Here is a 57,671-nt window from a genome sequence, read left to right as displayed (position 1 = left end):
ACCGAGGTTAAAGTCATAATTAATAGAATGAAAATTCCCAATAATGGCTTAAATGATTTGATATTCTTGTTGAATACAAGCGGAATAATTAGTAACACCATTAAGATAAATGCTACTTGTGAACTTCTTGAATCTGCATATACGAATTCAATAAAGAATCCTGTGATAAACATAAGTAAGAACCAGAATATATTACTGATTTTCTTTAAGTTTTGTAGACGTCCCGTACTATAGAAGAAAAGTAAAAATGAAATCAGAATGTATAGGCAGTACCCACCAAATGAATTAGGATGGTTAAATCCTAATGAACTTCTGATGGTGTCCCCTCTTGGAACATATACATCATATTGACTGGGAAAAATACCACAGAAAAACATTATTAAAATCGAAGCAATACAGGCAAGTCTGGTGACAAAATCGACCTTAATAAATTCCTTAAAGCTGACCGATTCACTATTCATGATTAAAAATGACAGGCAAATAATCTGAAGATTAATCGATTTAAAACCAATCATATCAAGCAAAAACAAACCAGCTAAAATGATTAGGCAACTCATTTTGAGTCGATCGTTGATGTTTAACAATAAAAGCGTGGCTTGCAAAACAATAAAAATGGCAATTCCAGCCCACCAAATCATTTTTACATATCCAGGTTCTGGAAGTTGATCAACACTATTAAATTCACTGTACATATATAGCATTGATGTAGCCATTAAAACTATATACGAAAAAAGATATAATCGTTGTTTTATTATGTCTATCGTACCCACGTTTATTCTCCTTTATTAGCTAAGTAGTCTTTAAAGGTGTCTGTGATTACCGCTTCATCATCAATCTTTCTACCAAATGCATACTCGGTATTAACGACTTTCTTTAGACGATCAACGTCATCAGTAGTAAAGACATATGGTTTACCATGACCATTAAGCCAATCGATATAACGGCTAGCCATCGCACTTGATCGAGTCATTCTGTAATCATCAGAATAGTAATCATACTTTTCAGTAAGACCTTTTGGCTTCAAATCACGCAAGATGGTTTGAATAAAGAATTCATCACCAGTAAATGTGTTCTTAAACATCTTGAAGTCCTTGAAATCAAGCACTCTTTTGACGTATTTAATGTCCATTGAGAACCAGTTACATCCCTTTTCCAATATCTTGTGCTTCAATCTATCAACACCTAGGATTGTATTGATGTATTCAAGATTCTTAATAATCATGTAGAATCTAACACCGGTCTTTAGTTTCATGTATCTAATTGGGTAATAGTACTTGGCACGGTTATAAATTTGTCTGTCGATATAATCTAGAAAACCAATTGCATATGGTTTCTTTTCAAAGTATGACTTGAAGTAATCTGGGGTCATTAATGGCATGTCGTTTGATGAAATTAGGTGGACATAATCGTAACGATGAGTATTGTAGACTTGTTCTAACATCATACGTTCAACCATTGTTTGGGTATCTGTACCCCAATAAACCTTGCGGCGATTTTTAATAAAGTAGATTTGAGAGTGAACACTCTTAAATTCTGGAATATCAAATTTCTTATCCCAATGGATAAAAAAATCAATTTCTGGATCATCTAATACATCGATGGTGTTTTGAACAATCTTGCCGTCTCCGTATCCCATAATCATAACTGCGTGTTTCATAGTTTCCTCCCAATCTTAATCTTTCAATAATGACGCTAAGTCGTCACCGTCGGTTACATTGTGCGCAAAGGCATAGTCTGAATTAACAACTTTGCCTAGTTCGTCTCTGTCTTCATCAGAGAATTGATAAGCATTTTCATCGAACCAATTAATCTTTTTAGTTTTTACATAGTTAGCGTATCTAGCTGAATCACCGTAAGCTTTCATCAAGTTAAATCGATTAGAATTCATTGTGTATTCAGGATTGTTAGTCTTTAAGTTCTTCAATGCGGTTTGCGCAAAGAAGTTCTTTGGATTAATGGTATGACGATAGTTATCAACCTTTTGTTCATCTAGTTCGGTTACATATTCTCTTGGTAGTGAGAAGTAAGGACATCCCTTTACGACATCTTCACTAGCAATTCTTTCAACACCAAACAAGTGGTTTAATAACATGCATACTTTAACGAACGGGAAAGCAGTCCATACTCTTCGATAGTTAAAGTTGTTAAATGGGTAGTAGAAAGCCAATGAATGTTGATCTTGAGAATCGGAGAATTCTACAAACCCTAATTTAACCGGTTTACTTGCGAAGTAATCCTTGAAGTATTGTTTGGTCATCAATGGAAAATCATTGGATGAAATTAAATGAAAGTATTCATAATCACCCTTCAAAGCTTGTTGAATTAGTAATTTTTCTTCTGCTAATTCAGCAAAAGTTTGAGCATGTACCTTCTTATTGCATCCCACAAAGGTTAACTTGGAGTTCTTGGCGGTTAAACTACCGTTGTTTTTAGCGTAAATATAAAAATCGATATCTTTATCATCAAGTAGATTGATTGTTTGTTGTAAAGTATCAAATCCACCATTATTCATAACAAGAATTGCTTGTCTCATTTCTTAATCAAATCCCTCTTACTATATAAGTCTTATTAATCTCTTCAATTTAGCTGGCACCAATAACTTGGCGGCTGTTAGTACATTAATATATTCATAGTAAATTGGTAAGTTAAAGTCATAAATATATTGATGCACTAATCTAATGGTATTCTTGCGATCTAAAAATCTAGTGTTAGTAAATGACTTGCTATATTTCACTAGCGGTCTCTTGATGTTGGCACCCTTATAGCCATTCTTGTATAGACGCATCCATAGTTCGTAATCTTCCACTCTTAAGTGGTTAACAGCTTCAGAATAGCCACCAACAGCTTTGATTACTGAAGCTCGCATCATAATTGATGGATGTACATAGGGATTTCTCTTAATCAAGTCGAATTCGTCTGGATGACTTGGTAAATCAGTGACTAGGCTATGATCATCAAACACTTCATCAGCGTTTGAGCCAACAAAACTATATTCAAGGTTATCTTGTAAAAATTTCAATTGAGTTTCAAATCGATCTGGCAATGAGAAATCATCATCGTCCATTCTAGCGATATAATCACCATTAGATATGCTAAGACATCTATTTAAAGACTTTTGCAGTCCCATGTTGTGCTCGTTTCTGATTAACTTCACACGATCATCTGACTTGGCAATCTTTTGTAATGTGGCATAGGTATCGTCGGTTGAACAATCATCACAAATGATAAATTCGATATCTCTGACTGTTTGTTGCAAGATTGATTCAACTGATCGACTAATCTTCTGACCACGATTATAGGTAGACATAATTACTGAAATCATTTCGTTCTCCTTAAAACTATCCCTCATAAATTCTGCTGTATCCCTGTACGAAGGAATCCTTTGAATATAGACATTCCACGTCTTTGCGTGCCATTACACCCTTATACGAGTTTTCATCTCTTTTGATGCTTGCGCATTGCTCGTCAAATTCATCAACGGTGTTAAATTTAAAACCATTAGTGTCATTAATCACTTCTGAATTACCACTAACATCGGTGACAAAGCATTTTTTTCGTAAGGCCATGGCTTCCAATAACACGATTGGAAGACCTTCCCACTTAGATGTCAAAATAAAGTTGGCATATTCTTGAATGCTTTTCATCACTTCTTGATTGGAAAGCCACCCTGTTACTTTGATATTGGATGCTGATAGTTCATCTCTCATTGGTCCATCACCGATCCAAATAAATTGCCATTCAGGGTGTCTTAAAGCGATTTGATTAAACAATTTTGGATTCTTTTGTTCGTTGATTCTACCAACTGTGTAAAACACGTTCGTCAACGTGTTAGAATCACTATTCACAAATGAATCAATGTAATCCAAATCCACACAATTATTTACATACTTAGAATTCTTATCAATCTTTTTGGCATACTTATATTCACCACTACCACAAGCGATTGTTGTGGTATTTAGCTTACTCAACAAAGATTCAATGGCGTAGTATATATTTCTTTTTAAAGGCGATTCATTACCCATCAAAAAAGAGTAACCATGTGGTGTATAGAAGAATTGGATGTTTTTCAAACTACGGAAATTGAATAGTTTGATCATTCTACCAATGGCACCAGCTTTTGATGAATTCAAGTGGACGACATCTGGTTTGACGTCCAATATCTGCTGTTTAACTTCACAGTATGCCCTGTAATCGACAATTGGACTAACAGCACGTTGGAAATTCTTTACTTCGATTAAGTTAACTCTGTTATCAAATAGCTCTCTCAAGTTATCAGGAGTTTGTTGTCTAACTCCATAAAGCAATGTAATATCATTGCCCTTTTTCGCTAGTTCATTGCATAAAAGTAGTAGGTATGAGAGGACTCCTCCGCCGAGTGACTCTACAACATACATAATTTTCAGTTTTTCTTTCTCTCTTGGCATAAAATCTCCCTGTTACTAATACGCTTCGTTTGGATAAATCATAATCCAAACCGTCTTAAAACAAATCTTCATATCTAACAAAAGACTTGCGTGTTCAATGTAATCAATATCTAGCTCTACCATTTCATCAAAGTCTAATGAATTTCTTCCGCTCACTTGCCATAGACCGGTACAACCAGGCTTGACCTTTAGGCGCTCCTTATCATGTTCACTGTATTGAGCGACTTCTTCTGGCAAAGGTGGTCTTGGACCAACAACTGTCATATTACCCAATAACACGTTGATTAATTGTGGTAATTCATCGATACTATGGCGTCTAATGAAGCACCCTACCCTAGTGACTCGAGGGTCATTGCTCATCTTAAACATGGCACCGTTAACTTCATTTTGTTCGGTTAATTCTCTTTTCTTAGCATCAGCATTCTGACACATTGATCTGAATTTGTAGATTCTAAATGGTTTTCCATCCTTACCAATTCTTTCTTGTGTGTAAAAAATGGGACCTCTATCATCTAAATAAATACAGAGTGATACCACCAATGTTAGTGGCAACGTAATTAGTAACGCAAATAAACTAGCAGCAATATCAAATAATCTTTTAACAGTAAGGTAAAAATTACTATAAATATTTGAATGCTTTTCCATTTCTATTTAACCTACCTTCTCTATTTCCCAAAAAGCTTCTTAAAGAATTTAGAAGCTGTGCTTTCTTCCTTGACTCTATCTATATTCCCTATTTCAATTGTTTCGCTGTTCCAAACCTTTTCGGCATTTTGTTCATATTGCAAGGCAAAGTCTTTGCCCTTCTTTTCTGCCAAACGGTCAAAGGCTTCCTTCATTCTAAAACGACGACCTTCCATGTTATGGGCATCGGATGAAAACATGAACCCAAGTCCAGCATCGACAATCTTGTCTGTAAAACGTTGAATTGTTGAACCAAAGCCACCAACATAACTGGTAGCGGTGATTTGAGTTAGGCATCCCTGACTAACCAAATCAAATAAGATGTCTGGCTCTTGTTGAATTCCGTGATTACGTTCCGGATGAACGATGATTGGAATAATCCCCTTCACCTTTAATTCAAAAATCATGTCTTCTGCATATTCAGGCACCCCACTATGTGGGAATTCAAGCATCATGTACTTCTTATTGATACCGTCAGCATATAACACGTCGTCTTCATCAATGTCTTTCAAAAGGTCACCATTGATGTGAACCTCTTGACCCGGACGTAACTCAATACCGATATTGTTGTCGTTAAAAGTCATTTGTAAGTTAGCGACTTCTTTTTCGATTTCTTTTCTGTGATTTATATATTCGCCATCCATGTGATGGGGAGTTAGTAGGATTTTATTGATTCCCTCTGATTTGGCTTCCCTTGCCATATCCAAGGCCATACTAATAGTCTTTGCCCCATCATCTACAGATGGCAACATGTGACAATGTAAATCAATCATTTAATAACTCCTACTTTGAATAATAGTAATAGTAATCGTTGGTGATGTTGTCCTTAGACATGTTCATCACACCACCTAGGATGTTGGCGTTAACCTTCTTTAGTTGTTCTACGGCCATCTTGGCACGTTTCTTTTCTGCCACGCCTTGTGGTAATACGAAAATAGTACCGTCAACAGTAGTAGAAACGATTGATGCATCAGTCATTGTGTTAACAGGTGGTACATCAACAATTACCAAGTCATTTGGCTTGTTAAACTTGTTGATAATATCAATAATCTTGCGGTTTCCTAGTAATGCAGATGCATTAGGTGGAATCGGACCACTGGTAATTACGTTTAAGTTATCAATTGAAGTGTATTTGATAGTGTCTTCAATTGTTGAGTTACCAGATAAGATTGTTGATAATCCCTTTTGGTTGCTGACGTTAAAGCTTTTGTGAACCGTTGGTCTTCTCATATCAGCATCGACTAAAACAACGTTTCTACCTTGCTTGGCGTAAGTAACGGCTAAGTTAGCACTGAAAGTAGACTTACCTTCTGAAGGATCACTTGAGGTCACCATAATGCTCTTTAGTTCACCATTGATGTTGGCGAATGAAATATTAGTCATTACAGTTCTGAATTGTTCAGATACTGATGAAGTTGGGTACAATTCAGCAACCAAATTAACCCCGAATTTGGAACTGTCATCATTTAATTTTTTCTTTGGACTCTTATTAAATAATCCCATTACACTCTTCCTTTATTTCTTAATTTGTTTACTGATGGTTTGCATGTCAATATCACTGATTGTTCCTAGGTTAATAAGACCCAAGTCCTTTTCGATAAAGTCAGTCGTAGATATTGTTTTATCGTTGAATTCACTCAATAGTGCTAAGAACATTCCTAAGATAATACCAACCAGTGCACCGGCTAGTAGGCTAATCCCCTTCTTAGGGAAGATTGGCTTCTTAATTTCTCTAGCCTTTGAAATAATTGAGACGTTATTGACATTCATAATGTTCTTGATTTTTGATTTGAATGTAGAAGCAGTAACGTTAGCGATTCTAGCTGCTTGCTTTGCATCGTGAGAAGTAACGTTAATATTAATAACTTGTGAATTTGTGTCAGTTGAAACGTTTAATTCACTGTCCTTATAAATCTTGTTACCAACCTTATGCTTTACTGAATTACCAACTGTTTGACTGCTCAAAATACTCTTATATGTATTAACTAGTTGCAAGTCGGTAGATTGAATTTGTTGTTGTTCAGCTGCTTGAGCGTCACGATCCAATCTTTGGCTAACGATAATTTCTGATGTCGCTTGGTATTTTGGTTTAACGACAAAAAATACTCCGATTGCAAAAACCAATACTGTAATTACAACCGTAGTAATTATCAATTTGATATGTTTAGACAAAATGCGAAAGATTTTGTTTAATTCTTCTAAAGAATTAGTTTCTTGTTTCTCCACTATAAAGCACCCTTCTATTAGTTATTTTAAATGTCTTCATTAAGTAAACTATAAACAATTGTTCATTATATCACCTTAAAATCGCTAGAAAAGGGAACTTGACAAATATAACTGTAGTCTAATTAAGATTTAAACGTTTTATAACTCAATTTAAATTTTCCCTTTTGAACAAATGTATAAAAAAAGATACGACAAAAATGTCGTATCTTTTTTATTTTTTATTTAATCTTTTAAACTTTCGTTGATTAGGCTAGAAATTCTGTTTTGTTCAGTACCAGAAACATCTTGGAATGATACGCCGTCTAGCATTTCACCAGTTCCATGTGCGTAATCACTCTTAATGTTTTTATTAGTCCCTCTGTAATGCAATGCTAATTGAAGCATGTCGCTCATGGTCAAATTAGTTTTCAAGTTATGAGAAATTGAGTTCAAAAAGTCAGAATTAATCACTGTTTTGTATGAGATAGCCTTCTTCATTAGGGCCTCCAATACTAATCGTTGTCTACCTTGGCGACCATAATCACCTTGTGGATCTTGATATCTCATGTTGGAGAACCATATTGCTTTGTTTCCATCCATGTGTTCTAACTTACCCTTAGTGTAGTGTTGACCTTCATAGCTAAAGGTTAACGGAGAAACAACATCAACTCCACCAACTTGATCGATGGCCTTCTTAAGTCCACCTAGACTCAAAGTAACGTAATAGTCGACTGGAATGCTGAAGTGACTTTCGACAGCATTAATTGCTTCTTTGGCACCACCATAAGTGTAGGCAGCATTAATTTTTGATGGTGAGTATTGTGGGAAATCAGGTAAATTAACCTTCATATCACGTGGGATACTTACCATTGTGGTTGTATTGGTCTTTGGATTTAAGGTCACAATCATCATACTATCTGTACGACCCTTGTCACTTCTGCCATCAAAATCGGTATCGGTACCCATAAATAGTAATGATACTGGTTTTTCAGACTTCAAAAGTGAATCGGCATCCCTAACCGTCTTTGCTCCAGAAGGTTGATATACTGCATCGGCAGTCTTCTTAACTGTATGGTAAGCAGCAAATGCACCTACTCCCAATAATACAATCAATAATCCAATAATCCATAAAACAACTTTTTTCCAAGTCTTCATGTGTTTCTTGGATGTGTTTTTGTTGTTTCTTCGACTCATGTTTTCGTCGTTATTCAAAACACTCACTCTTTTCTTTCATAATTAATATTCATAATTTCCGTGAACAATTATACATCAATAATTTTTGCATAATCCACTTAACTCTTAATTCTATATGCCTATAATTACAAATTCAAGACTGGAAAAATCATGTAGATACCAAAAGCCATGACAATTAATGAAAGAATAATTACGATTTTTTTGTAAATTCCCTTCATTTTGTATCGATCTGGCAACGCTTTGGTTTCAAGCATTAATAAGAAACCAAGCACAATTGGTACCATCAAGGCGTTAATTACTTCGACCGTAATCGCAATTGAAACTAAGTCCTCGTTAAATAATACCAACAAGGCACTGATGATTAATACCAGTGAATACATTGAATAAAAACCTAAGTTGGAACGATTAATTCGTTCGTTTAAACTGTGTTTCCAATCCAATACCTCTGTCATCCCCCATGTTCCGGCTAAAACAACAACGATGGCAGCAACCAGTGCCCCACCTAGGATACTAGATCCCATAATCGCTTTGGCGGGTGCCATTCCGATATATCTACCAATTGAGGTTACCAAGTCACCAACCGTTTCTTCGGTGGCATGAAGTTTACTATGAAAAACGGTCGCGGCAAATAATACGATGAACCCAATCATAATCCCCTGGGTAATGAATGTTCCCACCATTGTATCTGTCTGTTCCTTTTTAATCATGTGACGTTTTAGGCCCTTATCGACTACCGCACTTTGTTGGTAAAAAATCATCCATGGCATAATTACCGCACCAACGTTTGCGGCTACCAAATATACATAACCATCATCATGGATTGGAATTGATTGAATCCCAGTCATGATGGAGTCCATGTTTGGATGAACCATGAAAATTCCGATGATAAATGTTAATTCAAACAAACCAAAGATAATCCCAATCTTTTCAACACGACGGTAACTACCTAAGAAGGCAATTAAGATGAGAACAAACGTACTTAGTGGAACGGTAATCCATTTGGAAATACCAAACAATTCACCAACTCCGGCAATCCCGATAAACTCGGTCAAAAGCGCTCCAATGGTTGAAATCATTAAGGTAATCGCCGAGACATATGCCCAGAATTTACCAAAGTATTCGCGGATCAATTCACCATGACCCTTCTTTGTGACAATTCCCAATCGAACCGTCATTTCTTGCACCATAAATAGAATTGGAATTAACAACAACTGAGGTAAAATCATGGAATAACCATAACTAGCACCGGATTGTGCCGCCGTAATTAAGCACCCTGCATCGGTATCGGCGAGCATAACAATCAACCCCGGGCCAATCACAATTAACCACTTTTTCAGCTCCAACCAGAACCGTTTCAAACGGTTGCTCGAAGTGTCGTTAATTTCTGAATCTATTCTTTCTTTCATCAATAAGTATCCTTTCAATTTATTTATCTCTCTCAACAGTCAGGATATTCAATTGTACAAAAAAATTTTCCAATAAAAAAGGGTTGTTATTTTTCATAACAACCCCTTTATCTATTTACTTGAACTTTGATCAACGTTATCAAACAATCCATAGAACAGCTTTTGATTATCTTTTCCTAGGATTCTTGCAACATTGAAATTTTTTATATAAACACGTTTATTAATTGATTTAATATAGACAGTTTTTTCAACAATCGAATTTGGACTTTGGTTTGGATTTAGATGAATCACATTATTTGGATTTTCCTTATATTGTTCAACCGAATCCGCTAAATTGTAGCTAGGCATGATGTAATTATTAAACTGATTACTGCCTAGGAAACCAACATTCATTCCGATAATGATGGTTAGTCCCACTGCTAGTATCGATGTCGTGAAGTAGTTGGACAAACGACTAAGTGGCTTCTTCATCATTTGGGACACAATCGTCATCATGAAGAAGATTGCCACTGCGTATGCTGGATAAGCGTATCTAGCAATGTAAATTGGTCTTACCGCCACTGAAATTGCAATTCCAGTCAAAGTGGTTAGAACAAATGTCAACAGTACAATGGTTAGTGTTGATTTAAACTTCTTTGACATATTTAGATATGCCCAAATCGTTGGATAGATTAGCAATACCATAAAGGCAATCGCATAGTATTGGCCACCATTATCGGTAAAAACATCCGCAAATAAGTTCACAAAATTATTGATAATGTTTTCGACGTTTACTGGTGGAATCCAGTAGGAAGATGACACCTGTTGGGCTTGTGCAAATGCGACAACTCCCCATGGAATAAACATCACTAAAAACACGATAATCCCACGTAAGATGGCGTTTCCGTCGTATCTATTAAATTGAAATTTAACGAAGTATAAGAACAGCATCCATCCTGCTGCCACAGCCGCAAAGTAATGGGTATACGATGCAAACGATGCAAAGATAACCGCTAAGAAAATGTGACCAATCTTCTGCGAATTATCGTAGTGCTGCAATTGATTCAATACTAACGCTAAGAACAACGCTGCTAAAGCGTACATTCTAATCTGCGTAGAATATCTCATAATACTTGGTGCTAGGAAGAATCCCGCCCATTGAATGGCGTTGGCACCTGGAACGCCCAAGTTTTTCACCGTCTTGGATAGTGTTAAAAACGTTAAGACTGCTAATATGTATGAAAATAATCGCGCAATAATGACCTTCGTGAAGAACGAATTCGTCCAAAAAGCAGTAATACTCAAGAAGAATCTTAATGCTATATAGTAAAACGGTGGATGCACATCCATCGAATCCAGTCTGATTATATCCCCGTAATTATGTCCTACCAATGCCATCGTGAAACTTTCATCACGCCAAATTGTTGGGTGCATAAAAAATAACATGTATGCAATTGATATTAAAAATAGACCCAATGTAAGTTTGGCCTTCTTGTTCATCAGACAATCACACCTCTTTATTTATTACTACTAATTATATCAGAGCTGAGAAGGTGTGTCTTTTTTGCCACATAATTATTGCACAATCAAAATCTGTTGGATGGATAATACCATTTCACCATCTTCAGTCATAATTGTAACCTGGCTAGGTTGTAGGTTCATTACAAGTCCGTTTATTACGCTCTTGTTTCCATCATAATTAACATAGGTGATCTCTGTTTTAGCATGGTTTTCGCCCTTATGTTCCAATTCCTCGTGAACACTTTGAAAATCCATATACATAAAGCTATCATCAAAGGCTTCCTTGTGCTCTTTTCTAAGAGCACTGACGTGATCAGAAAGCATAAATCCTTGCCACTTTAGCATCCCTCTGTCGTGATAGTAATAGTCAAAGAAGTTTTGCACTGTATTGTCGTCAATGTGGTGATTTAACAACTTTATCCGACCTTTCTTTTGGGACGTTGAATGTAGGAATTACGACTGTCCCATTTAATGCCTTCGAATCCAGTGAACACGATGGTTAACTTTAGGTCCTTTTCGATTAGGTTTAAGATTTCCTCCAAGTCAGCAATCCAAGTACTTTCCACGTGGTGCAATGGTGTTACTCGCGTGATGTGACCTGGTTTGTATCTAATCATGTAGAAATTAAATTGATGGTCGTAATGATCAAATACGACTTTAATTCTGTATTGAACGTTATATTCACGCTTAAATAATGGTTCTGCTCTATCTAGTATTAATTTTGCTGTTTGTTGATTAGTCATATGCATTTCCTCCATTGTGACCACCTACTAATCCGGAACGTTTTAACATTGTGCCACCCTTTTCTAGACTGTGACCTTTAAAGATGGCAGTGGCGCCAAACTTGTCCCTGATTTCATCTGCTACTTTATCGACTTTTGATTTCTTAATTTGCACCTCTGGATCGGCAAAAATGTCTAATTGTTGAGCATTACTGCTGCTTAATCTGGTATATGAGACACCGACATTTCTGACCCTTTCGCCGTGCCAATACTTATGGAATAAATCCATGACTGCTCCAACCAATTCACGGTTATCCGAAGTCGTGGTAATTTTTTGTTCGTGTGAAATGCTGGTTCGATCGCTGCCTTCACTTTCCGCGTACGAAAAGCCGAGGTAAAGATGAACACAGCTGGTTTGTTTCTTTCTGTGGCGTAAACGAGATGCCACTTGTTCGGCGATTTCAGTAATAACGACTTCTAGTTCGTGTTGGTCCTTGTAGTCCCTTGGTAGTACCTGGGAATTGGACAAGCCCTTATCCTTGATTGGCACCTTTTGATCTAATTGAGCACGGTCAATTCCCCACGCAATCGCAAAAAGTTGGTAGCCCATCACACCTAAGTGCGCCTTTAATTGATATGGATCTGTTCTCGCCAATTCACCTAGGTTATGAATCCCTAGTTTGGCTAGGTTTTCAGCGGTATGTTTACCAATACTCCAAATCTTATCGATGGGTTCAATTGGCCAAACATTCTTGGCAAAAGTGTCATAGCTTAATTGGCCGACTAGGTCCTTATTGTGTTTAGCAAACAAGTCCAACGCTAGCTTGGCTTGCACTGGATTGTCACCAATTCCCACGGTCGTATATAGACCAAGGCGTTGTCTGACCGTCTTTTGAATTTTTCTGGCTACTTGGGCAGGACTATCGCCGAACAATTGCCATGTGTGGGTCAAATCCAAGATGGTCTCGTCGATTGAGTATGGAAAACAGTGTTCTTCATCGGCGAACTCATGGAAAATTTTATTGATTGCCAAGTTCTTTTGAATGTACAAATTCATCCTTGGAGGAACCACAATTAATGAATCATCCCAAGGCAAATCACGCTTTCTAGTCACGTTCGTAATGTGGAATCGTCTCTTAGCTGTCGGAGACGATGCTAAGATTAATCCACCGTTGGTATTGTCTTGATCAGACATCACCACTAAGCTAGCCGTCAGTGGATTTAAACCTAATTGAACGCACTCAACACTGGCATAAAACGACTTATTATCAATGACCATAAAGACCCCTTTGGGTTCATTTGAATAATCCATTTTGGGTTCCTCCTTTCAGTAAAATATATTATACGAACAAATGTTCTTTTTTGCAAACAAAAAAACAGACCGTTTTACGATCTGTCGTCATAAGCCTTTTTAATGAATAAACACTGTAACAAGTGTTATTAAACCAAAAATAACTCCCGGAACATTTGAAATAATTAAAGGCCAATCTTTGTAGGTCTTAAACCAACCATATAGGGTCCACAAGGTAGCGTTAATAGTGGCCACGAATGGTTGGATTGGGCTAACTGGGTTACCAGAAAAGTTTTGCATAATTTCTGGAATGTAAGCAATGTACATTAGTGATGAAGTAAAGATAGCCACTTTACTCATAATTTTTAGATTACGAATTCGTTTGTCAGAAACTTCTCTTCGTTGATTTTTTGGAACATAATTATCAATCTTCATTGTATATATCTCCTCTATGCATACTGAAAAATTGACAGCTATTATTTGGTTTATAGTATATTAATATTATATCACTGTCGTTTCAAGAGGTTTATTAAGAAAAGTATAAAATTGATTAATGTATAAATATTAGGAGAGAGTACATGAATTTAATGAATTTAATTAAATTACTAAATAGTTACGGAACTTTATTAACGATATTTTCTAGCACAATATTATTCTTCGTTGGTAAAAAAATAAGTTTCACACAAAAAATGAATCATCGTAAAGAAATAATAGATTTCTTTACTGGTGTCATTATTAAAAAGGGTAAACATCTCTACCCTGAGGTAACATTAAAAAATGTAAGGATGCAAAACGAAAAGAACTATTTATCATCCGCTACTGATAATCGTTTTATATTTGGAAAGGGATTCTTCGAAGTAAAGATGGAACTTTATGAACCTGGCATGGAAAGTTTATATTTTATCCATGAATCAATAGACCTTAATGATAAAAGTAATATAGCCTATATTCTAACTGTCCCATACAAGAACATAAAATTCTGCAGCTGCGATCCAGATGATGGACTATCTTTGTATGTAAAACGTCCCCTATTTAGATTTCCATATAAAAATGCTTATACATGCATCATAGAACACGGCCAACTTATACTAACAAAAAACAGTAAACATAATAAGAAAGTAACAAAAAGATTGAGACGCTTTTTCGCATTCAAAAAATATTAAGTTGACTTTTTTCTAATCCAGTTTTAATATAATGACAAATAAACGATTGCGATGAGAAAGTTGAGTAATAACTGACATCAACCAAAGCGAGCTTCGTCTGGTGAAAGGAAGCGTTGATCAGGTTACGAAAATCCCTTTCGAGCGATGTACTGAACAAAAAGTAAAGTGCATGGGGAGCGCCCCTTACAGCGTCAGCGTATGTTAGTACGTCAAGGTAGCTTTTTTAAGCTACGAATGTAAGGTGGTACCGTGTCGAATGACGCCCTTAGTCTAATTGTAAAGTTAGATTAAGGGCGTTTTTTTGTGCCCCGCAATCAGTTAATTAATACATAAAAAAGGAGATGATGGCATGGATAGTCCGATTGACATTTTACACATAGCGATTCAATTCAAACACATACAATTTTTAAAGGAGATTTTTTATGGAAGACTTAAACAAAAAGCCATTATCAGTAAAACAATATTTAGTCGTCAGTTCACTGTTATTCGCACTATTCTTTGGTGCTGGTAACTTAATTTTCCCACTTCACTTAGGCCAACTAGCTGGTGCTCATTGGTTCACCGCCATGCTTGGTTTCTTATGTACAGGAGTGGTATTACCCTTACTATCAGTTCTAGCCATCAGTGTGACTCGTTCAAAGGGTGTCTATGACATTGGAACCCCACTGGGATCAACATTTGCATTGGTATTCATGGTATTAATCCACGCTACCATCGGACCTTTATTTGGTACCCCTCGTACCGCTACCGTTCCTTTTGCAGTCGGTGTTCAACCATTACTACCAAGTAACTTTATGCACTATGGTTTGCTAGTATTCTCATTTCTATTCTTTCTAGCCGCATTCCTTCTTTCATACAAGGAATCATCAATCATGGCTAGTGTTGGTAAACTATTGAACCCTATCTTTTTAGTATTACTATTCGTAGTATTCTTCTTGGCATTTCTACATCCAATGAGCTCAGCAGGTATCCAACCGGTCACCGCAGCTTATCAAAGTGGATCATTCTTCAATGGTTTCTTGGAAGGTTACAACACCATGGATGCCCTAGCCGGACTTGCCTTCGGTGTCACTGTCGTAACCGCCGTTAACCAACTTGGTAAGACTAACCCACTTAGCAACGCCAAAGTAACTGCCAAAGCCGGTTTCCTAGCCGAAGCACTAGTCGGATTAATCTACGTTGTCCTAATCTGGTTGGGTGCCACTACCCTAGGTCATTTCAAGGCATCAGCAGATGGTGGTGTTGCCTTTAACCAATTAATGACTTACTACCTAGGTGCAACTGGACACGCACTACTAGCCACACTACTAACCCTTACATGTCTAACTACTGCGATGGGATTAGTTGCCGCATTCGCCCAAGATTTCCACAAACATTTCCCAGCATTAAGCTACGTTCAATGGTTAGGACTAATGTGTGCCGCATCATTTCTAACTGCTAACTTTGGACTAGATACCATCATCCAATGGTCAACTCCAATGCTAATGTTCCTATACCCATTCGCAATGGTATTAATCCTACTATCAGTATTCTCACCACTATTCAAACGTGATTCAGTCGTCTACTTCTGGGTCGTATTATTAACCACTGTGCCAGCATTGATGGACATGTTAGCATCATTTCCACCAGTCGTATCACAAAGTGCATTTGCCAAAATGGTCGGCAACTTCCAACAAAGTTATCTTCCATTGGCATCAATCGGAATGGATTGGGTACCATTTGCGGTCGTAGGTTTACTACTTGGCCTAATGTGTCACTGGTACAAAAATAAAAAATATTTACAAACCGTTACAGACTAACGTTTAAACAAACAATCAGAGTTGAGCGAAATGTTCAACTCTTTTTTTATTGTTCAAGAGTGATAACATACTTAAGTAAGAAAGGAAGTGCTATTTTGAACAGTAAAAAAGTAATCATTTCTGTTATATCAATTGTTGCTGTTTTAATCCTAGGAACAGTGGCGTTTGCATCAGTTAAAAATAACGATCAAACCCATAATACTGCTGAATCAAGCAGCTCAAAGGCAACAAGTTCTACTGTATCAACTAGCAGTAGTTCATCTTCTATGTCATCTAGTTCAAGCAGCAAAAAAGAAACTGCTAAGAAAAAAGAACAACCAAAGCAATACACTATTCCAATTCCTGCTAGTCCAATCTACAAACCAATCACCCGTGATTTCTACGGTGACTGGTACTACGGTAATCAAGCCAAGATTCAAGTCGGCGACTACATCTTTAGGGGTGATCATCCAACCGACCCAGTATCTGGTCCAGGTCCATTGGTAATGGAAAGATACCGTACAACTAACGCCGTGTACATCAGATCATTATATGAAATCAACACATACTGGCCTGCTACACTTAAGGTTAATGGTGACGAAAGTTATAATGTCATGGTCACAAGTAACGCCGACAAGTTCACTGATTTCAAGATCTACACATCGGTTCCTACCAAGCAACCAATTAAGGAATACGTCTTTAAACAAAGTCATCCTGAATTAGTAGACAAGAAATTCATTTCTACTGATGAATTAGATTCTCTAAAATAAAATTTGACTTTCATAAATTTTGCTGATATATTTTTTATATTCAATAAATCAGTTTAAAAAAGCGATGAAAAAGCAGAGTAACAATTCGGCTAGTTCAAGAGAGTCCCTACTTTCTGGAAACGGGATAACTACTAAATTGCGAAAGTATCTTTGGAGCTATATACCGAAATCCGTTGGAGAGTAACGTATATTGGGTACACCCATTACAGTGTTAGCGTATGTTAGTACGTGAAGTGGCTAGACTATTTGTCTAGCAATTAAAGGTGGTACCGTGCACAAAGCACCCTTGGTTCAATACGAGCTAAGGGTGCTTTTTTATTGCTTTAAAAAAAGGAGATGATGGTTATGAAAAACGTTGTGAGTAGTTAGCACATATAACAAATCAAGAACACAATTATTAAAGGAGCGCTTATTATGCAAGACGAAATCAAAGACATTAATACAAAACCATTGTCAATCAAACAATATCTAATCATCGGTTCAATGCTATTCGCACTATTCTTCGGTGCGGGTAACCTAATCTTCCCAATTCACTTGGGTCAATTATCAGGTGCCAACTGGGTACCTGCCATGCTAGGTTTTCTAGCTTCCGGGGTATTATTACCACTACTTTCAGTTCTATCAATCAGTATCTCTCGTGCCAAGGGAGTATACGACATTGCCAAACCACTGGGACCAGTATTTGCAATCATTTTCTTGGTATTAGTTCATTCAACATTGGGACCATTGTTTGCCACACCTAGAACTGCCAGCGTTAACTTCACAGTTGGGATTCAACCATTCATCCCTGATCACTACATCAAACTAGCAATGTTTATCTTCACCGCACTATTCTTCATTGCTACATTCTATCTATCATATCGAACATCAAGTATCATCGATAACCTAGGTAAGATTTTAAACCCATTATTCTTGGCACTATTGTTCCTAGCCTTCTTATTGGCATTCTTACATCCAATGGGTGCTGCTTCAGCACAACCAGTTACCCAAGCTTACCAACACCAATCATTCTTCAATGGTTTCTTGCAGGGTTACAACACCATGGATGCATTGGCTGGTTTAGCCTTTGGGGTTACCGTTGTTTCCGCTGTTAACCAACTAGGAAAGACATCTCCTAAGTCAAATGCAAAGGTAACTGCCAGAGCCGGTCTAATCTCCGAAGCATTGGTTGGAATCATCTACATCATCCTAATCTGGATTGGTGCCACTTCATTGAACCTATTCAAGATTAGTACTGATGACGGTGGAACTACTTTCAACCAATTCATGGGTCACTACTTAGGAATTACCGGCCACGCCTTACTAGCAACATTGATGACTCTAACCTGTGTTACCACAGCCGTAGGACTTGTTGCTGCGTTCGCCCAAGATTTCCACGAACACTTCCCTCGTTTCTCATACCACCAATGGTTAGCATTTAACTGCTTCGTATCATTTATCATTGCAAACGAAGGTCTATCACTTATCATCACTTGGTCAACTCCAGTATTGATGTTCCTATATCCATTTGCAATTGTATTAATCATCCTAGCACTATGCTCACCACTATTTAAAAAGGATAGAAACGTTTACCTATTCACCATTATCTTTACTCTAATCCCAGCATTCTTCGATATGTTGGCAGCCTTTCCACCAGTTATCTCAAACATCTCTTTCATCCGTGCATTAATCAATGCGGAACAAAAGATTTTACCGTTTGCCTCAATTGGTATGGACTGGGTAATTCCAGCTATCGTTGGTGCCATCATCGGATTAATCATCTGCAAGACTTCCGGTCATAAGGAAGCCAAAATTTAATAAAAACTTAACGGCTATCCACTGGGGGTAGCCGTTTTATTTGCGATAAAAAGTGCTAAAATAAAGTTGTATAAATTACGTGGAGGCGCAATATGAAAAAATTATCAATTATTGGATTTGCTTTATTAGCAGTTGTAACACTTAGCGCATGTTCAAATTCCAAGACTAAGCAAGAAGCGGATCAATCAACTAAACCCACTAAGTACGTTAAATTAATAAACGAAAACAACCAAACTAAACTGGTCACTAAAAAAGGTAGCATTACTTTCTACAAGACCTATCGTGGTACTAGCTACGATAACAATGGTAAGAAACGTTTCGACATGGCTCTATACAGTTTCAAAGCCACTAACAATTCAGATAAGATGTTAACCGCTGGCCAAATCGTAAACAACACTAAACTACTAGCTTCAGCTAAGGTTGATGGTAAGGACAAGAAGCTAGATCAACCACTTGCCTACTCATCTGCTTACACCAACAAGAATGCCAATGAACAAGCCAAATTGAATCGCTATGAACAAAGTTGGGAAAACGAACCCATTCGCCCACATCAAACAATTATCGTAACTAGTCCAGATGCCTTTCAATTGGTCGATAAAGGTAACAACGAAGATATACTGGTAGTTACTCAAGACAACTACACTAAGAAATCCGTTATCAGTCAAAAGCACAACAAACTATCACTATCACAAATTCACACTAAGAAAGTTAATAAAGCTATCGACATCGTGAAGTAATAAAAAAACGTTGAGAAATTAATCTCAACGTTTTTTATTTTTGCGTATATATAATTAGAAGTTAACTGATGGTGCGTTTTGAGCGTTTGAATCAGCTGTGAAGTAGTTAACCTTCTTGTGACCAGTCATTCCAGCAACAATTGAACCTGGGAACTTAACAATCTTGTCATTGTAAGCCCTAGCTGCTTGGTTGTATCTGTTTCTTTCAACACTGATACGGTTTTCACTACCTTCTAGTTGAACCATTAATGTTTGCATGTTTGAGTTAGATGCAAGGTTTGGATATGCTTCCTTAATTGATCCAACCAAGATGTTCAATGAACGTTCTTGAGTGTTCAAGGCGTTTACCTTATCGGAAGTTGAACTGGCATTATTGTATTGGTTCTTGGCGTTGTAGTATTGAGTACGCGCCTTAGTGATGTCGCTGTATACTGATTTTTCTTGTTTTTGTTGACCCTTAACGGCGTTAACCAAGTTAGGGATTAAATCAGCACGACGTTGTAGGACTGTTTGGACTTGACCTAATTGTTCTTCAACGCCTTGTTCACTGGTAGCCATGCTGTTAGCAGACTTGATGAAGCCACCAATTAAAGCAAATAATAAAACGACAACAACTGCTAGTGATATGAACCAGCCTTTTTTGTAAAATGGTTTATTTTCAATCATAATTTATCTCCTTAATTTAAATTGAGGAACCTCCGCCCCCAAAGTTTCCGCCGCCTCCAGACGAGCTAAATCCACCTGATGATCCACCACCAAATGAACCGCCTCTACCGGAGCCACCTAATCCACCGAGCAATGCGCCTAATAAGAATGCATCTCCGGAATCATAGCGACCACCGCCGCCACCGCCATTACGGTGGTTATCGTCGTCATCGCCATTACTCTTTAATACCCAGATGGCAGTTCCAATAATAACTAAAATCACGAGTGCCAATAAAACACCGGCAAATGTGTTGTTATTATTTTTCTCTGCCTCTGCCTTGGCGTCATTTAATGACTTGTTGGCATAGCGCTTGTCTAGAATAGTGGATACCTGGTTAAAGGTATTTTGCAATCCTTGGTTAATCTCATCGTTGCTGCTTGATTTCAACAACGACTTGTTAGCCTGTAGGATTTGGTTGGTGGTAGCATCTGGTAGGATGTCTTCAACACCGTATCCGGTGGAGATACGGACATTGTTCTTACCACCGTTTTGGGCAAATAGGATTAATACCCCATTGTCCAAACCTTTCTTACCAAATTTCCATCTAGCGTTGTCTAGCAAGCTATCGGAATAGCCGTCAATATCTTGATTCCCGGTACTTTTCACGGTCATCATGACAATTTGAGGTTGTGTTTTAGTTTTTTGATATTCTTTTTCTTTATTAATTACCAATTGTTTTGTCTTATCAGTCAATATATTGGCATAATCATCAACAACATACTCTTTGGTAGGTGTTGGATTGGTGCTTTCTGCATGCGTTGTAACTGGTACAAACCACATCAAAGCAACCAATGGCAAGACAATCGAAGCCAGCCATTTCAGTCTTTTCAATCTATCTCCTCGCTTCCCCCTTTTGATTAGCTTCAATATTACATAAATCCATATTAATAGTAAAGTTTTTTATTTTCGCAAAAATGATTATAATAGATATATAAATTCAAGTCAGGAGTTTTCAAATGGACGCTATTGAATTGGGTAAAGACAAAGCCCAACAATTAAATAAATTCATCGAATTAGCTACACAATGTATCGATGACAATAAAAGAGACGACGCCATTTCTTTACTAAGCTCTGCTATCTCACAATACCCAGCAGGGGTTATGACTACTGAAGAAATCGAAGGAAAAATTCCAAGTCGTTCTGAAATTTTAACTAAACTAGGAATTATTTTTACAGAATCCGGCTCATCATTAGATCCAACCGGAGTACATCTATTTCAACAAGCAATCTTATACGATAGCAAGTACGTGGCTGCCAACTATTACTTAGGTAAAATCCTAATGAATAACGGCAACATTGCCGAAGCAAACGAACTAATGGAACGCGCCTTGAACAACAGTGTTGAAGGCGATCGTTTCTATGGTCCAGCTCAAAAGGCAATCGAAGAAATGACCGATATGACTGACAGCAAGGATCCAATCTTTGCTACCGACTACCTTATCGGTCAATCAATGTCACACGCTCTAATCGATAGTCCCATCGGAACATTCAAGAAGATGAGCTTTGACAAGATTGAAAACAAATACGATGCAAATGTTCAAATGTTTCCAACCGATGCCACTACCGAAAAGCTAAACGGCATTCGTGAATTCAACTCTAACCACGGGTTTGAACAAACCAGCTTCGAAGAGTTCCTACCAGCCCACCTACCATTGTTCGAAGAACACAATCATCTTTCATTAATGCTAGGCGAAGGATATACCCTAATCGACATGGGAGCGGAAATTTATGACGTTTGTGGTCTAAACATCGAACCTCAATTGACGTTTACATTCTACAAACTAATTAATAATGAAACAAACTGCTACTCATACCTATTATTAGCCGGTAAGAGTCCATTGGAATTAAAGGATCGACAACTAAGCGCAGACGAAAAATTTGAATACGACACCCGTATTTTTGACGTCTACAAGAATAAGATTTTCTTTGATTCAGACAATATGATTAAGTTCTCTCTTGCACTAGCCAAGGACTATTTCAATGATGATATTACATTGGATAACATCAAAAACAAGTCCATCAACGGTGTTAAGGATGAAACATTTAACCAATTACTAGAAATTCATGATGACTTCAACATTAACGATTCACGTGTTCGAATCATCATCGATACAGATATCAAAGCATAATAAAAAAGCTACCAATAATTGGTAGCTTTTTTTGTGATTATTAAGCGTCAGCTTCCACTTTTTCAGCGTAAGCTTGTTCTTCCTTCATTAAACGTTTCTTTTCGCGTTCGTTGAACCATGGAGAAACAGTGAAGGCTAGGATATCGTTAGCAACGTAAATTGCTGAGTTAACAAACATCGCAAGAGTTGCTGATCCTTCTCTGAATGTGATGAACCATAGAACGACTTGGGCTAGACCTGAAGCTAACCACCAGAAGTATTGGTTGTTGTAACGTAGGAAACAGATGATTCCGGCAGTTAAACAAACAGCAAAACTAAAGGCATCGTAGAATGGACGTGGTTCGTTAGTAAGTGCTTTGATTGCGAAACCAGAAATTAGGTAAACGGCTAGAGTGAAGATAATTGAAATTGCCCAACTCTTAGCAGTGAACTTTCTAATCTTTGAAACCATGTTCACGTTCCAGTCTGTACTTAATAGCACTGGAATGTCTAATGTAATAACGTATGCTAATTGTTCACCGATACTTAAGTAGTTCTTTGCTGAGAAACCAACAATGATGAAACAAATTGCTGATAGAATTCCCAACACCCCGTTAACTGACTTAGCAGCGTTAATTGCAAGGACACATAGTACCCCTAAGGTAGTACCGATGAAAGTTAAAATTGAAAGCCATGTAATTGGTGCATTTACCAATGTCATAACTTGAGCACCTAAACTAAAGAAGAATAAGTAGTAATTTTGTTGTGGCCAACCCTTTAGTTGGTGGGCCAAAAATTTAAAATAAGCTGACACAATGAAAAACCCCTATCTCTATATTTGGAACCTAAAATATGTATGCATACAATATATAGTGTTCTTTCTTAAAAACAACACTATATATACTACCATGCTCAATATTTTTTGCAAGGGTCTCAAAAGTCGAGATAGGGGTCAAATTACCGAAATTACAGTAATAATTAAATATTAAATTTTTTATTTTTATTTTTGAAACTATCTGTGGTTATTTTGCGTCAATTACGACAGAACCAGCTAGTGTGCTGATCAACATAAACACAATAATTCCGACCGCGGAATCGTCAAATAGTTTTACTGACAGAATCACTGAAATTAATAGCACCAAAAAGAAGATGATTGATTCTAACAATTGGTTACTTGATTGCTTTTGCACGTGGAAAAGAAAATAAACCACCCTGTTAGCCCTGTTAAACAAGACTACCAAGAAGTATACCAATAGTAATAACAATCCAGTCAGAAACCAGTTAAATTTAAGCAATTCTGACACCAAAACTACGATGGATAACGGCATCCATAAGACAAGTAGTTCAGCGATAAAAAATCTTAAGTCTATATGCATGATATATTGCTACTCCTACATAATATGTATATTCTATTGTATCATTTGGATAATGTTTTCGGTAGTAAGAGCTAAGGAAAATGGCTATAATTATCGTATATTCTAATAAAAGGACTTGATATGATGGAATTTCGCATTGAACACGATTCATTAGGTGAGGTTAAAGTCCCTAAAGACGCTTTATTTGGCCCCCAAACGCAACGTAGTCTACTTAATTTTAACATTGGTCGTACCATGCCAATGGAAGTTATCTATGCACTTTTGAAGATTAAAAAAGCCGTCGCTTTTGTTAATCACAACAATAAAACACTAGATGATGAAAAGTATATCGCCATCAATGAAGCAATCGATAAATTAATTGATGGCGATTATAAGGATGCCTTCCCACTTCACGTTTATCAAACTGGTAGTGGAACTCAGACCAACATGAACGTCAATGAAGTAGTAGCAAATATGGCCAACCAACTACATCCAAACGCCCATGTTCATCCAAATGATCACGTCAATCAATCACAAAGCTCAAATGACACTTTCCCTACTGCCATGATGATGGCAGCATATCAAGCCACCAATAGTGTCATTAAAACAGTTAAAAACTTAATCGCATCATTTGATAAGAAACAAACTGAGTTTGCATCAATCATCAAGATTGGCCGTACCCACCTACAAGATGCTACCCCTATTACAGTAGGCCAAGAAATCAGTGGTTGGAAATCAACACTAGAACACGACGTTGTGACGCTAAACGCCATCAAACAATCATTACTAGAATTACCAATCGGTGGAACCGCCGTCGGTACTGGTCTAAACACCAAGCGCGGATTTGACCAAGACGTTGTTGAGACCATCAATCATAACGAAAAAACCAACTACAAAGTGGCAGAAAACAAGTTCCACGGACTAGCCGACCATTCCGAAATCACTTCGGTTCACGGTATTTTTAAGACGTTAGCATCCGATTTAATCAAGATTGGAAACGACATCCGTTTTCTTTCTTCCGGACCACGTGCTGGATACAACGAACTATCAATTCCAAGTAACGAACCGGGATCATCAATCATGCCCGGTAAGGTCAACCCCACTCAAATCGAAGCATTGACGATGGTCTCAGCGAAGGTCTTTGGAAACGACGCTACCATTACTTTTGCTAACAGCCAAGGTAACTTCGAAATGAACGTCTACAAGCCAATCATCATCGACAGCTTCTTAGAAAGTACCGAATTATTGAATGAATCAATCAAATCATTCACCGAAAAATTAGTCGATGGTTTAACCGTCAACGTCGATCGCATCAACGAACTATTAAATAACTCTCTAATGCTAGTGACCGCTCTAAGCCCTCACATCGGTTACGAAAAGAGTGCCAAAATCGCCCAATGGGCTGAAAAAAATAACACCACTCTAAAGGAATCAGCTAAACACTTTAATATTAACAAAGCAGATTTTGACAAATGGGTCAACGTTTCAAACATGACTCATCCAAACAAATAATTTCACGTAAACAAAAAGCAATGCCCGAATCAGGCATTGCTTTTTTAGTGATAATAGTAATAAGCAACAATCGATATCGTCACGGCATTTAATACTATGTGCATCAGAATTGCGGCCCTAACGTTTCTAGTCTGGTTATATAGCCAGGCCATCCAAAAACCATATTGGGCAAAGAATATAAACGAGAATAAATTATGATATCTCATATGGAATAAACCATAGAATAATGCTGAGATAATCTCGCCTAACCATCGCCACTTGTCGGAGAACGCCACGTCAAGGATGTAGGCTCTAAATACCAGTTCCTCTAGAATTGGCGACAAGAAGACGAACCCAAGAACCAATAAAACCATCGACCATGTATTGTCATACAGATCTTTTGAAAAGTGAATTGCTTCAATTTGGAATCGGTTTTGGAAGAAAATGTCGAACATGAATATATACGCTTGGGCAATTAAAAATGCCATCACAGTTGCGAAAGCTGTTAGTTGATAGTCCTTTAGACTTAGCATCTTAAATATATTCCCATTACCGTATCGTCTGTACGCGTAAACCGCAAAGTTTAGCATAATGATGTAGGCACCAAAGAATTCAATAGTTAAAGCCACATTATTAACGTTGACCTGATTAGATTGAATATATTGAACTGGAATAAACTGAATTGAACTAGCAACCATGCAGATTAGGCAAAAGCCAATAAAACCACGTTTTAAGAGGTGGTCCGATCTCCAAGTGTCATTGCTACGCACCGTTCATCCTTCTTTCTAGATGTTATCAATGAAAAACATTTTTAAACTCTTAATTTTTATACTCTTATATAATACTCAAGAGGTATTTTACCATTGAACGGTGCTATAATTTCTTAAGTTTTGGTAAAATTTTGTTGTCAGATGGCTTGTAATTAATGATTGAGAGTGCCACGATTGAATATATCAATACATACATAGATAGCCCCCACCATTGGTTAGTTTGGACACTTGTATAATTGGTTGCTGACATTCCCTTAATCAATGTCACCAAGAAATCATAAATAAAGTGAAGCACCATTGGAACGATGATGGTCCCACTCTTAATGTATACGGCACCCAATAGCATTCCTAATGCGGCTGCATTGACCACTTGAAGAGAGGTAAAACCAAATGATTGGCTGGTAAGGTTAATGTAGTGGAAACCACCAAAAATTAACGCAGAAATAACCAAACTGGTAATGATTCTCCATTGATCAGTTGATTTTCTCGTCATTAGTTTTAATACAAATGCTAGAATGATTCCTCTAAACATCAATTCTTCAGGCAATGCCGCAATGGTGCCGACGTCTAATGCAATCCAGAAGTTCTTATGCGTAAAACATGTAAGTACGATGGTAAAGCAGATAACTAGAAATACTAGCCACCCCACCTTGGTCTCACTGGGTTTGAAGAATATCTTTTGTTTGATAATCCAGTAGTTCAATAAACAAATTACCAAAATTGACACAATCTTGTAGATGTTTAAGTAAGTGTAGAAGTGTTCGACTGGATTGAAGGCAAATAGATGGAACACAAATTTATAAACATGTGGCATCACGTAATCATCGATTAACAATTCTGCAATCAAGATGATTGGAATTAAGATCCATTTCCAATTATCCTTAATCTTTTGGTTTAACATTTAATCACATCCGTTAAATTAATTATAGGTTCATTCTATCATACTAAGTTAAAACAAAATAAAAGCAGCCATTATCGGCTGCTTTTTTAAGCTCTTCTTAATTATTTTTTTGGTTCATTTTTTGTTTACGTTTAGTGATTTCATCATTAATTTCTCTAGTAGAACGATGAAACATAGCGATGCTACTGCTACAAATAATCACATAAATGACTATGAATTCAACGGTAAAGGTGGTAAAGATGTTTGGATTCCAAAAATCAAAATATGGTGTAATTACGAGATTCAATGCGACAACAATCATGTATGATAAAGCACCATGAATGACAAATTCCCATACAATACCGATTCTTTCACTCTTAAATATCACACTCAATAATCCGATTAATCCACTTGCGAATAAAAAGATTAACCTATCAGATATGTTATAGGAACTGCTATTAAAGTATAATCCGGTAACTACATATAAAAATGATCCATACAACATCCCCATAAAGAAACGCTTAAATAGATTCCAAAATAAGTTCATAATTTCTCACATCCTTAGACTTTTCTTCAAACCAGGTAAATACTTACGACTAACATTTAACTTTAAATCATTAGTTAAAAATGCCGTCATGTTTCCCGAAAATGCTGTTTCCATATAATCTAAGTGATCAATATTGATAATCGCGGATTTACTGATTTGAATAAAGTGATGTTTTTTCAATTTTTCATACATATCTTTTAAAGTCCCAGTGGTGACAAACTGTTCCTCAGTGGTGTAGATATTCAATTCATTTTGATAGACCTCAATGCCGACAATATCATCAACAGCAATCATCTGAACACGGTCGTTAGTATTAACTGGAAGCCAATTATCATTTTCATTCGATGCATCCTTTAGCATCGATAATAGGTCAATGACTTCAGGGGTTAGTTCTTTGGCACTGACCATCACGTTGATTTCGTCATCGTTCAATCGACCATCCTTATTAAAATCAATCTTCAATCTACCCACCTCCTTTTTTATATCTTATCATAACTACTTTGCATTTTTTCTAAATCTAGTTAGCATCACAAATGCAATTAGGAAAACACCGATAAATGATACGCATACCCATGCATCCCCGATTGATTTTTCAAAGCCATTAATCACAAGTCCCATTGTGGATTTAAAATTACTTAGCACGTGACTATCCACATGTTGAAAACTCGTCTTTATTTGTGAGTCCATCAAAATATTTCTTACCAGCGAAGCATCGTAAGGAGCTGGTGTATACTTTAGAATCTTGCTGGCACCACTTGGAAGCAATCCTAATGGCATGTAGACTCCCGCAAAGAAACCCGCAGAACTGGAAATAATCGCATTCAATGACGGGATTACTGATGCCTTTTTAACAAACATCAAGATAATCATGTTGAAGAGTGTCCAAACCACACTACCAATCAACATTGCGCCCAATAGTTGACCCGAAATAGCAAAGTTAAAGGGAAGTTGATCCATCAACATGAATAAAACGGATAGGATGATATAAACAATTACCTGCATCATCAAGCCAATCAAAGTGGCACTAATGACGTAGCTCATATCAATCACTGATTTATTCGCATTGGTCATCATTAGATCATCCATGCGTTTACTTTCAATATCATAGATTCTTTGGTGCAAAGCATCCCCAGTAGTTGTGATGGCAGTAATCGCAATGGTTCCACCAATTAACCAATAATCCAGTAGTTTGACCCCATCATCAATACCTGTCCATCCCTTTTGAATGTTATTTTTCAAGAAAACCACGTACAAGACCACCGAGATTAGTGCACCCATTAGTGAAAAGATAATGCGCTTTCTATCACTAAAATATAATTTCAAATTACGATTGATTAAACTAGCTAAAATCATTACTTAATCTCCTTTCCGGTCAAAGCAATAAAGATATCGTCCATTGATCCGTGAATATATTCAAAGTCTGAAATATCATTTTTGTATTCTTCTATAATGCTGATTGCTTCTTGATATGAATTAACTTTTAATAACACCTTATTGTGCAAAACTTTAACGTCATCAAGCATGGATAATTTATCCACAGTGGATAAGTCGTTTACGTAAAGTATCAATGTATTCTGTGCATAACGCGCCTTTAGATTGTCAACAGTATCAGAGGCTACAATCTTTCCCTTATCCAGTACATATACCCAATCAGATTGATCAGCTTCTTCCAAGTAGTGAGTTGTCAATATAATGGTTAATCCCATTTCATGGCGTAGCTCATTTAGCACTTCCCAAATTTTATTTCTGGTCTGAATATCTAAACCAGTTGATGGTTCATCCAAAAATAATAATTTTGGCTTACTTAGCAATGCACGCGCAATATCGACACGTCTTCTTTGTCCACCGGATAATGAGCCATACTTTTGTTTTTGAATGGATTTGATTTCTAACTTATCTAGCAAATCCTTTTGAAAATCAGCATCAAAATTCTTATAAAGTCTGCCAGCAATCTTTAGGTTATCTTCGACAGATAAAGATTTATCTAGAACACTATTTTGGAAGACAACACCTAATGAATCGTTGTAATTTTTATCATTGGGGGTCAAACCGTTTAGTTGAATCTCTCCTTCATCTGGTTTTAATAGACCAATTAACATGTTAATAGTTGTCGATTTTCCGGCTCCGTTATGACCTAGAAAAGCGACAAGTTGACCATCATTAATTTGCAAATCGATGTGATCAACTGCAATTTTATTCTTGAATGTTTTAGTTAAACCTTTTACTTCTAACATTTACCTGACCTCCTATTCGATATGGTAATAATAAGTCAATGGAGGAAATAAATAATGCAATATTGGATAAGTGGTATTTTTTACTCGCTAAGTGGTAATAAAGACAAAATAAAAACCACAAGTTATATCGACTTGTGGTTTTTTATTATTTATTCTTGTTAAACACGTACTTCTTAACAATTGCGGCAATTAATAAAACAATTCCAATAATCGCAAACAAGTATGAAAGTAGTTCTTTCTTGGTTCTGTGAACGATGATTTGGACGTGATGACGGCCAGCTGAAAGATGAGAAATCGTTAGTAGAGAATGCTTGTTATCCTTGGTCTTAACGACCCTACCATCGACGCGTACTTCGTAAGCAATCCCCTTGTAGTGTAGGAATGGCAATGCCATTTTCTTAATCGAAACTGGTGCTTTAAACGAGTACTTACCATCACCTAATAGCTTCACTTTTAGTCGTTGATTACCGTTATAGGTGGCAATGTGCTTATTAGTGTTGTCGTAGTACTTCACGGCAGAACTTGGATAGTAATCGACTACTCCGACATTACTGAAAATCATGTTGTGGAAATCCTGATTGTTATTCAAACGATAGGGCTTACCGTCTTCGACAAACTTATGGTTCAATTCAAAGTTGTTCTTGGTTTGGTTAACCACTGAAGTTTGCGCTTGGAGTTGAAGTAGAACAATGCCAAGTGTTGCAACAACAATCGCGGTCCATGCATAAGATGACTTCTTAAATATCTTCACGATAATTTCAGCAAAGATGTAGCAGAAGATTAGTTGAGGAATGATATTCAAACGCCAAGTGAATTGAAGTGAATCATTAATGCCAGTCTTCGCAATCAAATCCCATGGGAATAACTTACTGCATAAGACTAGAAAACCGATTCCGACTAATAATAATTGCTTAGAGTATTTACCCAAACGTCTGAAGAAGATAATGCCAAACACCAATCCCAATAGATTAATCACATTGAAGAATGGTCCAACACTGTTTTGAATAATCGATAGATACCAGGTGTAAGTACTGGTACCACTCACTTTCCAATACGATGGTGGGAAGTTAATCGAATTGTTTCCAACAATAATGATAAACGGAATCCAGTATAGTGCTGTTAGTAACACGGTTAATACGACTGCCTTCACAAGTGCAATCACCTTGTCCTTGTGTAGTAGCTTAACGATGTTAATCAGTGCCATGACGATTAAGAAGAAAATCGCAATAGCGGTATTCACCACGTGACACATAATGATGGCACTCATCCCAAAACTCAATTCAATCCAGTCACTTTTTTCTAATAGGTTTAAGAAACCGAATAAAATTAAAGGCAAGTAAATCATGGATGATGAACGGCCAATATCGTAACTAATAACAGCGTGAAACAAAATGGTCGCTGCCAATGTGTATCCGGATGCAAAGATGAAGCTGATTTTGCGGTTTCTGTTATAACTGTAACTAGCGAAATATGCCACAAGTAATGCAAAGAAGTTTCTTAGAATCAAGACGATATAAACCAACGGAATAAACGATTTGATTACTAATGAAAGTAAAGCAATTGGTAGCATCCCTAACTGTGGATACAATGCCATTACGGCAGAACCAGTTTGGTTATATTGATTTAATGCTACAAGTGGGAACGGACTCTTGTTAATTAACGATTCACGCAAGTCCCAAATGCGTTCCCAGTGGAAATGCATATCAGATCCCATGACAATAAACTTGTAGTGCCACATGATTGTGACACTTAATAATGACATGACCATAAAAATAAGGATGACAATTCCGTGATTGCGCCAGAAGTCATGCAGTCTACTTTTTTGATTCATTATAATTAAATTCCCCTAATCGCTCTTTAATATCCTCTAATTATACCATTATTATAAAAAACTAGAATTTAAAAAAAGTAAAAAGATCATCCGATAATGGATGACCTTTTTATTGATTATTTAACGTAAGTTTCAGAGAAGTCCCAGATTGGGCCATTTCCGTAGAAACGAACATTGTGAATATCACTCTTAATTAGTTCAGCTTGTGCTGGTTGGAATAGAGGAATTAGACCTTGGTCGTTTAATAATACCTTTTGAGCATCAACTAAATCATTCCAACGTTTTGCTGGGTTCAAAGCGTCGTCGTCATTTGATTTATCAATCAACTTGTCGTATTCAGCATTGCTCCACTTAGCTGTGTTCATTGCATTAGTTGAGTATCTAATGTTTAGAGGTGAGATTGGATCACTGATTGATGGGCTCCAACCTGTTACAGCAACTTGGTATTGACCGCTTAGGAAACGAGCAGTCGCAACTGTGTTTGGAAGTAATGTTAGGTTAACCTTTAGACCTGGTAGCTTGGAGAATTGGTTTTGAATGAATTCAACGATTGGTTTAGCATCTTCACCATTGTTACTGTTAATTGAGATGGTTAAGTCCTTCTTGCCGATTTCACTTAGACCTTTCTTCCATAGTTTCTTAGCTTGTTCAACGTTACCGTTAACTGCATCGGAAACGCTAGCGTAGTCGTTAAAGTCCTTACCGTTACGTGATGCTAAAGTATCAGGCACAATTCCACGTGCTTGGGTTGAACCGTTACCTAAAACATCGTTTAGTAATTCTTTTCTATCGATGATTAATGATAGAGCTTTTCTGATGTTAACGTTTCTAAATGCTGGTTCGTTCTTGTTACTTAGTGATAGGTATCTTACACTGTAAATCTTTCTCAAGTGGAAGTCCTTTGAATTCTTGTAACTGCTGTATTGTTGTTTACCCACTAAAGTAGTTTGATCTAACTTACCGCTTTGGTATTCGTTTAGAGCAGTTTGTGGGTCCTTAATAACTGTGTACTTGATGCTGTCTAATTTTGTCTTGTCAGCATTGTAGTATTCCTTGTTCTTGGTTAAAGTCCATGAATCGTTAGTACCAGTCCAGTTAGTAATCTTAAATGCACCATTGTATAGCATTTTGCTACTTGTAGTACCGTAGCTCTTACCGTATTTCTTAACAATGCTTTCTGATTGTGGGTAGAACACTGGTAATACTAATAAGTTCAAGAAGTATGGTTGTGGCTTAATTAGTTTAATTTGTAGTGTGTACTTACCAGTTGCCTTTACCCCCAACTTATCTGGTGATAGTTGTGACTTAGAAATGGCTGCATAGTTTTCAATGTTAGCCATGTAGTAAGCTTCTTGTGAGGCAGTCTTTGGATCAGCACTACGTTTGATTCCGTATTCGAAATCCTTAGCGGTTAATTCTTGGCCGTTACTCCACTTAGTGTGTTTCAATTCGAATGTGTATGTCTTACCATCCTTTGAAACGTGGTAGCTCTTGGCGGTTGCTAAACGCACCTTGTTACTACCATCTGGAGATACTAAACCAGAAAACGCATTATAAACAGCTTGTTGAGTATTAGTATCAACGGCCTTTGATGGATCAAGTGAGGAAATTGATGCATTGGTAGTCCAATTTAGATGTTTCTTGTTGCTTGATTGACTCTTACCACAAGCAGTTAATACCAAACCTAATAACGCTGTGGTCAAAACAATTGATAATATCCGTGACTTCTTCATATCCATACTCCTTTGTTTAATAAGTACTTCTTTACATAGATGGCCATCTAAAAAAAGAAAAAGGGCGTCATGATTCTACGCTAAAAAGCCGAACCATGACACCCTGTTATAATCTAATTAAAAAACGTTTTCTTGATTAGAAAATAAGAATAGAGTTCATGCTTCGATACTGACAACAACATATTTGTTCTTCGTTAGACATCTTCATAATGAACCCCTCCTTATAATTTATAAGCATAATACATCCGAATGAAATTTTTAGCAACTCTAATGACTCGCTTTTTTTGTCGCAAAAACCGAACTTTGGTTGTTAAACGTCATCAAAAATCAACGGTAGCAAGCTTTGAGCCAAAATAAAAACCACCAAAAATTTTGGTGGCTTTTATGATTTATTTAATGTAAGCGTGAGAGAAGTCCCAAACTGGACCATTCCCTAGGTACTTAACGCCATGAATATTTGTCTTCATTAGTTCAGGTTGTGCCTTTTGAATCAATGGAATAATTCCTTGATCGTTTAGGATGACCTTTTGAGCGTTAACTAGATCAAAGAAACGCTTGTCTTTGTTGTTAGCATCTTCGTTGTTGGAACGGTCAATGTACATGTCATACATTGAGTTACCCCACTTAGAAGTGTTAATTGGACTAGTTGATACTTTAGTTTGTAGTGGTGAGATTGGGTCACTAATTGATGGGTCCCAACCAGAAACTGATAGTTCGTAGTCTGATTTTAGAGAACGACCGGAAGCTACGTTGTTAGGTAAGATTTGTGCAGTTACCTTTAGGCCTGGAAGTTTATCCAATTCAGTTTGTAAAAATTCAGTGACAGCACGACTGGTTTGGTCGTTGTTGTTCATGATTGAGATGGATACTGATTTCTTACCGATTTCTTTTAATCCCTTGGCCCATAGTTGCTTAGCCTTGGTCATGTCACCAGTAGTGGCATCCTTAACAGTAGCATAATCATTGAAGTCCTTACCGTTCATGTAAGCCAAAGTATCTGGAACCAATCCTCTGGCAGTAAATGAACCGTCTCCTAAAACATTTTGAGTTAATTCTTCACGATTAATTGCTAATGATAAAGCTTTTCTTAAGTTCTTGTTTTTTAGAGCAGGAACTTTGCTTTGATTAATGGATAGATATTGAACCATAAACTGCTTATGGTTCACAAAATCTTTATTATTCTTGTAGGTGTTAACTTGTTGTTTACCTGCTAATAGTGTTTGATCCAACTTACCTGATTGGTATTCATCCAATGCAGTTTGTGGATCCTTAATCACTGAATAGTTGATGGCCTTTAATTTCACGTTAGCATTATCATAGTAGCCTTTATTCTTGGATAATGTCCAAGAATCGTTGCTACCTTTCCAGTTTTTAACGGCAAATGGACCATCATATACCATCTTATCTGATGTTGTTCCGTAAGCGGTACCGTATTTTTCAACTAACGTCTTTTGTTGAGGATAAAAGACAGGTAATGCTAAGACATTTATAAAATCAGCTTGTGGTTTAGTTAAAGTAATTTGCAACTTATTGTCGCCCATTGCTTTAACTCCCAATTTATCAGCTGACATTGAACCTGTCTTCACTTTATCGTAATTCATAATATTAGACATGTAGTATGCCATTTGTGAAGCAGTCTTAGGATCGGCGCTACGTTTGATTCCGTATTCAAAATCACCGGCAGTAACCTTCTTACCATTGCTCCACTTAGTGTTTCTTAAGGTGAAAGTGTAAGTCTTTCCACCATTAGTAACCTTGTAATTCTTTGCAATTGCTAGGTCAATTTTATTTCCTTTATCGGGAGTAACTAAACCACGCATTGCGTTGTATAAAACTTGATCACTGGTAACATCAACGGCCTTAGAAGGATCTAAAGTGGTCAATGTTGTATTACTCATCCAATTCAATGAATCTGTTCTAGATGTTGTATCTGATGATTTACCGCAAGCGGCAAGCACCATTGTTGCGGCAAACGCCACTACACCTAGTTTTGCAATTGACTTGAATTTCATAAAAGTTCATCCCCCTGTCTGAAAACTATTTCATCATAATTTTCCACAATATGTTATCAAAAATAGCACATCTAAAAAGTCAATGCAATTGAAAATATCGTACGCTAATGATTATCAGTGGCAATTATCAAATAAAATGATAGAATAGCTATATTATCACTATAATTTAAAAAGGGACTGATTCATATGCGTATTGGAGTTACATCAGACATCATCTTTAGCCAAGATGAACCCTTCCGTCAAAGAGAAGGTCATTTTGCCCAAAGGACCTTGATGAATTGTTTGCTAGACAACAACATCACTCCAGTTATCTTTCCGGTTGGAAAGCCAAGCATGGCTGCTGAATTATTAGAAACTGTCGATGGAGTTATCTTCACCGGTGGTCCAGATGTATTGCCTAAGTATTACGGTGAAGAACCAATTGCCCAAATTGGTCGTACATTTGAAACTAGAGATGAATTCGAATTAGCGCTAGTTAAACAAGCAATTAGAATGCACAAACCAATCCTAGCAATTTGCCGCGGATTACAAATCGTAAACGTTGCTATGGGCGGAACATTGTACCAAGACATCGGTGCTCAATTCACCCCACAAAACGGATTACCACAATTACAACACGAACAAAAAGCAATCGGATACTCACCTGTACACCACATTAGTATCGATGAAGATTCATTGCTAGCCAAGACATTTGGTACGCGTGCGTTCGTTAACTCATTCCACCACGAAGCAGCTAAGGATGTAGCCGAAGGACTTCACGTCGTAGCCCGTGCCGATGATGGTATGATTGAAGGACTAGAAAACGACGACAAGTCAATTCAATGTGTGCAATGGCACCCAGAAAACATGTGGGATCAATACGATGAAGAAAACCAACTATTCGTTGACTTCTTCAACCGTGTTCACCACTTCTAGACAAAATAAAAAAGTCGACCTAATCAGGTCGGCTTTTTTATTTGTTGGTAACTTTGATTGCACGTAGGAAGAAGAAACGTTCGAATCTTCTGTGCATGTACTCAACTTTTAGTCCTCTGTTTTCGAACTCGTTGGCATATTTCTTTGTCATACGAGGAGTGTTTACCATAAAGATGGTTCCCTTATCAGCAACTACACGAGCGATTTCAAAAGCGATATCGGTGTAAACTGACTTCTTAGGGGTACTCAATTGGTTACCATTTGCAGAGATAGCGGTGATAACATCGAATTCCTTATCATCGAATGGTAGGTTTTCGATATCTGCAGTGGTAATTTCAATACGGTCTTTAACATTTTCTAGGTATGCATTTTTTTCAAGGCGTTTGATGGTGTATTGGTATTTATCTTCAACACCATAAACTTTGTTTAGTTTAGTATCACGAGCTAGCTTGATTAAAGCATAACCAGTACCTGTACCTAAATCCAATCCCTTATCCTTACCTTCGAACTTATTTTCATCAACGAATTGACGAACGAAGTTCTTCTTGAAGGTAACACTTCTAAATAGTGCCCAAATCGCAATTAAAATTAAGATTAAAACGTACATGTAAAATCTTTTTTTGTGGTCTAAAGCAATTGATCCTAAAAGACATAGTGCCCCAATGATTGCAGCAGCAATAATGTATGGTTCATCAGTCTTGTATCTGTACCAATGCTTTACCCAGCCGGTAATTTTTTTCATTATTATGTATCCTTTCTAAAAAACACTCTGAATATATAATAACAAATATAATCCAAATTACTTAAAAAATAAATTGATTTTTCAAATAAAATCGATGAATTAAGAATTCTTTAAAGCATTTAAACTAAGATTTAACATCTCAACGAAACTGGATTCTGCCCTCACCTCTGGGCTCTTAAACCAGCCAGTTCCGACGTTTAAAATGTCGCCAACCACCAGGCTTCTAATTAATCGACTGGCCTTTAATAGCTTATCTGATTCAATGTAACTTTCCAGCATGCGATCCAATAAAACTTTCAATTCATTAAAGGCATCCGTCACAATTTTGTATTGGTTGGTACGGTGATGTGAAATCACAAATTGCGCCAAATTGATGTGTCTGACGCCCATTTTTCTAAACATTAGAGATAGTGAAATGACGCCATCATGGCCACTTTTGCCGAATGTTTTGGCTTGGGCAATTGTACAAGCTGATGAAATGACAGTCCCAACAATTGCGTACTCTAATTCCTTTTGGTTCTTAAAGTAGTTATATAACGATTGAGATGTAATCTTCATCTTCCTAGAAATGGTGGAAAACGTGATTTTGTCACCCTTTTCAATCATGATGATTGCGGTTTTTATAATATCTTTCTTTGAAATTGTCGCTATTCTCACATCGATGCCTCCAAGCATATAAATTGATAATTACATATTGAATGCCATAATTACATATTGTAATTAATAAATAGTAAAAAAGCAAATAACTTAATTTAGAGAGGATTATGATCATGTCTAGTATTATCTTTTTAGTCGTCTTTGGAGTCGCGGTTGGAATGCTAACCATCCTATTAGGTGGTGGTGGCGGTGCCATTTATCTAGGAATTTTGACCGGAGTCATCGGTCTAAACGCGGCCAATGCAGCATCTACTTCCTTGGTAACTAGTTTACCTCCATTAATCATCGGGGCAATCAGTTACTACCGCCAAGGAAAAATTGACGTCAAAATTGGAAACCAAATGCTAATCGCCGCATTACCATCAGTAGTAGTTGGTTCCATCCTATCTCATTTCATCCCCGATTCATTTTACAAATGGATTATCGGTCTAATCATGATTATCCTAGGTGTTAACATGCTTAGAAAAACCAAACCCGTATCCGAAGCAGCCATCGATAACAATGGCCACGATCGCCTAAAGGCATCCCTATACGGATGTTTAGCCGGTCTGATGGTTGGAGTTGCTGGAATGAGTGGTGGTGCAGTCATCACTGCTGGCCTATTCATCCTAGGTCTTGAAACATTCAACGCAACTGCCACATCAACATACGTGTTGGCGTTCATGTCCACTGTTGGTATGTTATTCCATTTAGCCGGTGGATCAATCGATTGGCACGCCGGACTACCGCTAACCGCCGGAGCAATCGTTGGTGCTGTTGTTGCCCCAATGTTGGCTAGTGGTCTTGCTAAGAGCTCAATTAGTAATTACCTAAAACCATTTATTGGAATCATGTTAGTCCTACTTGGAATTAAATCATTACTATAAAATAAAAAGACCTGACGTTTGTCAGGTCTTTTTTGATTGTTATTTAATTGCTTGTAATTCTTGTTGTGTTAACCACTTGTGGTTCTTCATAACCATCTTAGTCTTAGTATCCTTGAAAGTTACTACGTAAGCAGGTCCTTTGTGAACCTTAACAATCTTACCTTTAGCACCCTTCATATCGTACATATGATCGGCTAAAACAGTTACTTTCTTACCAGCTTTTAGGGCACCCTTTGCTTTTAGTTCGCTAGCTACTACCCACTTGTGGTTCTTAACCATCTTGCCACCGTTTGTTGGCATGAAGTCAATTTCATATAGGTCGGTCTTGTAGACACCGGCAACAGTGGCCTTAGCGTTGTACATACCTTCCATGTGCTTAGCCTTTAGCGTTACCTTTTGGCCAACGTGGAATTTAGCATGAGTAGCTTTCTTCAAGCCCTTTGGTAGTTTAGAGTTCATGTTCATTTCTAAACCATCCATCATCATGCCACCCATCATTGAGTGTTTCATGTTCATCTTCTTTGAAGATTCTTTAGTCATCTTCATAGTTGATTTCTTGGCGGCAGTCTTCTTTGCTGACTTCTTAGTCATCTTCATTGATGATTTCTTAGCAGACTTCTTGGTAGCTTTCTTAGTAGTCTTCTTTTCCATCTTCATTGATGACATGTCATGCATGTTACTCATTGAATCAGCATTTGCAGCTACACCTGATAGTAATGATAGTGATAAAGCAGCAACTGAAAGTGAAGTCATAATGTTTCTTTTCTTCATTATTTGGCACCCCTTATAAAATATGTTTTACATTAAATAATCTTGCTTGATTAAGAATATATCAAATCCGCCTTTCTTTGTCTACAAATGTAACCCGAAATATTAAAAAAGATTACAATCTCCTGAAGATGTAGAAAAAAATCTAATTATAAGTTAAGATAGTTATAATATTATATGAAAGAAGGATTCATACATGAAGTTTCAAAAAAGCATCATGACCGCTTTAGCCGGTGCTGTCTTAATTGCTACACCTGCTGTTGCTGCCAATGCCAGCTCACTACCAAGCAAATCTTCCAGTTACTGGAATCAAGCACGTGTCGTTACCACTACTAAGAAAATTGTGGCAACCGAACACAAGGTAGTTAAGAAGAACATCTCTAAGAAAGTTCTAAAAAAGGTTAACATCAAAAAGGGAGTCAAAATCTCCGTCACTCACGTGAAGGGAAACACTTGGAAGATTACTGGTGTTAAGACTCCTAAGAACACCGTTCTAACAACTAGCCAAGCTAAGACTACTTGGATGAAGCAAGTCGCTAAAAAAACTGCCGCTAAGAAAACTACTAAGGTAACTACTAACACTAATAATAACGTTCCTTTATACGCGGTTACAAAGAAGACCACTGTTTACGGATATGCTATTAAAAACAACACCATCCAATCCAAGAAGATCATCAAGAAGAGTACCATTGCTAAAAACCAAATTGTTTTAGTTAGAAAATTAAATGACGGTCAATGGATGCTAATCGGTGGAAGCGTTCCAGAAATCAAGAACGGTATCTGGATTACTAAGACCACTAAGTCAGACTGGATCAAACGCGTTCCCGTTTACATTACCAGCAAGAAGACCGTTCCTAGCAACGATTTAAGCACTAAGGAAGCTAAAGATGCTTACTACGCATTGAACACTCCAATTAATACTGGTAAGACTGTTCTTAAGTTTGGTGATTCCGTTAAGGCGATGAAGGTCGACGATTCAAACGACATGTTAGTAATCGATGGCAAGAGCTACAAGGTTACCATCAACAACAACCAACCTTACGCTATCTCATCAAACACACTAGTATTGAAACTAGCTAACGGAACCACTGGTCTACAATCACTATACAACCCAGGTGATAGTCGTGTAATTCTTCCAAAGACTTACACCCCAGCAAACGGTGATCAATGGTACCAATACAACCAAAAACAAGGCAACTACAAGGTTTACGTATACGCTTCTTCATTAGAAGGATGGGTATTCCGTGAAGTATTTACACCAAAGCAAACTACTTCAACTAATACCACCACTTCAAGCACTACTAACACAAACCAATCAACTGGTACTACCAACACTAATACCACTACTACTAAGTAAAAATAAAAAGGACTGACAAAAATGTCAGCCCTTTTTATTTTTATTCAGCTTCTCCGATGGCACCGGCGATGTCATCCTTTGAGAAATCGTGTTTCATAAAGTCATCATTTGATGATGGTAGTTTTTGCACTAATTCATCAAGTTTTTGAACCTTAATATCACCAGAAACCATTTCAAAATCTAGTAAATGGCCCCCTACTGATTTGTCGTCAGCCAAGAAGTGAAGGTGGAATCCACCAACGGCTGCACCATTGAAGATTTGTGGTGAGAAGTATCCAATCACAGTTCCTTCAACGTCTTCAGCATCGAATTCGTTTTGTTTATGAGCACATTCAACAAGGGTTGGGTATGGCTTTTCTTGCTTATGAACTGATCTAGCCTTTACAGACTTGAAAGTTCCGTGCGCCTTCACAGCGTAGAACACGTTGTTCCAGTCTAACTTGGAAGATACCTTTTCTTCTAGGTCTTCCATCTTAACTAGTGCATGCACGTTAGCTAAATGTTCAAAACTAGCAAAGTGCACGTCACCGAATGGCACCATAAAGTCATCATCTAGTTCGTTAACCTTACCATCACCATCGATTTGGTAAGCAACGCCGTTTAAGATAACTAGTTCACCATCTAACCCGTCACCAGTACCGATACCGGTATCACCGTGTTTTAATAGTTCTTTTAATGGTAGAGTTCCTTCGAATAATCCGGGAACTAACATTGCTAATGTACCGTATTGGTACAAGGTATTAGCATTATTCATTACTTTTCATCTCCTAATTGATTTATTCAAGTTTATCACAACACATTAAATATAGATAAAAAAATAACCGATACCTACGACAGTATCGGTTATTGATGGAAAAATTAAAATCACTCAGTGCCTTGAACAATTTTAATTTACGATCAGCTTATTTATGGAATATCGATTCACGTAAGAACTGGTTTGCTCTTTGTTTACTAATTATATTCAGGGAAGAATTCATAATCGTTTTTCTGGAGTGAGCATACCATGAAAGTGCATAGTAATATTTATATGAACACATGCAAACGTAATAAATGTTTTAACTTTATTTATCTACTTATGGACGAGAGAATTAATTTACAAACTCGGGGAAATTCATAAATTAACGGATTTTTATCTGCTACTTACCAGCGCGACTTGATAAACAGCATAACTAGAGATAGTTTTATAAGAAAGTGTATGAATAAAGTTCTCAAAGAAAGTTAGACTAAGGTTACACGATTTCATGATAGTAATTTGTTGTGGTTCTCAGTGAGTCGATGCACAACCAAAATTTATTATTATTGGTGTTATGTTATGCTACAATTCCACGGCTTTTAAGCAATTCTGAAGGTGCATAAATCACTTGCTAGACAAATTCAGGGGCATCTAAATCAAGTAATCATATTCTAATAAATAAGCATCTAGAGTTTAATCGCGAGGATTAAACAAAGGGAAGACTAACAATCTTAATAGTTACGATAACGATTAAGCTGTTAACCAACTCTTCGAAAACAATAATATAATTTTGATAAAACACTGTCAAAACGGCAATCAATAGACTTTTATCAAATTATTTTTTACTAAGTCCGCTATAAACTAGGCTTTGATTTTTTATTTATACAAGTAGTTCATTTTGTATATTTAAAACTTAATCAAAAATAAAAAAGAGAAGAAAATCTTAATATTTTCCTCTCTTTTATTATTTAAATAATTAAAATACGGCTTTGTATAGGATTGCAGCAAGGGTTGCACCAATGATTGGCGCTACGATTGGCACCCAACTGTACTTCCAGTGTGAGCCACCCTTGTTCTTGAATGGACAAAAGGCGTGTACAATTCTTGGCATGATATCCCTAGCAGGGTTCAATGCTGGTCCGGTTGGTCCACCGAATGAAACAACCAAACACATTACTAGAAAACCAAGTGCGATAAAATCAGCGCGTGGATCTAGTTTGTCGGCAGTCATTGCTAACGCACCCAATACCAATAGGAATGTTCCGATTAATTCGTTAATGAAACCATTTAGGTAACTGTGAGCTGAGTCAATGGTTGCAAAAGTTCCCAAAACACATTCACAGTTAGTAGTCTTGTCATAGTATGGCTTGTAAGTAAGTACCACGGCGATTTGACCAACGGTTGCCCCTAATAGTTGAGCAACAATATATGGTAATACTTCGTGCCATGGGAATTGGTTTGTAAAAGCCAAAGCAAGTGTCATAGCGGGATTAATTTGGGCTCCGGAAATTGTCGCAAACATCATTGCGGGAATCATAACCCCGATTCCGTATCCAAAACCAATTAATACCCATCCACCATGGAAACCTTTTGTTCCCTTCAATTCAACATTAGCAACTGATCCGTTACCCAATGCGACCATGATGGCTGTTCCAATAAATTCAGCGATGCATCTAGTTAATAGCGTGTAATGATCCAAAATTTTCTACTCCTTTATATAAACTACACAGTATTTACTCCATCATCTTTATCTTGCTCAAGTTCTTCCATCCGTTTGATAAACGGCAACGCTTCTACAAACCAACCTGGCGGCATAAAAAAAGAGTTGTAAAATCCGAATCGATTTTATAACTCTCGCCATAATTTCTTTTCCAAATTCATATGTAGTAATTTGTTGATAGTATGTTAAACCATAACAGTATATCGATAATCTTGTTGAAACGAGTTATTAGACAGTGTGTATAACTTTTTGATTATTGTTAATTTCTAAAAGTTTTCAATAATCAAGTCAATGTTTTGCTAACAACTCAGCAAAAATAATTATATGACCCACACCGCTGTTTTTCAATAACTAATAAAGATTATTTAACTACTTTTTATAAACATTTAATCGTTACTTAGAATTCAATGATTTTAAGTTAAGTTTAACTTATAAAAAGTACCCTTTCTATAAATACTTTTTATATCAATCATAATTAAAATATATTTTAAACTTTTTTGTATAAACTTAATTAAATTTGCAAAAACTTAAGTATTTATCTCGCTAGATAAGATTATAATTATAAGCATGGCAAAGATTTAATGTAATTCACATTACTCAGCCCTGAATAGGAAAAATTTATAAGGGGGATTTAATCAGAATGTTTATTAAAAGCAAATCCAAGAAAAGAATCGTAATGTCTTTTCTAAATTTATCGGCTCATCAAGACATTAACACAATTAGTACAAATGACATCATTGAAAACGCAAATATTTCTCGTGGTACTTTTTACAATCACTTTAAGAATAAAATCGACATCGTTAACTTCATCGAAACTAGCATCAGCCATTCTTTAGATGAACAATTTGTTAACGTTGATAAAAATTATGATAACTTTTTCTATATTCTAAGCGAAAAGGTATTCCCAATCGTCTACGATGATCGTGAATACATCAAGGTTCTATACGAATTCTACGAACCACAACTATTCTCATTTTTAAGCAGTCATTATTCCAAATTCCTAGTTCCTTACTTCGAGAACTACGATGAAAAGGAATATGGCATCCCTAAGTACTATGTGTTAACTTTCTTCTTCAGAGTCATTTTAGACGCGATTATGTCATGGATTTCACAACCAATTCCATTATCAGTTGAAGAATTCAAGAAGGTATTCTACCGCCTAATCAACACTTCAATGACTGAAATTTGTGGAATTGTCATCAGAAGATAAAAAGAAGCCCAAAAGGCTTCTTTTTTTTACATATTATTTTACGAACTTAACGATTTCAGCATTGAATGCATCTAAATCGTCAGGAGTTCTGCTTGTGACTAGTTTGTGTTTTTCATCTACTACGACTGGTTCATCATGAACTTCAGCACCGGCATAGAATAGGTCATATCTGATTGTTGTGTATGCAGTCAACTTCAATTCACTTGCCAAACCGGTTTGAATAAAGAATTGAGGACCGTGACAAATTGCAAATACAGGCTTATTAGCCAATAGGAAACGTTTTACAAAATCATTGAAACGATCATCTGCTCTCAATGCATCTGGAGAGCCACCGCCAGGTAATAGCAATGCATCATAATCATCAAAGTTGGCATCGTCGATACCTAAATCAACCTTTTGTGTATCACCATGTTCACCGGTAATTGTGTTTCCGGCCATGTCTTCGATAATTTCGACTTGATGACCCGCATCCTTTAACGCCTTCATAGGTGAAGTTAATTCAGAATCTTCGTATCCGCTGGTAACAATTGCAGCAATCTTACTCATAGATACAACCTCCTTTTTTCTTTCTTCACCATCCATGGTATTAGGGAAATCCATCGATTACAAGTTTTTGGTTTGTAAAAAAATCATGATTAAATTATGAATAAATAATTTAAATTATTGATATTTGTCCCCTAATTTGATTAAAATACTAATAGAACATATTGAGGAGATATAGTATGAATAAAACTTTTAAGATTTTCCTTGCACTTTTTACTTGCCTGCTAGTATTAAGTGCTTGTGGTAAGAAGAAGGCAGAAGATACCAATCAAACAATTTCTGGTCCAAAGCCTTCCCTATCAGATGCCTTGAATACATCAGGTATCTCATTAGAAAAGTACCAACAAATCAAGTACACCGATCAACAATTACACGGTGGTTCAAGTTACAAAAAGGTTGTTAGCCTACTAGGAAACCCATCTAAGACTACCGACACTACCCTTACTAACAATGACACGGCAAAGCAATACACTTGGCAAATGGGTGGTAACGCACAACTACAATACATATTTGTAATTGTTTACAAGGACAAGGTTTTAAGCAAGGGTTACCAACAAAACACCGCTGCTAAAATTGTGAAGAAAGCTAGGATTGAAAAGATTGCTAAGAACACTTCATTCTCAGACGTTCAAGCAACTTTAGGATCACCACTTTCACAACAAGAAGCTGATGGAATGTCATTTATGACCTACCAATATGACAATTCACATGCCTACAACCTTACCTTTAAGGATAAGAAGCTTAGTGAAAAGCAATCAGTTAGTCTAAACACTAATAACTAATAAAAAAGAACCGATATTATATCGGTTCTTTTTTTACATGATATCAATATATCCTTCATCCCTTAATGAATCTAGTGTTTCCAAAAGATCATCGGTACTCATGTTATCAAGTTGTTCCAAGAATTTCTTTTCGTAGGTGTCGATTAAATCATCAAAATAGGACTTAATTGTTTTGGGTTCCAATTGACGATACATTCTCATCTTATCTTCTGGTTTACGAAGGTCGAATTGATAGTATTGTTGGAATTTTTGAACGTACCATGCCCCCTTAATCTTCGCACGGTATGTCATAATTCTTTCGTCTGTCCAATACATATAATCACCTCATTTTATTCGCTGTAATAGAATAATTATATAACAAATTAAAATTAGATGACAAAATTTTACCAATAAAAAAAGATATCCAGATGGATATCTTTTTATTTTTTACTTTTGGCCACGTTCGTAAGACGCATCAAAGACCTTGAAGTCATGATCATGTAATTCTTTAGCAGCATCTGCTAACCAGTTAGTGTTTCTTAGCAATGCACGTCCTTCCATAATCAAGTCAGATTGATCATTTTGTAGGATGTATTCGGCTAATCCAGGGTTATCTAACAAACCAACAGTTGAGACATCAATATCTACCGCTTTTTTAAGTTCAGTGGCAAATGGAGTTTGATATCCGTCATGAACTGGGAAGTTAGGTCCCTTTGGTAATAATCCACCGGTTGAAACATCAATTAGTTTGATGCCGGCTTCTTCTAACCACTTACCGATTTGTTGCCAATCTTCCATGGTGTTTTGCAAACCACTTTCATCGTAATCGGTTAGTGATAAACGAATCCAGACTGGTCCAGCAAAGTTTTCCTTCACAGCATCGATGACTTGAGAAACAATGCGGAAACGATTTTCTAGACTGCCACCGTATTCATCATCACGTTTGTTAGAAACGGCTGATAAGAATTGGTTCAACAAGTAACCATGAGCACCATGAATTTCAATCATGTCTACCCCGGCATCACTAGCACGTTTGGCAGCTTGGCCGAATTCGGAAACAATGTTTGAGATATCTTCTTTGCTTAGTTCAACAGGTGTATTGCTGTCATCGCTAAATGCAATCGCACTTGGTGCAACTGGAACATCTTCGTCGGCTGCCTTTCTACCAGCATGGTTCAATTGAACCCCTACCTTCGAACCTAGGTAGTGAAGTGAGTCAACCAAACGACTGAATTCACTAACTTGTTCGTCATTCCATAATCCTAGGTCGTTGTTACTAATACGACCTCTTGGGTCAACGGCAGTTGATTCGGTAATAATCAAACCAACACCGCTAATTGCACGCATCCCATAGTGAGCAAAGTGAAATGGTGTCGCGATTCCATTTTCACGAATCACTTCATAGGTACACATTGGTGACATCACTACTCGATTCTTAAGAGATAGTTCACCAACATTTGCCGGTGCAAGTAATTTTGACATATTCATCTTCCTTTCGCTTACTTAATGTAAGCTATTATACTCGCATAATTATTAAAATAAAAGAAAAAGACACCCTCCCGGATGCCTACTTAGTCAATGCTTTCATCGCGTTATTGAAACAATCAAGTGAACAGTTAATTTCACCTTTAATGATTCTAAACTTACGATCAACATATTCTTGTGTAATTTCACGTTCATCTGTTTCATTTAAGTATTCCACTAGATGGTCGATATCTCGAATGACGTTGCTGTCACGGTTGGTACCATCTAGTGCGTTAATGATGTGTGAACGCGTTCTCTTTAATGTTAGTAAATTGTTGTCAATTTCTTCTCTAGTCATCGCAATCCACCTCCAAATATTATCCTATTAATTATAATGATGTTTCATCAATTAACAAATATTTAGTTCTTGTCGGTTTCAATTGATTTGATATTCTTGCGAACTAGGAACAAGTTAATTCCGGCTAAAATAGTGGTAGCAATGAAGACTCCACGGTAGCCACCAATTAATACGACCGCTGAACCAATCATTGGACCAGTCACGTTTCCGGCAGCTTGAAAGCTTTGGTTCCAACTAAAGACCTGACTAATTCGGTCGTGTGGACTGTACTTAGCTAGGATTGCTTGAACCGTTGGTAACAATGCCGCATCGGAAATCCCGATTAGAAAACGCAAGGCACCTAATTGCCAGACATTTTGCACGAATGTCGTTAGGAAAAAGACAACCATCGAAAATACCAATCCGAATTTCAAGATTTGATGCGAACCAATCTTATCGCCCAAACGACCAAAGAACGGTGCGACCGATATCATCGCCACCCCGTTGATGGCTTGGATAATTCCCGCGGTCAACGCAATATTAGTCGATGTTGGATCTAATTGTTTAACGTACAAACTCAAGATTGGTGAGATTGAGTTATTAGTTGCTTGAATAAATAAGGTGGTTAAAAACATTCCAAATAAGATTTGCTTAGTTGGAATTCCAGATAAGAAATGGGGTTGTTTTTCCCCTTTTTCATGTGGCACTGGCTTGAAGTTTTCATGAACGAAAAAGATACTTAGGATGAATGCTACCATCATTGCTAATCCAGTAATTAAGAATGTATAACGGTAGCCAAATGTATCGGCGATTAATCCACCAATCATTGGTCCGATTAATGTTCCTGATACGTTTCCTGTCGCTAGTTTTCCTGAAGCATGACCTACATGACTCTTTGGCGTTTCAGCAGCCACCAAGGCGTTGGCGTTACTGATAAATCCAGAAAAGACTCCTTGTAAAAGACGGAGGACAATTAATTGCCATGCACTAGTTACCAGACTCATTGCACCAATTACGACGGCCATCCCCAAGGATGCTCTAAGTAACATTGGCTTTCGACCGTACTTATCGGCCAAGATACCCCACAATGGCGATACAATCATCTTCACTAGAAATGGCGCTGCAAATGCCATCCCACTGTAAATTGATGTTTGCGTGGCGTTATAATCGCCCAGTTGACCTATAAATAATGCAATGAATGGACTGATACTGCTAAATCCGATTCCAGCTACGAATGTCCCAAACCATAAGACGTTTAGGTTTTGTTTCCAGTTTATCGCTCGATCACCCAAGGGTGAACTCATCTCCTTATTTTTTTGAATTCTTTGACACATAATTAAGCATTATAACACTTAAGGAAAGTTTCTGTAATTATTAAGTAATCTTTAAGTTTTTAGGGATATATTCTAGCCTGATATCAATTGTGATAATATAATTTAGACAAATATTTCAATAAGGGGTGAAAACCATGCAACAAACACAAAGTTTCTTTATGCTTTTCGCATACGGTGTCTTTTTATTCGGTGCCATCTGTATGGGTATCGGCTGGTTCTTCTTCAAGCTTCGTGCGATGTCTAATCAACCTGCTTGGGACGGAATCGGTGGTAAATTAATTAAATTTGGTTTATTCATTGTTGTAATCGGGGTAATCCTAGTTGGATTAGCTGTATATTTATTAGGAAGTAGATAGGTGAAATAATATGAAAAAAACAATTAAAATGATTGCCGCTGCTGCTTTAATCGGTTCTGTGATTGCTTCTTCAGCACCAGCTGTGACTACTCATGCAAGTTCCACTAAAAAGGAATCTTCATTAATTAAAAAATTTAAACAACAAACTACTGATGATGCTATTATCGCAACTACCAAATCAATCAGTAAATTAACTACCGCTGACTTAAATAACTTTATTCCTACTCAAGCGATGAAGGTTAGCGGTAACCAAGTTACCGATCCTGGTTCTGACGCTAATTTCGTAACTAAAATTAACTACAAAGCTAAGAAGAACCCTAAAAACGTAATTAAGTTACCTAAAGGATACACTAACGCAGCTTTGAAAAAAGCAGCTAGTGAAAAATCAATCGGTAACTACAAGGTTCAAGTAGCAATGGGTAAGATTGGTCTAAAGGGTCTAGCAATGAACTCCTTTACACCAAGCAAGAAAGATCTAAGCCGAAACGTTAACCTAAACAAGATGACTTACAGTCAAAGAAAAGAACTTACTAAATTTGCCCTAAGCATCTTAAACCCAGCCATCAAACAAGCTAAGGGAATCCAATACAAGTCTTCTAAGAACACCATTGCTGTTGCTCAAACATTTGCCAATGTTTACAGCAAAGATAACTGGAACAATACCGGTAAAAAGACTGGTCATGACTTAAGAACTAAGGCAGTCGCTTCTAAGAAATACAAAATTTCAGACGTTGCTGAAGAAAACTACAGTGATAACCCATCATTTGCTTTAACTAGCACAAAAATCAAGAAACGTGTCGTTTCAATGGCCGCATTAAAGCATGCAGTATACAACTCAATTGCTCTTCAACTATTTGAAGACGGCCCATCTTATTGGGGTCACGCTACTGCACTAATGAATTTAGATATTCATAAGAAGTACCAACCAAACTACTTCGCAGTTTCTTTTGATAAATTCGGTGGTATTCACTTCGTAATGGTTCCCCACAACAAATTAGTTAATAAGAAATATGTTCCCGGAGCACTTGTATAGTGTAAAATGGAGATAAACAAAAGCTCACAATGATTTGTGAGCTTTTTTATCCTAACAGATTAAGGATGATATATATGTACTTTATACCTTTAACATTAATAATTTGTATTGGCCTTTTATGTTGGTCTTTTCATAAAAATAAGGCATCATTTTGGAACGGATTTCTATTCTTACTATCTGTTTTTGCATTGACAGGAAACGTGATGTTCTTCTCACTAATCAGTAGTATCAGTATTTTACACGTCGTTTTCTTAGTCCTTGCATTGGCAATCATGATTATCCTAACTTTAATTTACGCCTTACACGCAGTTTTATTAATTTGGAATGGAATTATTGTGTGGAGACGAGAAAGTCATTCATTAGCTAACTTATTAACACTGATTATCGGTGTTTTCTTGTTAATTTATCCGCTTTTAAGTTTCCTATTCTTGCGTAAATTGATTCCAAAGCCATACAACCTAATGATTGAACATTTCACCGAAATGAGTTCATTCTACATGATCAGTATCTTCTTGATTTTCTCCCTTTCAGTCTGGATTTGTAACTTCTATCGTCCCAAACCAGATAAGGACTTCATCATTGTATTAGGGGCCGGTTTGCTAAACGGAAATGAGGTCTCACCACTTCTTGCATCTCGAATTGACCGCGCCATTGATTTCTATCAAAGCCAAATCAGTGTTTATGACAAGCATCCCCTAATCATCTGTTCTGGTGGTCAAGGTGGCGACGAAAAGATTCCAGAAGGTGTTGCCATGAGAGACTACGTGATACAAAGGGGAATAAATCCAGATGATGTCGTCGCAGAAGATAAGTCGGTCAACACAATCCAAAACTTCGCTTTTTCCAAGAAGATTGTCGATAGATACAAACTGGATCCAAATAACGGTATCTTTGTTTCAAACAACTATCACATCTACCGTGCCACAGCTTACGCTAAGAATGCCGGTATGAAAATCAGTGGTATTGGTTCCAAGACCAGTGGATTCTTCCTACCAAACGCGATTATCCGAGAATTTATCGCTATTTTAATGAAACACAAAATGGCTAACCTATTAATCATTTTATTGTTTATTGTAATTTCGGTAGTCGAAAAACTACAATAAAAAGCATCGGTTTTTCCGATGCTTTTTTATTTAGGCCACGTAAGCCACGATACAGACGAGCAGGACGATTCCCACGACGACCATTGCGGCTACCAATAGTTTATCTTGTTTCATATTTCTACCTCTTTTTGTAACCTTAGTTTAACATTTATTCGTTATTATTACTGCTATACTAATATCAACAAAGAAGGTGTAACAATGAAAAAATTCTTAATGTTATTAACCATTTTCTCTACCCTGGCAATATCGACAAATGGTTATGAAGCTTTCGCTAAGGCTAAAAATACCAAGCCATATATCTACAGTGTGTCCGACGAGAATAATCATGGTGTCGGTGTCATCAATTCAAAGCACTATGAATATTTATACACTGATTTAACGTTTACTAAGCATGCAAAACGATTATACAAACTACAAGATCAGCCAGTGACCGTTGGTACCAGTTACCACGTGCAAAAATACAAACACGGCAAGAAATTCCAAGCAATCTACCAAGCCCTATACCAAAATCACCAACTAATTGGCTATGCTTGGCATGGTGCCATTCAATTGAATAAGACAGCATCATTTAACCATCAAATGGCGGTTAACACAATTGGGGTCATTAATACCGCTAGAAGCTACAATGGTCTAGCCCCACTTCAACTAGACTATGATCTGGAAAAAGATGCCAATAACAAGATTACCTCAATTGAAACTAGTCCGGTTCCCGCTAACTCCGATAGTGTTTCATACTGGCAATTCAGTGATGAGAATAACTACCGCGGAACTTCATTAAGTTGGATTTTGTACTCCAACATCTCAAATAGTTCTGATGCAAACTACACCAAGTTATTAACCGATGGTAATATCACAAAGATTGGGGTTGCTGCCAAGAATACCAGCATCTTAAACGGTCAAACCAACCAATCAAATAACTACTATGTCGTTATCGAGACAAAATAAAAACGTTGCTATTCAGCAACGTTTTTTATTTTTGAATGTCTTCTAGATAGCTATTGGTTAACTTCTTCATCGTATCTTCCCAATTGTAGTTGGTACTATTACAAATAGCGTTGATAAAGTTCAACTGTTCAGCTTCAATTTGTTCGATTAATTTTCGTCCATCATCTGTTAAATACACGACTTTTTTTCTCTTATCAGATTTAGCTGGACCGGTATAAACGAGGTTACGTTCTCGCAAATCGCGGCACGCCACGTTTAACGCCTGTTTTGAAATATCTAAAATTTGTAATAATTGTTTGATGGTAATCTCATCAATTGTATCGATTGAGAATAACATTTTTTGTTGATTTAAAGTTAGGTTATACTTTGATAAATCGACGATTCGATTGATTTCTTGGTACGCAAAGTAAAAGACCATTAATTTCTTTTTATCGATCATTTTATTCTCCTTTAGGTCAATTAAGTTGACCTTATATAGAATAGTGCTATTATTATAGAAAGGTCAATTAGATTGACCTATAATACTATTTACTATTCTAGAGTATCAGAATTCATTCAATCTGTCAGAATTATTTATCATATTTGAGGTGATATTATGGATAAACCCGCTACCGGATCAAAAGCTTTGATTCAAAGCATGATCAACCAAAACATTAAATACGTCTTCGGGATTCCCGGAGCCAAAGTCGATCAACTATTCGAAGACCTACAAGATTTCGATGATGAAAGAACACCTAAACTAATCGTTACCAGACATGAACAAAATGCCGCATTCATCGCTGCTGCGATCGGTCGTTTAACCGGTGAACCCGGCGTCGTTGCCGTTACTTCTGGACCAGGAGTTTCCAACCTAACAACCGGATTAATCACCGCTACCTCTGAAGGTGACCCGATTATTGCCATTGGTGGCCAAGTAAAACGAGATGATTTATTGCGTCTTACCCACCAAAGCATTAACTCTGCTGACTTACTAAAGAGTGCTTCCAAGTCTAGCGTAGAAGTCCAAGATGCCAATAACATCTCAGAAACCTTCTCAAATGCATACATCACCGCTCAATCACCTAAGAAAGGTGCTGCATTCATCTCAGTTCCTCAAGATGTCTTAGGCGACGAAGTATCCCGTCCAGTAATCGACAAACTACCTAAGATTACCAACGGTAGCGTTGATAAAACTCGCATGAAAGAAATCGCTCACTTAATCGAAAACTCCAAACAACCTGTTATCCTAGCAGGTATGCGTGCGTCAACTCCTGAAGTCAGTGCAGCTCTCCACAAATTGCTACATAAGTTCTCCATTCCAGTCGTTGAAACCTACCAAGGTGCTGGTGTGATTTCAAAAGAACTTGTTGATAATTACTACGGTCGTGTCAGTTTGTTTGATAACCAAATCGGTGATACCATCTTGAAAAATAGTGACTTGGTGATTGCCGTTGGTTACGATCCAGTCGAATATGAAGCTAGAAACTGGAACCAATCTCACACTCAAGTAATTAACATCGATACAGTTTCACCTGAAATCACTGCTGAATACCAACCAAGTATCATCGTTAATGCCGACATTGCCGAAAGTATTGATGCATTAACCGAATACATCGATGATTCAATGGAACTTTCCAAAGAAGTTACCGATCATCTTCACAAATTACGTGATCACTTCACCGAAACAATCGAAGAAGTGCACGAAACCACCGAAAATGGTTTGCACCCTATCTCGGTGATTCAATCTCTTCAAAAATTCGTCAGTGAAGATACCATTGTAACTGTCGATATTGGAAGCCACTACATCTGGATGGGCCGTTACTTCAAGACTTATAAGCCACGTCATTTACTATTCAGTAACGGTATGCAAACCCTTGGGGTATCACTTCCATGGGCCATCGGTGCTGCCTTAACTCATCCCAACGAACCGGTCATCTCAATTTCAGGAGATGGTGGATTCCTATTCTCAGGACAAGAATTAGAAACCGCCGTTCGTTTAAACCTCAACATCATTCAATTAATTTGGGTCGATGGTTACTACGACATGGTTAAGTTCCAAGAAGTCGCCAAATACGGTCATGATGCCGGAGTTAAATTCGGCTATGTTGACTACGTTAAATACGCAGAAAGTTTTGGGGCTACCGGTATTCGTGCCAACAGCGTTGACGATTTAAACAGTGCTTTAAACCGCGCTAAAGACATCCAAGGCCCCGTGATTATTGAGATTCCAGTTGATTATAAAGACAACATTGAGCTAAAGACTAAACTCATCCCAAACGAATTGAATTAAATCAAAAAAGAGCTAGAAAAATCTAGCTCTTTTTTAGTCTTCTTTGCTTGGCAGAATTGATAAAACAATATCCGATAATATCAATAAAATATCAATAACTTGTAGATACCATGGTAATTTTTTAACTGTATACACAAGTAATGACGGTATGATAAATGTAATGATAACCCAATATGGGTTTACCCCAATGTCTCTAAAACGTCTTACGTATTGTGAAATATTTGGAACAACCGTGACAATCGAAAAAATTAAATAGATTGTTAGACCAAGTCTATTATCTAATTTTTCAATTCCAGCAATAATTCCAGTGATAAGTGTTAATCCAAAAAAACTCCACCAAAATTCTGATCTAGTGCTACGGCCTTTAAAATCGAAGTATCGGCTCCAATACATTGAGAATCCTTCAATAAATCTTAGCATCTTATCACATCCAAATTTATTTCTATTTAATGTTACATTCGAAAAATATTGTACCAATAACTCTTTCATTTTTGACACAAAAAAAAACGGTTACCCGCCCTTTTTGATGTTTAATTATTTTCTATCTTTGCTTGGCATTACTAAAATAATGAAACCAATGATTGAAATAATAGTAACAAGTGCTGATAACCAGGCGTTATGCTTGTAACCATCTAATCTAGTTATAATTCCTGGTAAAACATAGGTAATTAGTAGGAACCATGGTGTTACACCAGCGTCACGGTAACGACGGAAGTATAGTGAAATGGTAGGAATGATTGATGCGATAGCGTATAGAACGCATACTGCGATACCAATTAGAGCAGCAATCCCGAATGACTTGTCAGCGTGACCAGTTGCAAATGCGGTAATAACTGCAACACCACCGAATGCTAGTGCAAAGACTGCGTAGATGATTGAGTTAATTAAGAATACCCACCAGAATTCTGATCTGGTACTTACTCCAGTAAAGTTAATGTAGTTTTTCCAAAATTGTTTGTATGCTTTAATCATAATTATATTTCCCCTTTTCATATTCTATGTACATATTAATTAATCGCTTACAAAAAATCAATTTAAGAAATTATTAAGAATGCTTTGAATTATCTAATAATGGTATAATTAAAAGTACTCAAGATATTTAGGGGGATTTTTATATGAACAATGTCGATATTTTAGAACAACAAGTTTTCGCTGCACGTAAGAAATTATCTACCCAAGAACAACTAATGGTAAATGATTACGTCGAAAATAATGCCGTTAGCCCGGTTGCCGCATGGCTACTATGGGTATTTTTAGGACAATTCGGGGCCCACCGTTTCCTATTCAAGAAGCCATATGCCGCTTTAATGCTTACCTTAGAAATTATTGGATGGGTTACAATTATTCTTATCATCGGTCTTGGCTTTCTAAGTGCCGTTTGGATTTGGTGGATTGTTGATGCTTTCTCAATCCAATCATGGTTAAAGGAAAGTCGTCTCCAAGCCGCTTACAAAGGAATCAACCAAATCACTGGTAAATCAGTTGAAGAATTAAGTGGTATTAACTACGCTTCATTCAATGGTGCCTCATTTGTAAACTACAGCAACCAACCTCAACAACCAGCTCAACCTATCAACAATCAACCATCTTCAGCAAACGTTGAACCACAACAAAGTAGTGATTCATCAAACGCTCAATCAGTAAATGATACAGATGGTGACTTTACTGATTTCAGTAAACCAAGAGAATAACATTTTGAAAGCTTCCAAAAATTTGGGAGCTTTTTTGGTTGCATTATTTTCATCCACCTGTTATCTTATATGTAACATGTTAATTACAAAGTAACAACTAGAAAGGTTGATGAAATTATGAAATACGCAATTAGCGCAGTTACCGGTAACTTCGGTAAAGAAGCAATCAAAGTTTTAATGAAAAACGTTCACAGAACAGATATCGTGGCTTTAGCAAGAAATGTTGAAAAGGCTGAAAAACAACTTCCAGCTGGATTAGACGTTCGTCCATTCGATTACGGTAACCCAGATCAAATGGCAGAATCACTTGAAGGCATCGACAAGCTATTATTTGTCTCATCACAACCAAACCCTGTCCTACCTCGTATGACTCAACACCAAAACGTAATTGATGCCGCTAAAAAAGCTGGCGTAGCATTTATCGTTTACACTAGTTTCCCACACGCTGAAACTGCCGATAACTTCTTATCACATGATCACACTCAAACAGAAGCAGCTATCAAGGAAAGTGGCATTGCTCACTCATTCGTTCGTAACAACTGGTATTTAGAAAACGAAGCCACTGTTCTAAAACCAGCCAGTGAAGGTCAACCATTTGTATACGGTGCCGGTGACGGTCACGTTGGTTGGGCTCTAGAATCAGAATACGCTGAAGGTGCAGTTCGTGTCCTATTAAGCAAGTCACCAAAAGAAATCTACGAATTTGCTGGTGAACGCCGTACCTACGCTGATTTAGCAGAATCCTTAAAGAAGGCAACAGGTAAGGACTTCCCTGTTATCTCAGCATCTGCTGAAGACTACAAGAACGGTCTAAAGGAAGCTGGATTAGACGATGCCACAGTTGGAATAGTTTCAGACATTCAAGCTTTAATTGCTGATGGTCAATTGGATGAAGAAACAAATGACTTAACTGCCGTAATTAGTCATTCACTTACTCCAATCGAAGACGCCATCAAGAAGGTTATCAAATAATGAAGTATTCACACCGTTTGAGTGATGCTGTTCATATTTTGACCTACATTGGTGCCGCCGAAATCGTCGAAGATGATCTATCGAGCCGTGCAATTGCCGGAAGTATCAATTCCAATCCCAGCCTTGTTCGTCGTCTAATGTCGTCACTCAAAAATGCTGGATTAATCACCAGTGAACCCGGCCGCGCAGCCGTGTCGTTAAGTAAACCAACTACTGAGATCACTCTTTTAGATGTCTACAAAGCAATCGAAGAACCCGATTTATTCCACGTTGATGAAGAAACCAATCAACAATGTCCAATCGGGGCCAACATTCAATCCGCTTTGCATAAGGCATACAATGAAGTGCAACAACAAGCCGAAGTCGAAATGAGCAAAATCACCCTCGCAGATATCGTCAAAGATGTCGTTGACGGCAATAAAAAAGCACTTGACCTGAACCCCTAAAATTGGAAGATGGTTATGCTATTTTCTGGGAGGAATTGATCCGGTATTCAACCGGTGACATTCCTCCCAGTTTTTGTTTTATACGATAATTGTTGTAATAAGATATATATT

63 protein-coding genes and 2 other annotated features (1 of these 65 running past the window's edge) are annotated in these 57,671 nt (G+C 37.1%); of the genes, 20 read left to right on the top strand and 43 right to left on the bottom strand.

Going from position 1 to position 57,671, the window contains the following annotated elements; translation table 11 throughout:
* The 16 genes from ACOMA7_RS03125 to ACOMA7_RS03050 all read right to left on the bottom strand — a co-directional run.
* Nucleotides 1-713, bottom strand: the 5' portion of a protein-coding gene (locus tag ACOMA7_RS03125) for an O-antigen ligase family protein (RefSeq protein ID WP_421391909.1). 394 nt of this gene lie to the left of the window's left edge; the window shows 713 of its 1,107 coding nt (coding positions 1-713); the start codon lies at nucleotides 711-713; its stop codon lies off the left edge, out of view.
* A gap of 59 nt (nucleotides 714-772) precedes the next feature.
* Complete coding sequence (locus ACOMA7_RS03120) at nucleotides 773-1,657, bottom strand: beta-1,6-N-acetylglucosaminyltransferase (protein ID WP_301945332.1); 885 nt, start codon at nucleotides 1,655-1,657, stop codon at nucleotides 773-775.
* A 15-nt stretch (nucleotides 1,658-1,672) separates the two neighbouring features.
* Nucleotides 1,673-2,533, bottom strand: coding sequence for a hypothetical protein (locus ACOMA7_RS03115; protein WP_421391906.1), 861 nt, complete (start codon nucleotides 2,531-2,533; stop codon nucleotides 1,673-1,675).
* Nucleotides 2,534-2,554: 21 nt separating this feature from the next.
* A complete protein-coding gene (locus ACOMA7_RS03110; protein WP_421391903.1) occupies nucleotides 2,555-3,322 on the bottom strand; it encodes a glycosyltransferase in 768 nt (255 codons plus the stop codon).
* A 16-nt stretch (nucleotides 3,323-3,338) separates the two neighbouring features.
* Nucleotides 3,339-4,424 (bottom strand): glycosyltransferase, encoded by a 1,086-nt coding sequence (locus ACOMA7_RS03105; protein WP_414827067.1) that lies wholly within the window; start codon nucleotides 4,422-4,424, stop codon nucleotides 3,339-3,341.
* A gap of 15 nt (nucleotides 4,425-4,439) precedes the next feature.
* Nucleotides 4,440-5,069: a sugar transferase gene (locus ACOMA7_RS03100; protein WP_054608474.1), complete on the bottom strand. Its 630-nt coding sequence runs from the start codon at nucleotides 5,067-5,069 to the stop codon at nucleotides 4,440-4,442.
* Nucleotides 5,070-5,089: 20 nt separating this feature from the next.
* On the bottom strand, nucleotides 5,090-5,881 hold the full coding sequence (locus tag ACOMA7_RS03095) for a tyrosine-protein phosphatase (RefSeq protein WP_414827068.1): 792 nt from the start codon (nucleotides 5,879-5,881) through the stop codon (nucleotides 5,090-5,092).
* 10 nt (nucleotides 5,882-5,891) lie between these two features.
* Nucleotides 5,892-6,611, bottom strand: a complete 720-nt coding sequence (locus ACOMA7_RS03090; RefSeq protein ID WP_054608476.1) for a CpsD/CapB family tyrosine-protein kinase — start codon at nucleotides 6,609-6,611, stop codon at nucleotides 5,892-5,894.
* A gap of 12 nt (nucleotides 6,612-6,623) precedes the next feature.
* A complete protein-coding gene (locus tag ACOMA7_RS03085; RefSeq protein ID WP_054608477.1) occupies nucleotides 6,624-7,334 on the bottom strand; it encodes a YveK family protein in 711 nt (236 codons plus the stop codon).
* A gap of 222 nt (nucleotides 7,335-7,556) precedes the next feature.
* Nucleotides 7,557-8,507 carry an LCP family glycopolymer transferase gene (locus tag ACOMA7_RS03080; protein WP_421392076.1) on the bottom strand — a complete coding sequence of 317 codons (951 nt, stop codon included), beginning with the start codon at nucleotides 8,505-8,507 and terminating at the stop codon, nucleotides 7,557-7,559.
* A gap of 125 nt (nucleotides 8,508-8,632) precedes the next feature.
* Nucleotides 8,633-9,913 (bottom strand): NRAMP family divalent metal transporter, encoded by a 1,281-nt coding sequence (locus ACOMA7_RS03075; protein ID WP_421391898.1) that lies wholly within the window; start codon nucleotides 9,911-9,913, stop codon nucleotides 8,633-8,635.
* A 111-nt stretch (nucleotides 9,914-10,024) separates the two neighbouring features.
* Complete coding sequence (locus tag ACOMA7_RS03070; protein WP_421391896.1) at nucleotides 10,025-11,089, bottom strand: hypothetical protein; 1,065 nt, start codon at nucleotides 11,087-11,089, stop codon at nucleotides 10,025-10,027.
* A gap of 378 nt (nucleotides 11,090-11,467) precedes the next feature.
* Nucleotides 11,468-11,827: a hypothetical protein gene (locus ACOMA7_RS03065; RefSeq protein WP_421391893.1), complete on the bottom strand. Its 360-nt coding sequence runs from the start codon at nucleotides 11,825-11,827 to the stop codon at nucleotides 11,468-11,470.
* 2 nt (nucleotides 11,828-11,829) lie between these two features.
* Nucleotides 11,830-12,156, bottom strand: a complete 327-nt coding sequence (locus tag ACOMA7_RS03060; protein ID WP_054608482.1) for a hypothetical protein — start codon at nucleotides 12,154-12,156, stop codon at nucleotides 11,830-11,832.
* Nucleotides 12,149-13,447 (bottom strand): Y-family DNA polymerase, encoded by a 1,299-nt coding sequence (locus ACOMA7_RS03055; RefSeq protein WP_301945325.1) that lies wholly within the window; start codon nucleotides 13,445-13,447, stop codon nucleotides 12,149-12,151. The genes ACOMA7_RS03060 and ACOMA7_RS03055 overlap by 8 nt, the downstream gene beginning before the upstream one ends.
* A 99-nt stretch (nucleotides 13,448-13,546) precedes the next feature.
* The gene (locus ACOMA7_RS03050; protein ID WP_250232887.1) at nucleotides 13,547-13,786 is read right to left on the bottom strand and encodes a SemiSWEET family transporter; all 240 of its coding nucleotides are present in this window, start codon (nucleotides 13,784-13,786) and stop codon (nucleotides 13,547-13,549) included.
* Between the two features lie 218 nt (nucleotides 13,787-14,004).
* On the opposite strand from ACOMA7_RS03050, the gene ACOMA7_RS03045 reads away from it, so the two are divergent.
* The 5 genes from ACOMA7_RS03045 to ACOMA7_RS03025 all read left to right on the top strand — a co-directional run bounded on the left by ACOMA7_RS03045 (nucleotide 14,005) and on the right by ACOMA7_RS03025 (nucleotide 19,671).
* Nucleotides 14,005-14,589: a hypothetical protein gene (locus ACOMA7_RS03045; RefSeq protein ID WP_421391890.1), complete on the top strand. Its 585-nt coding sequence runs from the start codon at nucleotides 14,005-14,007 to the stop codon at nucleotides 14,587-14,589.
* Between the two features lie 42 nt (nucleotides 14,590-14,631).
* Nucleotides 14,632-14,859 (top strand) — a binding site (T-box leader).
* 152 nt (nucleotides 14,860-15,011) lie between these two features.
* Nucleotides 15,012-16,388: a branched-chain amino acid transport system II carrier protein gene (brnQ, locus tag ACOMA7_RS03040; protein WP_421391888.1), complete on the top strand. Its 1,377-nt coding sequence runs from the start codon at nucleotides 15,012-15,014 to the stop codon at nucleotides 16,386-16,388.
* A 95-nt stretch (nucleotides 16,389-16,483) separates the two neighbouring features.
* The gene (locus ACOMA7_RS03035) at nucleotides 16,484-17,137 is read left to right on the top strand and encodes a hypothetical protein (RefSeq protein WP_421391885.1); all 654 of its coding nucleotides are present in this window, start codon (nucleotides 16,484-16,486) and stop codon (nucleotides 17,135-17,137) included.
* A gap of 55 nt (nucleotides 17,138-17,192) precedes the next feature.
* Nucleotides 17,193-17,428, top strand: a binding site (T-box leader).
* Between the two features lie 123 nt (nucleotides 17,429-17,551).
* Nucleotides 17,552-18,934: a branched-chain amino acid transport system II carrier protein gene (gene brnQ / locus ACOMA7_RS03030; protein WP_414827076.1), complete on the top strand. Its 1,383-nt coding sequence runs from the start codon at nucleotides 17,552-17,554 to the stop codon at nucleotides 18,932-18,934.
* Between the two features lie 92 nt (nucleotides 18,935-19,026).
* Nucleotides 19,027-19,671 carry a hypothetical protein gene (locus tag ACOMA7_RS03025; RefSeq protein WP_421391882.1) on the top strand — a complete coding sequence of 215 codons (645 nt, stop codon included), beginning with the start codon at nucleotides 19,027-19,029 and terminating at the stop codon, nucleotides 19,669-19,671.
* A gap of 54 nt (nucleotides 19,672-19,725) precedes the next feature.
* Here the strand turns inward: ACOMA7_RS03025 and ACOMA7_RS03020 are convergent, their stop codons facing one another.
* The gene (locus tag ACOMA7_RS03020; protein ID WP_051592219.1) at nucleotides 19,726-20,337 is read right to left on the bottom strand and encodes a LemA family protein; all 612 of its coding nucleotides are present in this window, start codon (nucleotides 20,335-20,337) and stop codon (nucleotides 19,726-19,728) included.
* A 16-nt stretch (nucleotides 20,338-20,353) separates the two neighbouring features.
* Nucleotides 20,354-21,208 carry a TPM domain-containing protein gene (locus ACOMA7_RS03015; protein ID WP_421391878.1) on the bottom strand — a complete coding sequence of 285 codons (855 nt, stop codon included), beginning with the start codon at nucleotides 21,206-21,208 and terminating at the stop codon, nucleotides 20,354-20,356.
* 125 nt (nucleotides 21,209-21,333) lie between these two features.
* Between ACOMA7_RS03015 and ACOMA7_RS03010 the strand changes: the two genes are divergently transcribed.
* A complete protein-coding gene (locus tag ACOMA7_RS03010) occupies nucleotides 21,334-22,506 on the top strand; it encodes a tetratricopeptide repeat protein (protein WP_421391875.1) in 1,173 nt (390 codons plus the stop codon).
* Nucleotides 22,507-22,546: 40 nt separating this feature from the next.
* Here ACOMA7_RS03010 and pnuC read toward each other — a convergent pair whose 3' ends face one another.
* The gene (gene pnuC, locus ACOMA7_RS03005; protein ID WP_034532248.1) at nucleotides 22,547-23,299 is read right to left on the bottom strand and encodes a nicotinamide riboside transporter PnuC; all 753 of its coding nucleotides are present in this window, start codon (nucleotides 23,297-23,299) and stop codon (nucleotides 22,547-22,549) included.
* A 208-nt stretch (nucleotides 23,300-23,507) separates the two neighbouring features.
* Nucleotides 23,508-23,861, bottom strand: a complete 354-nt coding sequence (locus ACOMA7_RS03000; protein WP_054608490.1) for a hypothetical protein — start codon at nucleotides 23,859-23,861, stop codon at nucleotides 23,508-23,510.
* Nucleotides 23,862-23,981: 120 nt separating this feature from the next.
* On the opposite strand from ACOMA7_RS03000, the gene ACOMA7_RS02995 reads away from it, so the two are divergent.
* A complete protein-coding gene (locus tag ACOMA7_RS02995; RefSeq protein WP_421391871.1) occupies nucleotides 23,982-25,352 on the top strand; it encodes a class II fumarate hydratase in 1,371 nt (456 codons plus the stop codon).
* A gap of 44 nt (nucleotides 25,353-25,396) precedes the next feature.
* Here ACOMA7_RS02995 and ACOMA7_RS02990 read toward each other — a convergent pair whose 3' ends face one another.
* The 9 genes from ACOMA7_RS02990 to ACOMA7_RS02950 all read right to left on the bottom strand — a co-directional run bounded on the left by ACOMA7_RS02990 (nucleotide 25,397) and on the right by ACOMA7_RS02950 (nucleotide 35,338).
* Nucleotides 25,397-26,101: a CPBP family intramembrane glutamic endopeptidase gene (locus ACOMA7_RS02990; protein WP_263500698.1), complete on the bottom strand. Its 705-nt coding sequence runs from the start codon at nucleotides 26,099-26,101 to the stop codon at nucleotides 25,397-25,399.
* Nucleotides 26,102-26,204: 103 nt separating this feature from the next.
* Nucleotides 26,205-27,002, bottom strand: coding sequence for a CPBP family intramembrane glutamic endopeptidase (locus ACOMA7_RS02985; protein ID WP_421391867.1), 798 nt, complete (start codon nucleotides 27,000-27,002; stop codon nucleotides 26,205-26,207).
* 97 nt (nucleotides 27,003-27,099) lie between these two features.
* Nucleotides 27,100-27,528, bottom strand: coding sequence for a DUF3021 family protein (locus tag ACOMA7_RS02980; protein WP_054608494.1), 429 nt, complete (start codon nucleotides 27,526-27,528; stop codon nucleotides 27,100-27,102).
* A 6-nt stretch (nucleotides 27,529-27,534) separates the two neighbouring features.
* Complete coding sequence (locus ACOMA7_RS02975) at nucleotides 27,535-27,990, bottom strand: LytTR family DNA-binding domain-containing protein (RefSeq protein ID WP_421391865.1); 456 nt, start codon at nucleotides 27,988-27,990, stop codon at nucleotides 27,535-27,537.
* Between the two features lie 33 nt (nucleotides 27,991-28,023).
* Entirely contained in the window at nucleotides 28,024-28,881 is an 858-nt protein-coding gene (locus ACOMA7_RS02970) for an ABC transporter permease (protein ID WP_421391863.1), read from the bottom strand.
* Nucleotides 28,881-29,762 carry an ABC transporter ATP-binding protein gene (locus ACOMA7_RS02965; RefSeq protein ID WP_301945313.1) on the bottom strand — a complete coding sequence of 294 codons (882 nt, stop codon included), beginning with the start codon at nucleotides 29,760-29,762 and terminating at the stop codon, nucleotides 28,881-28,883. Before ACOMA7_RS02965 ends, ACOMA7_RS02970 begins: the two co-directional genes overlap by 1 nt.
* Before the next feature lie 145 nt (nucleotides 29,763-29,907).
* On the bottom strand, nucleotides 29,908-31,593 hold the full coding sequence (locus tag ACOMA7_RS02960) for a hypothetical protein (RefSeq protein ID WP_421391859.1): 1,686 nt from the start codon (nucleotides 31,591-31,593) through the stop codon (nucleotides 29,908-29,910).
* Nucleotides 31,594-31,709: 116 nt separating this feature from the next.
* Nucleotides 31,710-33,326, bottom strand: a complete 1,617-nt coding sequence (locus tag ACOMA7_RS02955) for a peptide ABC transporter substrate-binding protein (protein ID WP_301945311.1) — start codon at nucleotides 33,324-33,326, stop codon at nucleotides 31,710-31,712.
* A gap of 389 nt (nucleotides 33,327-33,715) precedes the next feature.
* Nucleotides 33,716-35,338, bottom strand: coding sequence for a peptide ABC transporter substrate-binding protein (locus ACOMA7_RS02950; protein WP_421391856.1), 1,623 nt, complete (start codon nucleotides 35,336-35,338; stop codon nucleotides 33,716-33,718).
* Between the two features lie 186 nt (nucleotides 35,339-35,524).
* Here ACOMA7_RS02950 and ACOMA7_RS02945 point away from each other — a divergent pair, with 186 nt between their 5' ends.
* A complete protein-coding gene (locus tag ACOMA7_RS02945) occupies nucleotides 35,525-36,253 on the top strand; it encodes a gamma-glutamyl-gamma-aminobutyrate hydrolase family protein (protein ID WP_053793025.1) in 729 nt (242 codons plus the stop codon).
* Nucleotides 36,254-36,290: 37 nt separating this feature from the next.
* Here the strand turns inward: ACOMA7_RS02945 and ACOMA7_RS02940 are convergent, their stop codons facing one another.
* Nucleotides 36,291-36,995 (bottom strand): class I SAM-dependent methyltransferase, encoded by a 705-nt coding sequence (locus tag ACOMA7_RS02940; RefSeq protein WP_301945308.1) that lies wholly within the window; start codon nucleotides 36,993-36,995, stop codon nucleotides 36,291-36,293.
* Between the two features lie 99 nt (nucleotides 36,996-37,094).
* Nucleotides 37,095-37,652: a TetR/AcrR family transcriptional regulator gene (locus ACOMA7_RS02935; RefSeq protein WP_414827088.1), complete on the bottom strand. Its 558-nt coding sequence runs from the start codon at nucleotides 37,650-37,652 to the stop codon at nucleotides 37,095-37,097.
* Nucleotides 37,653-37,765: 113 nt separating this feature from the next.
* Between ACOMA7_RS02935 and ACOMA7_RS02930 the strand changes: the two genes are divergently transcribed.
* Nucleotides 37,766-38,518, top strand: coding sequence for a sulfite exporter TauE/SafE family protein (locus tag ACOMA7_RS02930; protein WP_301945306.1), 753 nt, complete (start codon nucleotides 37,766-37,768; stop codon nucleotides 38,516-38,518).
* Nucleotides 38,519-38,557: 39 nt separating this feature from the next.
* On the opposite strand, the gene ACOMA7_RS02925 is transcribed toward ACOMA7_RS02930, so the two are convergent.
* Complete coding sequence (locus tag ACOMA7_RS02925; RefSeq protein WP_421391851.1) at nucleotides 38,558-39,289, bottom strand: YdhK family protein; 732 nt, start codon at nucleotides 39,287-39,289, stop codon at nucleotides 38,558-38,560.
* Nucleotides 39,290-39,482: 193 nt separating this feature from the next.
* Between ACOMA7_RS02925 and ACOMA7_RS02920 the strand changes: the two genes are divergently transcribed.
* Entirely contained in the window at nucleotides 39,483-40,643 is a 1,161-nt protein-coding gene (locus ACOMA7_RS02920; protein ID WP_421391848.1) for a hypothetical protein, read from the top strand.
* A 40-nt stretch (nucleotides 40,644-40,683) separates the two neighbouring features.
* Here ACOMA7_RS02920 and budA read toward each other — a convergent pair whose 3' ends face one another.
* Nucleotides 40,684-41,397 carry an acetolactate decarboxylase gene (budA, locus tag ACOMA7_RS02915; RefSeq protein ID WP_053792114.1) on the bottom strand — a complete coding sequence of 238 codons (714 nt, stop codon included), beginning with the start codon at nucleotides 41,395-41,397 and terminating at the stop codon, nucleotides 40,684-40,686.
* A gap of 955 nt (nucleotides 41,398-42,352) precedes the next feature.
* Nucleotides 42,353-43,075 carry an MIP/aquaporin family protein gene (locus ACOMA7_RS02910; RefSeq protein ID WP_080997960.1) on the bottom strand — a complete coding sequence of 241 codons (723 nt, stop codon included), beginning with the start codon at nucleotides 43,073-43,075 and terminating at the stop codon, nucleotides 42,353-42,355.
* A gap of 661 nt (nucleotides 43,076-43,736) precedes the next feature.
* On the opposite strand from ACOMA7_RS02910, the gene ACOMA7_RS02905 reads away from it, so the two are divergent.
* Entirely contained in the window at nucleotides 43,737-44,306 is a 570-nt protein-coding gene (locus tag ACOMA7_RS02905) for a TetR/AcrR family transcriptional regulator (RefSeq protein WP_053792115.1), read from the top strand.
* Between the two features lie 33 nt (nucleotides 44,307-44,339).
* Here the strand turns inward: ACOMA7_RS02905 and ACOMA7_RS02900 are convergent, their stop codons facing one another.
* Entirely contained in the window at nucleotides 44,340-44,852 is a 513-nt protein-coding gene (locus ACOMA7_RS02900; RefSeq protein ID WP_301945302.1) for a type 1 glutamine amidotransferase domain-containing protein, read from the bottom strand.
* Between the two features lie 176 nt (nucleotides 44,853-45,028).
* Here ACOMA7_RS02900 and ACOMA7_RS02895 point away from each other — a divergent pair, with 176 nt between their 5' ends.
* On the top strand, nucleotides 45,029-45,631 hold the full coding sequence (locus tag ACOMA7_RS02895) for a DUF3862 domain-containing protein (protein WP_421391843.1): 603 nt from the start codon (nucleotides 45,029-45,031) through the stop codon (nucleotides 45,629-45,631).
* Nucleotides 45,632-45,664: 33 nt separating this feature from the next.
* Here the strand turns inward: ACOMA7_RS02895 and ACOMA7_RS02890 are convergent, their stop codons facing one another.
* The 4 genes from ACOMA7_RS02890 to ACOMA7_RS02875 form a co-directional block, all read right to left on the bottom strand.
* A complete protein-coding gene (locus ACOMA7_RS02890; RefSeq protein ID WP_053792118.1) occupies nucleotides 45,665-45,946 on the bottom strand; it encodes a hypothetical protein in 282 nt (93 codons plus the stop codon).
* A 111-nt stretch (nucleotides 45,947-46,057) separates the two neighbouring features.
* Complete coding sequence (locus ACOMA7_RS02885) at nucleotides 46,058-47,092, bottom strand: NADH:flavin oxidoreductase/NADH oxidase (RefSeq protein WP_421391839.1); 1,035 nt, start codon at nucleotides 47,090-47,092, stop codon at nucleotides 46,058-46,060.
* Nucleotides 47,093-47,177: 85 nt separating this feature from the next.
* Nucleotides 47,178-47,432, bottom strand: coding sequence for a hypothetical protein (locus ACOMA7_RS02880; protein ID WP_054605876.1), 255 nt, complete (start codon nucleotides 47,430-47,432; stop codon nucleotides 47,178-47,180).
* Between the two features lie 62 nt (nucleotides 47,433-47,494).
* A complete protein-coding gene (locus ACOMA7_RS02875) occupies nucleotides 47,495-48,703 on the bottom strand; it encodes an MFS transporter (RefSeq protein ID WP_237756990.1) in 1,209 nt (402 codons plus the stop codon).
* 176 nt (nucleotides 48,704-48,879) lie between these two features.
* Here ACOMA7_RS02875 and ACOMA7_RS02870 point away from each other — a divergent pair, with 176 nt between their 5' ends.
* From ACOMA7_RS02870 to ACOMA7_RS02855, 4 genes are all read left to right on the top strand, one after another.
* Entirely contained in the window at nucleotides 48,880-49,101 is a 222-nt protein-coding gene (locus ACOMA7_RS02870) for a hypothetical protein (RefSeq protein ID WP_053792122.1), read from the top strand.
* 10 nt (nucleotides 49,102-49,111) lie between these two features.
* Nucleotides 49,112-50,134: an SEC10/PgrA surface exclusion domain-containing protein gene (locus tag ACOMA7_RS02865; RefSeq protein WP_421391835.1), complete on the top strand. Its 1,023-nt coding sequence runs from the start codon at nucleotides 49,112-49,114 to the stop codon at nucleotides 50,132-50,134.
* 188 nt (nucleotides 50,135-50,322) lie between these two features.
* Complete coding sequence (locus ACOMA7_RS02860) at nucleotides 50,323-51,237, top strand: YdcF family protein (RefSeq protein ID WP_181399642.1); 915 nt, start codon at nucleotides 50,323-50,325, stop codon at nucleotides 51,235-51,237.
* A gap of 198 nt (nucleotides 51,238-51,435) precedes the next feature.
* Nucleotides 51,436-52,182, top strand: a complete 747-nt coding sequence (locus tag ACOMA7_RS02855) for a CAP domain-containing protein (protein ID WP_421391831.1) — start codon at nucleotides 51,436-51,438, stop codon at nucleotides 52,180-52,182.
* A gap of 25 nt (nucleotides 52,183-52,207) precedes the next feature.
* Here the strand turns inward: ACOMA7_RS02855 and ACOMA7_RS02850 are convergent, their stop codons facing one another.
* Complete coding sequence (locus ACOMA7_RS02850; protein WP_421391828.1) at nucleotides 52,208-52,621, bottom strand: MarR family winged helix-turn-helix transcriptional regulator; 414 nt, start codon at nucleotides 52,619-52,621, stop codon at nucleotides 52,208-52,210.
* 156 nt (nucleotides 52,622-52,777) lie between these two features.
* Between ACOMA7_RS02850 and alsS the strand changes: the two genes are divergently transcribed.
* Nucleotides 52,778-54,451: an acetolactate synthase AlsS gene (gene alsS / locus ACOMA7_RS02845; RefSeq protein WP_421391825.1), complete on the top strand. Its 1,674-nt coding sequence runs from the start codon at nucleotides 52,778-52,780 to the stop codon at nucleotides 54,449-54,451.
* Between the two features lie 33 nt (nucleotides 54,452-54,484).
* Here the strand turns inward: alsS and ACOMA7_RS02840 are convergent, their stop codons facing one another.
* Nucleotides 54,485-54,871, bottom strand: coding sequence for a DUF805 domain-containing protein (locus ACOMA7_RS02840; protein WP_034534791.1), 387 nt, complete (start codon nucleotides 54,869-54,871; stop codon nucleotides 54,485-54,487).
* Nucleotides 54,872-54,985: 114 nt separating this feature from the next.
* Nucleotides 54,986-55,423 carry a DUF805 domain-containing protein gene (locus ACOMA7_RS02835; protein ID WP_051592247.1) on the bottom strand — a complete coding sequence of 146 codons (438 nt, stop codon included), beginning with the start codon at nucleotides 55,421-55,423 and terminating at the stop codon, nucleotides 54,986-54,988.
* A 143-nt stretch (nucleotides 55,424-55,566) separates the two neighbouring features.
* Between ACOMA7_RS02835 and ACOMA7_RS02830 the strand changes: the two genes are divergently transcribed.
* From ACOMA7_RS02830 to ACOMA7_RS02820, 3 genes are all read left to right on the top strand, one after another.
* On the top strand, nucleotides 55,567-56,142 hold the full coding sequence (locus ACOMA7_RS02830; protein WP_140999809.1) for a TM2 domain-containing protein: 576 nt from the start codon (nucleotides 55,567-55,569) through the stop codon (nucleotides 56,140-56,142).
* A gap of 117 nt (nucleotides 56,143-56,259) precedes the next feature.
* Nucleotides 56,260-57,114, top strand: a complete 855-nt coding sequence (locus ACOMA7_RS02825; RefSeq protein ID WP_140999810.1) for an NAD(P)H-binding protein — start codon at nucleotides 56,260-56,262, stop codon at nucleotides 57,112-57,114.
* Nucleotides 57,114-57,560 carry an Rrf2 family transcriptional regulator gene (locus tag ACOMA7_RS02820; protein WP_421391819.1) on the top strand — a complete coding sequence of 149 codons (447 nt, stop codon included), beginning with the start codon at nucleotides 57,114-57,116 and terminating at the stop codon, nucleotides 57,558-57,560. Before ACOMA7_RS02825 ends, ACOMA7_RS02820 begins: the two co-directional genes overlap by 1 nt.
* Nucleotides 57,561-57,573: 13 nt before the next feature.
* On the opposite strand, the gene ACOMA7_RS02815 is transcribed toward ACOMA7_RS02820, so the two are convergent.
* Nucleotides 57,574-57,666: an IS3 family transposase gene (locus ACOMA7_RS02815; RefSeq protein ID WP_080719905.1), complete on the bottom strand. Its 93-nt coding sequence runs from the start codon at nucleotides 57,664-57,666 to the stop codon at nucleotides 57,574-57,576.
* Between the last annotated feature and the right edge of the window lie 5 nt (nucleotides 57,667-57,671).

It is taken from the genome of Apilactobacillus intestinapis (assembly GCF_049166695.1).
In the GTDB taxonomy this organism is placed as follows: Bacteria; Bacillota; Bacilli; order Lactobacillales; family Lactobacillaceae; genus Apilactobacillus; species Apilactobacillus kunkeei_C.
Note: the sequence above shows the minus strand (reverse complement) of the source record. Positions and strands in the feature narration are given on the sequence as shown.

Bases quoted from the DNA above. Each gene is read 5' to 3' on its own strand.
- ACOMA7_RS03120 (WP_301945332.1), bottom strand. From the start codon at position 1,657: ATGAAACACGCAGTTATGATTATGGGATACGGAGACGGCAAGATTGTT.
- ACOMA7_RS03115 (WP_421391906.1), bottom strand. From the start codon at position 2,533: ATGAGACAAGCAATTCTTGTTATGAATAATGGTGGATTTGATACTTTA.
- ACOMA7_RS03110 (WP_421391903.1), bottom strand. From the start codon at position 3,322: ATGATTTCAGTAATTATGTCTACCTATAATCGTGGTCAGAAGATTAGT.
- ACOMA7_RS03105 (WP_414827067.1), bottom strand. From the start codon at position 4,424: ATGCCAAGAGAGAAAGAAAAACTGAAAATTATGTATGTTGTAGAGTCA.
- ACOMA7_RS03100 (WP_054608474.1), bottom strand. From the start codon at position 5,069: ATGGAAAAGCATTCAAATATTTATAGTAATTTTTACCTTACTGTTAAA.
- ACOMA7_RS03095 (WP_414827068.1), bottom strand. From the start codon at position 5,881: ATGATTGATTTACATTGTCACATGTTGCCATCTGTAGATGATGGGGCA.
- ACOMA7_RS03090 (WP_054608476.1), bottom strand. From the start codon at position 6,611: ATGGGATTATTTAATAAGAGTCCAAAGAAAAAATTAAATGATGACAGT.
- ACOMA7_RS03080 (WP_421392076.1), bottom strand. From the start codon at position 8,507: ATGAGTCGAAGAAACAACAAAAACACATCCAAGAAACACATGAAGACT.
- ACOMA7_RS03075 (WP_421391898.1), bottom strand. From the start codon at position 9,913: ATGAAAGAAAGAATAGATTCAGAAATTAACGACACTTCGAGCAACCGT.
- ACOMA7_RS03060 (WP_054608482.1), bottom strand. From the start codon at position 12,156: ATGACTAATCAACAAACAGCAAAATTAATACTAGATAGAGCAGAACCA.
- ACOMA7_RS03055 (WP_301945325.1), bottom strand. From the start codon at position 13,447: ATGGATTATTCAAATGAACCCAAAGGGGTCTTTATGGTCATTGATAAT.
- ACOMA7_RS03050 (WP_250232887.1), bottom strand. From the start codon at position 13,786: ATGAGTAAAGTGGCTATCTTTACTTCATCACTAATGTACATTGCTTAC.
- ACOMA7_RS03045 (WP_421391890.1), top strand. From the start codon at position 14,005: ATGAATTTAATGAATTTAATTAAATTACTAAATAGTTACGGAACTTTA.
- brnQ (WP_421391888.1), top strand. From the start codon at position 15,012: ATGGAAGACTTAAACAAAAAGCCATTATCAGTAAAACAATATTTAGTC.
- brnQ (WP_414827076.1), top strand. From the start codon at position 17,552: ATGCAAGACGAAATCAAAGACATTAATACAAAACCATTGTCAATCAAA.
- ACOMA7_RS03025 (WP_421391882.1), top strand. From the start codon at position 19,027: ATGAAAAAATTATCAATTATTGGATTTGCTTTATTAGCAGTTGTAACA.
- ACOMA7_RS03020 (WP_051592219.1), bottom strand. From the start codon at position 20,337: ATGATTGAAAATAAACCATTTTACAAAAAAGGCTGGTTCATATCACTA.
- ACOMA7_RS03010 (WP_421391875.1), top strand. From the start codon at position 21,334: ATGGACGCTATTGAATTGGGTAAAGACAAAGCCCAACAATTAAATAAA.
- ACOMA7_RS03000 (WP_054608490.1), bottom strand. From the start codon at position 23,861: ATGCATATAGACTTAAGATTTTTTATCGCTGAACTACTTGTCTTATGG.
- ACOMA7_RS02995 (WP_421391871.1), top strand. From the start codon at position 23,982: ATGATGGAATTTCGCATTGAACACGATTCATTAGGTGAGGTTAAAGTC.
- ACOMA7_RS02985 (WP_421391867.1), bottom strand. From the start codon at position 27,002: ATGTTAAACCAAAAGATTAAGGATAATTGGAAATGGATCTTAATTCCA.
- ACOMA7_RS02980 (WP_054608494.1), bottom strand. From the start codon at position 27,528: ATGAACTTATTTTGGAATCTATTTAAGCGTTTCTTTATGGGGATGTTG.
- ACOMA7_RS02970 (WP_421391863.1), bottom strand. From the start codon at position 28,881: ATGATTTTAGCTAGTTTAATCAATCGTAATTTGAAATTATATTTTAGT.
- ACOMA7_RS02965 (WP_301945313.1), bottom strand. From the start codon at position 29,762: ATGTTAGAAGTAAAAGGTTTAACTAAAACATTCAAGAATAAAATTGCA.
- ACOMA7_RS02960 (WP_421391859.1), bottom strand. From the start codon at position 31,593: ATGAATCAAAAAAGTAGACTGCATGACTTCTGGCGCAATCACGGAATT.
- ACOMA7_RS02955 (WP_301945311.1), bottom strand. From the start codon at position 33,326: ATGAAGAAGTCACGGATATTATCAATTGTTTTGACCACAGCGTTATTA.
- ACOMA7_RS02950 (WP_421391856.1), bottom strand. From the start codon at position 35,338: ATGAAATTCAAGTCAATTGCAAAACTAGGTGTAGTGGCGTTTGCCGCA.
- ACOMA7_RS02945 (WP_053793025.1), top strand. From the start codon at position 35,525: ATGCGTATTGGAGTTACATCAGACATCATCTTTAGCCAAGATGAACCC.
- ACOMA7_RS02940 (WP_301945308.1), bottom strand. From the start codon at position 36,995: ATGAAAAAAATTACCGGCTGGGTAAAGCATTGGTACAGATACAAGACT.
- ACOMA7_RS02930 (WP_301945306.1), top strand. From the start codon at position 37,766: ATGTCTAGTATTATCTTTTTAGTCGTCTTTGGAGTCGCGGTTGGAATG.
- ACOMA7_RS02925 (WP_421391851.1), bottom strand. From the start codon at position 39,289: ATGAAGAAAAGAAACATTATGACTTCACTTTCAGTTGCTGCTTTATCA.
- ACOMA7_RS02920 (WP_421391848.1), top strand. From the start codon at position 39,483: ATGAAGTTTCAAAAAAGCATCATGACCGCTTTAGCCGGTGCTGTCTTA.
- budA (WP_053792114.1), bottom strand. From the start codon at position 41,397: ATGAATAATGCTAATACCTTGTACCAATACGGTACATTAGCAATGTTA.
- ACOMA7_RS02905 (WP_053792115.1), top strand. From the start codon at position 43,737: ATGTTTATTAAAAGCAAATCCAAGAAAAGAATCGTAATGTCTTTTCTA.
- ACOMA7_RS02900 (WP_301945302.1), bottom strand. From the start codon at position 44,852: ATGAGTAAGATTGCTGCAATTGTTACCAGCGGATACGAAGATTCTGAA.
- ACOMA7_RS02895 (WP_421391843.1), top strand. From the start codon at position 45,029: ATGAATAAAACTTTTAAGATTTTCCTTGCACTTTTTACTTGCCTGCTA.
- ACOMA7_RS02890 (WP_053792118.1), bottom strand. From the start codon at position 45,946: ATGTATTGGACAGACGAAAGAATTATGACATACCGTGCGAAGATTAAG.
- ACOMA7_RS02885 (WP_421391839.1), bottom strand. From the start codon at position 47,092: ATGTCAAAATTACTTGCACCGGCAAATGTTGGTGAACTATCTCTTAAG.
- ACOMA7_RS02880 (WP_054605876.1), bottom strand. From the start codon at position 47,432: ATGACTAGAGAAGAAATTGACAACAATTTACTAACATTAAAGAGAACG.
- ACOMA7_RS02870 (WP_053792122.1), top strand. From the start codon at position 48,880: ATGCAACAAACACAAAGTTTCTTTATGCTTTTCGCATACGGTGTCTTT.
- ACOMA7_RS02865 (WP_421391835.1), top strand. From the start codon at position 49,112: ATGAAAAAAACAATTAAAATGATTGCCGCTGCTGCTTTAATCGGTTCT.
- ACOMA7_RS02855 (WP_421391831.1), top strand. From the start codon at position 51,436: ATGAAAAAATTCTTAATGTTATTAACCATTTTCTCTACCCTGGCAATA.
- ACOMA7_RS02850 (WP_421391828.1), bottom strand. From the start codon at position 52,621: ATGATCGATAAAAAGAAATTAATGGTCTTTTACTTTGCGTACCAAGAA.
- alsS (WP_421391825.1), top strand. From the start codon at position 52,778: ATGGATAAACCCGCTACCGGATCAAAAGCTTTGATTCAAAGCATGATC.
- ACOMA7_RS02840 (WP_034534791.1), bottom strand. From the start codon at position 54,871: ATGCTAAGATTTATTGAAGGATTCTCAATGTATTGGAGCCGATACTTC.
- ACOMA7_RS02835 (WP_051592247.1), bottom strand. From the start codon at position 55,423: ATGATTAAAGCATACAAACAATTTTGGAAAAACTACATTAACTTTACT.
- ACOMA7_RS02830 (WP_140999809.1), top strand. From the start codon at position 55,567: ATGAACAATGTCGATATTTTAGAACAACAAGTTTTCGCTGCACGTAAG.
- ACOMA7_RS02825 (WP_140999810.1), top strand. From the start codon at position 56,260: ATGAAATACGCAATTAGCGCAGTTACCGGTAACTTCGGTAAAGAAGCA.
- ACOMA7_RS02820 (WP_421391819.1), top strand. From the start codon at position 57,114: ATGAAGTATTCACACCGTTTGAGTGATGCTGTTCATATTTTGACCTAC.